The organism is Frankia sp. Allo2, from assembly GCF_000733325.1.
GTDB classification, from domain to species: domain Bacteria; phylum Actinomycetota; class Actinomycetes; order Frankiales; family Frankiaceae; genus Frankia; species Frankia casuarinae.
In genome coordinates, this window is sequence record NZ_JPHT01000003.1 from 173014 (window position 1) to 229504 (window position 56491).

Here is a 56491-nt window from a genome sequence, read left to right on the forward strand (position 1 = left end):
AACGTGGTCGTCGACGCGAAGGTTCCGCTCAGCGCGTTCCTGGAGGCCGCCGACACGACGGACGAGGAGCATCGCGCGCGCCGGATGGCCGCCCATGCCCGCCATCTGCGTGCGCATGTCGACGGCCTCGGCGCCAAGTCCTACTGGCGGCGGCTGCCGTCATCCCCGGAGTTCGTGGTGCTCTTCGTCCCCGCCGAGGCGTTCCTGGCCCCTGCCCTCGATCACGATCCCGGCCTGCTCGAACACGCCGCAGGCAAGAAGGTCATCATCGCCACCCCAACCACGCTGATCGCTATGCTGCGGACCATCGCCCACGCTTGGACTCAGGATGCGCTGACCGCACGGACGAAGGAGATCTTCGAGCTGGGTCGCGACCTCTACACCCGCCTCGGCACCCTGGGCGAACACGTCGATCGCCTCGGTCGCTCGCTCGGCCGGGCGGNGGGGGNCTTCAACGCCACCGTCGGCTCGTTGGAAAGCCGGGTGCTGACCCCCGCCCGCCGGCTCGCGGCCATGGAAGTCGTCGAGGCGGGGCTCCCCAGTCCGGTTCCGGTAGAGACCGGCGTGCGGCCGCTGTCCGCCGCCGAGCTCCTGAGGAGCACCGGGGAGGGCGCGACGACCGGGCGGGGTGGCGCCATGGAGGACCCCGGAATCGATGTCGGGTACCAGACCCCTGACGGCGCAGATCCGGCCAGATGGGACGCGAACGACCAGCATAAGGAGGATTAAGCAACGGAAAGCAGTGAGATCGACACCGAAAGCTCAAATGCGAGAGCCGATGCGCATGTCTGGTGCATCGCCCTGACGCATTGGAAATCTGCGGGCGGTACCTTGCCTTCGTGAGTGTGCCGCCTCACCGGCAGTCGGCCGGACCGCCGGGCAGATCCGCACGCGCTCGCGGGCATGATGATCTGTACGCTCGCAGCTCGCGCGGTCGGGCGAGTGGGCCGCCGCCCACGCTGTTCACGGGCAGCCGCCGGGGCCTCACCGCGCTCGGCACCGGCATCCTCGTCCTCGTCATCGGTGGGCTCGGTGCCATCGCGGACTCCGCGATCTTCGGTTCCCTGAAGTTCGCCTTCGGCGTGCTGTTCATCGGCTCGTGCGTCCTCGCCGCGGTCCGCGTGCATGCGGATGACCTCATCGGCGTGGTGATCATGCCGCCGCTCGCCTACGCGCTCATCACCCTCGGCGTCGGCTACCTGAACCCCGCGGCCGGGAACGGCGGCTCCGGCCTGCGCAACAAGGCCATCGATGTCGGCTCGGAGATGATCCTTCACGCTCCGATCCTGCTGACGGCCTTCATCCTGGTAGTCGTCATCGCGCTCTTCCGGGGTCGCCGCGCCCAAGTGGCGCGCCGCGAGCGGCAACGTTCCCTCGCGCAGTCGTCCGCCGAGCGCCGACGCCGGCCGCTGTAGCCCGGACCGCCGCTTCCCCACGCCGCTTCCCCACGCCAGGTCGGCCGTACCGCCACAACCACCCCACAAGCAAATCCATGCCATCAATAAAAACAATAAAAGGCATGTAGATGGAACGGCCGACGACAAACACCGGCAACGCGACGGAACCTATTGCCACAGCTCGTGCTAGATTCCATGCCGCATCACGCACCCACCGTTCAGGTGCACTTCCACTGGCATATCGGGTGCCGCATCCCCGGAGGCGGCGGACGTAGGGAGGCCCGCTTGTCGTGCACGTCTCACGCTTTCTCCGGCGAGCACGTCCCGTCCGTTGGTGAGCCGGTCGGGCCCCGGTGACCGCCAGTCCCTGCTCAGCGGGACGAACGCCGATGATCCCGATGTTGCGCTACCGGTCTCTCGACACGCAGCCGCCACGCGGCCCGCGACGTCGGCTAATCCCCTTCACGACCTTCATGCGGCACTGCGCCCTCATCGCCGCCTCCGGCCGGCAGGCGCTCACCGTGTCGAAATATGCCGCGTCCCTGCGCGCGGCCACCGCGCCGGCCAACCCGGTCATCATCACCTTCGACGACGGCGGCGTGGAAACCTTGAAGGCTCTCCGCCGACTGGCCGAGACGGGTCTGACGGCGACGGTATTCGTGACCAGTTCACGGGTCGGTGATCCGGGCTATTTCAACCGGACCGACCTGCATCGAATACGGGGTCTCGGGATAGAAATCGGCGGGTCCGGTCACACCGGACGGCGGCTGGACGAACTGGCGCGGACCGACGTGATCGCCGAACTGACGCTGTCGCGTCGCCGGCTGGCCGTGGCGACCGGGGACGAACCTCGCACGTTCGCCTACCCCCTCGGCGGATACGACCTGTCCGTACGCCAGCTTGTGATCTCGGCCGGCTACAGTTCGGCCTGCGCGGTACGCGACGTCCTCTCGCATCCCGCCGACGACCGCTTCGCCCTCGCCCGGTTGACCGTCGAGGCGAACACACCCGACAGCCGGCTTCGCGCGTGGTTGGAAGGCGTCGGGCGGCCCGCGCCGCCTCCCACGGTGCCACGGACCCACACCCATCGGCTTCGGCGCGCGGCCCGCCCGCCTGGTCTTTTCACCCCCAGGCTCGGTCAGCCCGATCCTGGCCCGGTGACCGGCACCGGGGACCCGGGCGGCCTCGCATCCCCCGACCTCAGCTGGCCATCACCGGCCCTGCCGGAGCACTGAGCAGTCCGAACAAACTGAGCAGTCCGAACAAACTGAGCAGACGGGGTGGCGGCAGGACGGCTGGCTGCGGTGGTACCCCGCCCGCGGGCGGTCGGCGAGAGTGCCACGGCGTCCCGCGGCGGATCGGTGCGCAGGGCCAGATCACCGAGCGGACTGGTCNCCCCGAGCCAGTACCGCTCGTTGCGGTAGTGGTGCAGACGATGCCCTCGCCACAGCCGCCGGTAGTAGGCCGTGCGCGGGGGGACCCGGGTATGGATGAGGAAATGCGTCCAGTCGTAGACGAGCGCACCCATCCCGAGGCAGAGCGCGCCGGTCGCCGCCCATGGCGGCCCGAGCAACGCAGGCGCCGCGACGGCGACGGTTCCGCTGATCACCTCGCGGGGGCGCAGGAACATCGTGTCGAGGTTGGTCGGATCGCGATGATGCTGCTCGTGCCCGTATCCGGCAAGTTGGTAACCGATCGATCCCAGCCGACCGCCCGGCCGGGCGTGGAGCAGTATCCGGTGCACACTCCACTCGACGAAGGGCTGCGCCGCCACGGCGGCCACCGCGACGCCGGTGTCCCGGATCCGCCACGGGCCTCGGACCACCCGCAGGACGGCAAGCGCCCCCACGCAACCAAGCAGAACGGGGGGCCGTGGATGGCGCAGGAACCTGCGTGCCGCACCCACCAGCGTCCGGACCTCCGCGGCGCTGCCGTGCGGTCCCGGGGGGTCGAGGCGCGCGAACACCCTCGCGGGGACGGACGGTCGCGGGTAGTGCACCATGCGACCACCTCCCGACCAGATCGGAGTCGGAACGGACCAGGAACAGCATGGAAACTGTACGGAACTCCGACCGGACCGGCGACTTGGATCGAAGCTGCGACCGGGACAGCGGCGGCTCAGAACGGGACAGCGGCGGCTCAGAACGGAACGGTGGAGTACGCCTGCAGCTTGGTGAGCTGATGCTGGCTGTCCACCCGGCGGATGGTGCCCGAGCGTGACCGCATCACCAGCGAGGACGTGTTTGCCCCGCCCGGCCGGTACCGCACCCCGGCGAGCAGTTCGCCGTCCGTGATGCCGGTCGCCACGAAGAAGACGTTGTCACTGTCGACGAGGTCCCGGGTGGACAGTACCCGGGCCGGGTCGCCCCCGAGGTCGGCAACCTTGCGATACTCCGCGTCGTCCCGCGGCCACAGCCGGCCCTGGATCACTCCACCCAGGCAGGTCACGGCGCAGGCCGTGATGATCCCCTCGGGAGTGCCGCCGATCCCCAGCAGCAGGTCCACGCCGGTGTCCGCCGAGGCAGCCATCACCGCTCCGGCGACGTCGCCGTCGGAGATCAGCTTAACCCGGGCGCCGGCCGCCCTGATCTGCTCGACCAGTTGGCTGTGCCGGGGCCGGTCCAAGACCACCACGGTGACGTCCCGCGGGAGGATCTCCTTGGCCTTCGCCACGGCGCGGATGTTGTCCTCCACCGAGGCCGCGATATCCACCNCCCCGGCCGCCTCCGGGCCGGTGACCAGCTTCTCCATGTAGAAACACGCGCTCGCGTCGTACATCGAGCCACGCTCGCTGACCGCCATGACCGAGATGGCGTTATTCATCCCCTTAGAGGTCAGCGTCGTACCGTCCACGGGATCCACGGCGACGTCGCATTCGGGGCCCTCGCCCGAACCGACCACCTCGCCGTTGAACAGCATGGGGGCCTCGTCCTTCTCCCCCTCGCCGATCACGACGACCCCGCGCATCGAGACGGTGCCGACCAGTCGACGCATCGCGTCGACGGCGGCCCCGTCCGCGCCGTTCTTGTCGCCACGGCCGACCCAGCGCGCCGCGGCGAGCGCGGCTGCCTCGGTTACCCGGACGAGTTCGAGCGCGAGGTTGCGATCCGGAGCCTGCCCTTGCACGGCCAGCGTGTCGGGCACGGACGAGGCGTCGGAAGGCCTGGAGGCGGAGGATTCAGCAGTGGAAGACACGGCCCCGAGCCTAGTTCGGGAGCCCCGTCGGCGCCCGAACTAGGCCCGGAGTGACGCCGAATATACCTCCATGNCCCTATCCCGCCGCGAAGGTGCGCCCGCGGCCGTCCGGCAAATCCGGCCTGTCGTCGACACGACATCTCGAATCCGCCGAAGAGGCACGCAACCTTCAACCCGGTGCGCGCGTCCAACGGAGCATCGGGCAGCCGTCACGCGGAGGGGGCGTGACGGCTGCCCGGCAGGCCCCGATCTGGCCGGTTTCTCGCCCCGCACTCCCCGATAAGGCCCTCCAGCCGGGCGAGAGTCTGAACACACCACCACCCCCGCGAGCCGCCCAGACGTGGTCCGGGTGCCCATTCGGGGGTTCGGACCTGGAAGATGGGGACGTGGCACGACGACGCGGTCAGGAAACGATCAGAGACATGGCGCTCTCTCTCGCCGTGGTCATGGCGNGNGTCCTGCTCTTNGTCGTCTTCGTCATGCCCCGCGGAGGCGACGAGCCCGCGGTCAAGGTCGTCGCGACGAGTGAGCCGATGGCGGCGTTCGCCCGCCAGGCGCCCTACTCCCCGCTCGGGCCGGCTGGCCTGCCCTCCTCCTGGAAGCCGACCTCCATCCGCCTGACGCTGCCCACCGGTGGTGGCGATGGTGGTCCCGCCGAGGCGACGATCGGCTACGTCGTCGATCGGCCCGACCATCGGACGTTCGCCCGCTTCGTCGAGAGCAACGCTCCCACCGCGGTCCAGCGGATCCTGGGGAACCGACCGGCCAACGGCACGGTCGATGTGGAAGGCGTCGCCTGGCAGCAGCGCCGGGACGGCGATGGGCATCTCGCGCTCACCCGAACCGACGGCGACGTCACCGTGATCGTGGATGACGGAGGCGGCAAAGGCGGGGCGAATCAGGCCGATCTGGTCACCCTCGCCGCGTCACTGCGACCGGTCGTTCCCGCCGCCACGAACTGATCGGGCCGCCGGTACGGGCCCGGTCGATGCAAGCCGCCCGGTCGATGCAAGCCGCCCGGTCAGCGCGAACCCGGTCAGCGCTGGACGGCGGCCGCGATGACGGGAGGCCGTGCGGGCGCGACGGCCGTTGCGGCCGGTGGCTGGCCCCCACCCTCCAGAGCGGTGGCGGCGGGGATGAGAATCGCCATGCCGATGACCAGCCCGGCCGCCCGACGTAGCAGCGGGCCCGTCGCCGGCATCCGCCATCCGAGGTGGGCGCCGCCAACCCGCGTCCCGATCATCCCACCCCTCGGCACGGCGCCCACGGCGGCAACCGAAGGCGGAGCGTGCTCTCGGGCGAGGTCGCCGAGAGGTCTGCGACGAGGCGTCGGGCGTAGCGCGGGCATTGCTACCTCCGGACTGGATGTCCTACGGGTAACGGCCGGTGTGCCAGGCCGGTCTGGTCCGTCTCGGACCGCGACCGGCCTGAAACGCCATGCAGTGACCTTGTACTATGGATCTCCACCGGACCGGCCGGGTTCAGCCATGATTGTTCCTTGTTGGATATCATGTTGGTCAGGCGGAGGGGAAATCGCCACGCCGGCGCCTCCTAGCCGCCGGGTCGCCCAACGGTGGATGCCGGGTCGGGACCGACCCGAAACCGCGCGGTCACGGATTGAGCGGACATCGTTATAGAGGATTGTGGAAGATAGAGGGTTGTGGAGGCGGCACGGAGGTGGCCATGCCCGAAGCATTCAACGACGGCCCTACCGGTCACACATCGGGCTCCGCCGATGTCCTCCCGCCGGGCGTCCCGGCCCCACCGGTCACCTACGAGGTCGCGCGGGCCGAACTCGAGGAGGTCGTCCGCCGGCTGGAGGCCGGCGGGGNGAGTTTGGAGGAGTCACTGATCCTCTGGGAACGGGGCGAGGGGCTCGCCAAGACCTGTCAGGCACTGCTCGACGGCGCCCGCGCTCGACTGGCCGCGGCGACTCCACTCTCCTGAGCGTCTCCTGATCTCCTGGACGTCTCCTGATCTCCTGAGCGAGCGGCCCCTCCAGCCGACCGGGCCGCCGGGCCTGCTCAGCCGTCCACGACCGTCGCGCGCAGCGTTCCGCCCGCCACCCGGATGGCGAGCCCGTCCCCGGCCGCAACCTCGGCAGGTCCGCGCACAACCGCACCATCCACGGTGCGCTGCACCACGGCGTACCCGCGGTCGAGGGTCGCCGCCGGCGACAGCGCGCGCATCCGGGCGCGGGTGGCGGCCAGATCGTTCCCGGTCACATCTATCACGTGGCGGACGCAGCGGCGCGAACGGGCGAGGAGCGCCGACACGTCGTCCGCTCTGCGGTCCACGTCGCGCGTGGGCGTTGCGAGCACGGGGCGTCCCCGGGTGTCCGCCAGCCAACGTTCCTCCCGGTCGAGTCGGTGCTCGACGACCCGCCGGGCCCGGGCCCGCAGCTGGGCGACCGCGATCGCCTGCTCACCGACGTCCGGCACCACCCTCTTCGCCGCGTCCGTCGGCGTGGAGGCGCGGACGTCGGCGACGAAATCGAGCAAAGGGGTGTCCTGCTCGTGTCCGATTGCCGACACCACCGGGGTACACGCGGCCACGACAGCCCGCAGCAGCGCCTCGTCGGAGAAGGGCAGCAGATCCTCCAGCGACCCGCCGCCACGAGCGATGACGATCACTTCCACCTCGGCGCGCGCGTCGAGTTCCCGCAGCGCGTCGATGACCTGGGCGACCGCGAGAGGCCCCTGGACGGCCACCTCTCGTAACACGATGCGCACCGCCGGCCAGCGACGGCGCGCGTTCTCGACCACGTCCCGCTCCGCCGCGCTGGCCCGCCCGGTGATCAGACCGACGGCCGCCGGGAGGAACGGAGGACGCCGCTTACGGGACGCGGCGAACAGCCCCTCGGCCGCCAGCGTGGCCTTGAGCTGTTCGAGCCGGGCCAGCAGCGCACCGGCGCCGAGCGGGCGAATCTCAACAACCGCAAGGGCCAGCGTGCCTCGGCCGGGGTGGAACGACGGCTTGCCCCACACCACGACGCGGGCCCCGTCGACGAGCGCCGGCCCCACCGCGTCGCACACCGCGCGCGGGCAGGTGACCCGCAGGGACACGTCGGCGACCGGGTCCCGCAGGGTGAGGAAGACCGTTCCCATCCCGGGACGGCGAACGATCCCGGTCNCCTGCCCCTCGACCCACACCCGCCCCAGCCGGTTGATCCAGTCTCCCAGCGCGCGCGACACGCTGCGGACCGGCAGCGGCTGTTCCGGGGACGATGTCAGTGCCACCCGGGCACCGTAACCTCGCCCACAACCACGCCCCACAACCACGCCCCACAGCCTCACCCCACAGCCTCACCCCACAACGGTCGGCGGCCCTCCCCACGGCCGGACCGGACGATGTCGCCATCGGGTGATGCATCGCCTAGCCGACTTCCCGGCCGCCCGCCGCCGCGTAGACTCCCACCCATGGGCCGGGTCCTTCTTGCCAAACCGCGCGGCTACTGCGCTGGTGTCGATCGAGCCGTCGTGACCGTGGAGAAAGCACTAGAGCTGTACGGTTCACCGGTCTACGTACGCAAACAAATCGTTCACAACCTTCATGTCGTGAAGACGCTGGAGGCCAAGGGCGCGATCTTCGTGGACGAAACCGACGAGGTGCCGCACGGCGCCACCGTCGTGTTTTCAGCCCACGGAGTGGCACCAACGGTGCACGAAGAGGCGGCGGTGCGCGAGCTCCGCACAATCGACGCCACGTGCCCTCTGGTCACCAAGGTGCATTCTGAAGCCAGGCGGTTCGCCCGTGAGGACTACGACATCCTCCTCATCGGCCACGAGGGCCACGAGGAGGTCGTCGGCACCACCGGGCAGGCTCCGGACCGCATCCACCTCGTGGACGGGCCCGAGGACGCCGCCGGNGTGAAGGTCCGCGATCCGGAGCGGGTGGCTTTCCTCTCCCAGACCACACTGTCCGTCGACGAGACGATGACGACGGTTGACGCGCTGCGCGAGCGCTTCCCGCATCTGCAGGGTCCACCGAGCGACGACATCTGCTACGCCACGCAGAACCGCCAGGTCGCCGTCAAGGAGATCGCCGGCGCGGTCGACCTGGTCATCGTCGTCGGCTCGCGGAACTCCTCGAACTCGGTCCGGTTGGTCGAGGTCGCGCTCGACGCCGGCGCCCCGGCCGCCTACCTCGTGGACGACTCCACCGAGGTGGACCTGAGCTGGTTCGATGGTGTCGAGACCGTCGGGGTCACCAGTGGCGCATCGGTGCCGGAGGAACTCGTCACCGGCGTGATGGCCTGGCTCGCCGAGCGGGGCTTCACCGATGTGGAGGAGGTCACGTCCGCGGACGAGCACCTTCTCTTCGCGTTGCCGCCGGAGCTTCGCCGGGAGATGCGTACCCGCGAGCGCGCCGCCGGCTGAGCCCGGACCGCCCCTCACACCAGACTCGTCGGAGCCACCCTTCCCCGCATTGCGCCGAAGCCCCGACGTTCCCCTCAGGAACCTCGCCGAAGGCAAGGTGACGGAGACCCCGAACGGCCCCCTATAGCAGGGGTCCCGACATGTCCTAAGGTCGGCCCTGGGGCCGCGTCCAGGCGGCATCTCGCCGGGACGCGGCCCCAGTATGCGGTACAGGGCACGTGCGGTACAGGGCACGGGCGACGAGCATCGGGAGAACGGGCGCATGAGCGAGCAGGAATACCGCATCGAGCACGACAGCATGGGTGACGTCCGGGTACCGGTCACGGCCCGGTGGCGGGCCCAGACACAGCGGGCGGTGGAGAACTTTCCCGTCTCCGGCCAGCGGATCTCCCGCGCGCACATCGCGGCGCTCGCCCGGATCAAGGCCGCTGCCGCGACGGTGAACGCCAAGCTGGACGTGCTCGACGCGGACATCGCCGAGGCGATCGTCGACGCGGCCACGGAGGTGGCCCGTGGTGACTGGGACGACCAGTTCCCCTTGGACGTCTTCCAGACCGGCAGCGGCACCTCGTCCAACATGAACACCAACGAGGTGCTGGCCTCGCTCGCCTCCGAGCGCCTCGGCCGCCCGGTTCACCCGAACGACCACGTCAACGCCTCGCAGTCCTCGAACGACGTCTTTCCCTCATCGATCCACATCGCCGCCACCCAGGGCATCGTCGGGGACCTGATCCCGGCCCTGGAGCACCTTGCCACCGCGCTCGGTCGCAAGGAGACCGAGTTCGCCGACGTCGTGAAGTCCGGCCGGACCCATCTGATGGACGCGACCCCCGTGACGCTCGGCCAGGAGTTCGGCGGGTACGCCGCCGCGGTCCGGCTCGGCGTCGAGCGCCTGCAGGTGGCACTGCCCCGGATCGGAGAGCTGCCGCTCGGTGGGACAGCCGTCGGGACCGGCATCAACACCCCGCCCGGCTTCTCCGCCGCGGTGATTGAGGAACTGTCCGCCAGCACCGGTCTTCCCCTGACCGAGGCACGCAACCACTTCGAGGCGCAGGCCTCCCGGGACGGCCTCGTCGAGGCGTCCGGCGTGCTGCGGGTGATCGCCCTCTCGCTCTACAAGATCGCTAACGACCTGCGCTGGGCCTCGTCCGGCCCGCGAGCCGGGCTCGGCGAGATCCGGCTGCCCGACCTCCAGCCCGGATCCTCGATCATGCCCGGCAAGGTCAATCCGGTCCTTCCCGAGGCGGTCTGTCAGGTCGTCGCCCAGGTCGTCGGCAACGACGCGGCGGTCGCGTTCGGCGGATCAGCCGGGAACTTCGAGCTCAATGTCATGCTGCCGGTGATCGCACGTAACCTGCTGGAGTCGATCCACATCCTGTCGACGATCAGCCGACTGTTCGCCGACCGTTGCATCGACGGCATCGTCGCCGACGTCGAACGCTGCCGCCGCTACGCCGAGTCCTCCCCCTCCATCGTGACGCCGCTGAACAAGTACATCGGCTACGAGGAGGCCGCGAAGGTCGCCAAGATCTCGCTCGCCGAGGAGAAGACCATTCGCGAGGTCGTTCTCGAGCGCGGTTACGTTGCGGCGGGCCAACTCACCGAGGCACAGCTCGACGCCGCGCTCGACGTGCTGTCGATGACCCACCCGTAGCCGAAGCTCGTCGGGCGGCCGCTCCCGACCGTCGCGTCTCCCGGGCACCTCCGTGACCCACGGAGGTGTTCCGTCCCGACGGCGCAACCCGACAGCGGCGCCCGACGGCGCGGCGGGGGCCGTGGAAGACCCCCCAGACAGCCTCCACGACCCCCGCTAGAGGTTTAACGGGTCGGCGGCGGGTTGGTTACGGGTGGCGGGTGCCCCAATTTCACCTGCCGGCACGACGGCCCGGCACGACGGCCCGGCGGCGGGGCCCGGCGGCCTGGCGTCGCGACTCCTCGACGGGTTCCCACCAGCTGGACTCGAAAAGCTCTCAGCCGGAACCACACCGGCACATATGGCGGACGTGGCGGCACGCCTCGGCCATCACGGACGGGTTCGCGACACCTACCTCAAGTGATAACCCGCAGGTAAAGCGACTCCCGAGAAATTTCCCAGAAGAAATGGACGTAACAAGCACGGCCAACATGCCGATCCGACCCGTCCGGCCGGATAGCCTCGGGTTCACCGGAGACCGATAGATTGCGGGGGATGTGACGATGTTCGACTACGACGTCCTCGTCATCGGATCCGGGCCGGGCGGGCAGAAGGCCGCGATCGCAGCGGCCAAGCTCGGCCGACGGGTCGCGATCGTCGACAAGCGGGAAATGATCGGCGGTGTCAGCATCAACACTGGCACGATCCCGTCCAAGACGCTGCGAGAAGCGGTCCTTTATCTGACCGGCATGTCACAGCGTGAGCTGTATGGGTCGAGCTACCGGGTAAAGGATGACATCACCGTCGGTGACCTCTCGGCGCGGACCAGACATGTCATCAGCCGCGAGATCGACGTGATTCGCAACCAGCTCAGCCGTAACCACGTCACCCTGCTGACGGGCCTGGCCAGCTTCGTCGATCCGCACACCGTGAACGTGCGGGCGGGCGGCGAGGACACCGAGGACCGCCGGATCCAGGCGGAAAGAATCATCATCGCCACGGGAACCCGCCCGGCGCGGCCGGACACGGTCGACTTCGACGGACGGACCGTCGTCGACAGCGACCAGATCCTGGCCCTGGAGAAACTGCCCCGGTCGATGGTCGTCGTCGGCGCCGGTGTGATCGGTATCGAATACGCCTCGATGTTCGCCGCGCTCGGCACGAAGGTGACCGTCGTCGAGCGCCGTGACCGGATGCTCGACTTCTGCGACCTCGAAATCGTCGAGGCGTTGAAGTATCAGCTCCGCGATCTTGCGGTGACCTTCCGTTTCCGCGAGTCGGTCGTCTCCGTGGAACGCCACAACGGCGGTACCCTCACCCTGCTCGAGAGCGGGAAGAAGCTCCCGGCGGACACGGTGATGTATTCGGCCGGGCGGCAGGGGCTCACCGACATCCTCAATCTTCCGGCGGCCGGCCTCTCCGCGGACAACCGCGGCCGGATCAAGGTCGGCTCGGACTTCCGCACAGAGGTCGATCACATCTACGCGGTCGGCGACGTGATCGGATTCCCCGCTCTCGCGGCGACGTCGATGGAACAGGGACGCCTTGCGGCGTACGCCGCCTGCGGCGAGGACGTCAACGCCATGCGGGCCGAGCTGATGCCGATCGGGATCTACACGATCCCGGAGATCTCCTATGTTGGCAGCACCGAGGACGAACTGACCGAGCAGGCCATCCCGTTCGAGGTGGGCATCGCCCGGTACCGGGAGCTGGCCCGCGGAGCCATCCTCGGTGACTCGTACGGGATGCTGAAGCTACTGGTCAGCCCGGACGACCGGCGCCTTCTCGGGGTGCACGTCTTCGGTACGGGAGCCACCGAACTCGTCCACATCGGACAGACCGTGATGGGCTGCGGTGGCACCATCGACTACCTTGTCGACAGCGTCTTCAACTATCCGACGCTCGCCGAGTCCTACAAGGTCGCGGCCCTGGACGCAATGAACAAGATGCGCGCGGTTGCCCGCTTCAGCGGCTGACCGGAGCACCAGACGGCGCATCGGGCCGGGGGCGGCCGCGAACCGGGCTCCTCNCCCCACGACGTCATGAGCTGACGAAAGGTAAGCCGCTATCACCGGATCGGGCCGGCTAATGGCGGGCAAGCATAGGCTGATCAGGGTGGAGCTGTCCTCGTTCTGCCCGCGCTACCACCATGCCGTCGAGACCATCGGGCGGCGCTGGACCGGGGCCATCGTACGCGCGATGCTGGCCGGCGCAACCCGGTTCTCCGAGATCACGACGGCGGTGCCCAACCTGTCCGACCGGCTCTGTTCCGTACGGCTGAGGGAACTCGAAGCCGAAGGGATGGTCAGACGCACCGTCGTCCCGGACACGCCCGCGCGGACCGAGTACCACCTGACCGCGAAGGGAGCGGACCTCGCGGACACGGTCGCGGCTCTCTCCCTCTGGGCCGAGACCNGGCTCCCCGACCCGTCCTGCTGACCCGTCCTGCTGGCCCGGGGTTGCCCGGCACCCCAGCGGATCAGGCCCGCACGGGTCCGGTCAGCGCACCAGCCCGGCCTGCTGGGACGCCCTGGTCAGCTTCGCGCCCAGCTGGCCGGAAATCCGCTCGGGCGCCACCCACCGAACCTGCGTCGTGGCGCTCTCCCGCACCGCGAGGCTGCGGTCCTCGACGTGGAAGAGATAGGTCATGTCGTAGTGCACGTGCTCGGGTTCGCCGAGGATCGGCGCGGCGTCGACGATTCTGACCTCCACGTCGAACGGGAGGATCCCGCCCGGGATCACCGCGTCGGCCTCGACACCGGCCCGGCGCGCAGCGAGCCCGAGCGCGGCGCCGAGCAGCGAGGAGTCGTCGGCATCGACATGACCGCCGGGCATCCGCCAGACCGCGGTGGACGGCTCCAGGATCTCCAGCACCCGCCAGTCCGGGGACACGATCGCGGCTCGGCACGTGACATGGGCCGGCATCGTGCTACGGGCTGTGATGGATGGCCCGTGCAGAGCCAGCACGACCAAGGACCGCATGAGGTCCACTTCGTCCGGATTTGCCTCGATGTAGCCCAGGGCCACACCGATCACCGCGTTGTTGGTGACCGCCACGCTTAAGGAACGTACAGGCATCGGGCGCCGATCACGACCCACTGAGACGGGACACACCGAAACTCGTATCGCACCAGCATACTCACTTACAGTGATAAAAAAGGTAACAGAACGGACCGAATCGGAATTCCGGCAGCAAGGAAGGGAGCTCCGCCTACGAGGGGATCCACCGTCGGCCGCGGAACGGCGGAAGCTGGAAGCAGTGGCACCAACACCCCGTGTAATCGTCACCCCCATGCGGCCCATCCCCCTCTTGTGACTACGGAAGGTAATTGTTGGTACCGGCGCGCCGCTCGACCGCCCCGACGCGCGACCCCGGCCCCCGACCCAACGTGAAGCTCAGGTGTGCTCCCCCGGGTGGCGACGCGCCGACGCATCCCCACGCGGGCCACCCCCACTCACGCGGGCCATCCCACGCGGGCAATGACGCCGAGCCGACACCGCCACGCGGCGTGCACCGTCCGCGACTAAGGTCGACGGCATGGATCCGAAAGATCCGGGAATCAGACACCTGGACAGATCCACAGTGATGATCTACCGTCCGCCCGCGGGACCCCCGTTCCGCCGGTCGGACCGAGCGGGAGGACCAGCCGTGCGGGAGAACCTCACCCTCGACGAACCACGCCGAGGGATCCGGTCCGGCCGAACCATGACGCTGCTTCCGGGGCTGGTCCTCGCGGGAATGGTCGCGCTGACCGCCGGTTGCGGGGGGTCCGACGACATCAGCGTGCCGCCCTCCGTCAGCACACCGACCCTGCCGACGTCGCTGCCCACCGCGCTGCCGAGCGGGCTGCCCACCGCGCTGCCGACCTCGCTGCCGGGGGTGGGAAGGATCGACGCCGTCAGCGGCGCGGATGCCCTGCGTGGCACGAATGTCCCCCCCGATTTCCCGGTGCCGCCCGGGGCCACCGTGAAGGTCGGTACGACCACCGGGAAGACGTCGACGGTGACACTGGGCGGGGTGTCCAGCGACCGGGTGGCCACCTTCTACCGGCAGACCCTGCCTGGCGCCGGCTACAAGATCACAACGGATGTGGGGATTCCGGGGGTCGCCAGAGCCATCCAGTTCAACGGGCACGGCGTCAACGGGAGTATCGGGGCCGCGGGGATCGGCAATACCGACGGCGTCGCCGTGGTGTTCACCAAGCGGTAGTCCCCCCGGGGAATCACGGCCGGGCTCACCCGGGCACGACCGGCCGTTGCGGAAAATCAAGCTGCGAGCGATCGAGCTGTGGAAGATCGAAATGCCGACGGATCTCCGCCTGCACCTCGCGCGGCGGGTGCCGGGCGTCCACGACGGCCACGAACTCCTTACGCTGGAAGATCTCCATGACCGGTCGGGTCTTCTCGTGGTACTCCCGCAGGCGGACGGCAAGTGCCTGCGGGTTGTCGTCGGCCCGGGTCAGCAGCGGCGCTCCGCACACGTCGCAGGTGTCCGGCACCTGCGGCCTACTGGCGATCAGGTTGTAGTCCAGGCCGCACCGTGAGCAGAACCGGCGGGCGAGCACCCGCCGATAGACCTCGTCGTCGGGGAGGTCGAGGTAGATGACCCCGTCGATGTCGTAGCTCTCCAGGAAGAACTCGGCCTGCCGGGCGTTGCGCGGGAACCCGTCGATGATGAACCCGTAGTTCCAGTCGTGCTCGGCCAGCCGGGAGCGCACCACCGACTCGACGAGGTCGTCCCCGACCAGGTGACCGGCCGCCACGATGCGTTTGACCTGGGCACCGAGTTTGGTGTGGTTCTGCACGTTCCAGCGGAAGACGTCGCCGACGCTGATGTGGACCAGGTCGAAGTCCCGGGCCATCATCGTCGCCTGGGTTCCCTTGCCGCTGCCCTGCACGCCCATGATGACGAACTTGCGCACGCCGACTCCCGATCGTTCCTCCGCCCCGGAGGCCGGCCGACGCGCGGCCGCCTCGGTGGCCCGCCCCCAGCTGTCCCACCGGCCTCTCCGTCGCGACGTTATCCGCCATGGAGATCACTAGGGGTTTCCGCGGCCCAGCGGTGGCGGGTACGTCATGACACCCGCACGGCCGACCGGCGGGCTATCCGTGGCCCAACCCGGACCGATGCACGCCGACAATGCCGTAAAGAGCAGGATGTCAGGATGTATGGGGATCGGGGGAGCGCGGAACGGGCCGCGGCTGCGATCCCGGATTCTAGGAGGGAACGCGGGTGTCAAGGGGACTGCGTCAGACGCTCGGCGCCGGCCTGGCCGCCACCGTGCTGGCGGTGGGGCTCACAGCGTGCGGTTCCGGGGACAGGGCACCGGCTCCACCCGCGGAGATCGTCCTCAATCGGGGGCAGGACTCGTCGATCCCCTTCCGCACCGAGGCCGACGGCGAGGTGCTCCTGGACGTCACCACCACCGCCCCGGGGGTCTCCTGGGGCTCCCCGGGCGGCGAGTCCGCGGTGCTGTCGCTCTACGTCGACACCGCCTACGCCACCGATCTCGTGATCCCCACNTCCTTCCCGATCAAGCGCAGCCTCGCGCTGGGTCACCTGGCCGCCGGCAAGCACACCCTGCGGACGCTGTTCGCCGCGGACCGGTCGCCCCGCAACGCCGCCACGGCGCGCCTGACCGATCTGACCTTCCGCACCGTCACGCCGCAGGACAACGGCTACCAGGCACTGGCGCACGCCCCGGTGATCTACGGCCGGACGGCGCCGGCCGCCGCCGCGGACCCGATGGCCGGCGGGCCGTTCCAGAACGCCGTCACCGACACCCCACTGCTCGCCTTCCACTCCGAGGCGCCAACCGCGATCGCCGGTCATCGCCTGCTGACCTACTCGATGGTGTGGAGCAACGAGGACGAGGGCACCCCGACCCCGGCCCTGATGGCGTTCTGGGGGCGGACCACCGACATCGAGTGGACCTACCAGGTAGAGATCGACGCCACCGGCAACGCCATCCCCGGCAGCGCCGTGATCCAGGGGCCGGAGCACACGTCGCAGCCGTTCACCGGCCGGTACGAGAGCACGCACCCGCTGCTCGGGACCTGCACGCGCAGCAACAGCATGTGCCAGAACACCGACGGCCCGATGCGGTTCGCCCTGTCAGCCGCGGACACCCTCGACCCGAACGCCGAGGCCCCTGAGCGGGAGATGGACCGCAACCCGTGGACCTACTGGGTGATGTCCCAGGAGGTCGCCCGGGAGGGCAAGGTCGCCGACGCCCCGGTCCCGGACCCACGCACCCGGATCAGCGACCCGCGTAACTACCTGTACCTGATCGTCCGGAAGAACACGGTCGGCACGCCGAACACCGCCGACGCCTGGGTCGGGCTGTCGGTCGGGGTGCGGCTCGCCGGCAACCCCGAGACCTACCGATCGAACAAGACCTACCCTGCCTGGTCCATCGAACGGGACGCGCCGGCCGCCACGGCCGTCGAACTCCCACCCGGGACGGTCGCGGAGGACATCGCGTCCATCCAGGCGACCCGGGTCGTCGGTGCGGGTGCCGACACCGGTGCGCGCGTCCAGGTCGACTCGATCGAGCGGGCGTTCCTGCTGGGTCCGGACGGCCTGCCCCAGCAGTCGTTCCTGTTCACGCCGACGAAGGTGACCCTGACCGCCGCCGCGCCGACCGCGACCCTGTTCCGCCGTTCGCAGGGCGGCTCCTGATCCCGTCCGGGGTTCCCTGATTCCGCGGTGGCCCTTCACCCACGTGTGGTGGACCCCGAGGTGTGCACCGGTCCCGGGCTCCGACCGTGCGTCCCGGTGCGATCGGGAGCCCCGGCTGGCGCCGGGCGGACGGCGGCCGTCGGCATGCTGTCGAGCGTCCGCACATCCCGACCGACGGGCAACTGGGCGATGCTGTCGACGATGGCGGTCGGTCGGTAGGGGAACCGGTCGACGTCGGTGATGGACGTGATGCCCGACAGCACCAGCACGGTGTCCATTCCGGCCTCCAGGCCGGCGACGACGTCGGTGTCCATCCGGTCGCCGATCACCACGGTGGTCTCGCTGTGCGCGGACAGCGTGTTCAGCGCACTGCGCATCATCAACGGGTTCGGCTTGCCGACAAAGTAGGGTGTGACGCCGGTCGCCCGGGTGATCATCGCCGCGACCGCCCCGGTGGCGGGCAGGAGACCCTCCACCGAGGGACCGGTGGGATCGGGATTCGTCGCGATGAAGCGTGCGCCGTCGCGCACCAGCCGTACCGCTTTGGTGATTGCCTCGAAGCTGTAGGTCCGGGTTTCCCCGAGGACGACGTAATCGGGTGACCGGTCGCTGAGGACGTAGCCGATGTCGTGCAGCGCCGTGGTCAGGCCCGCTTCGCCGACGACGTACGCCGATCCCCGGGGGCGTTGGGTATGTAGGAAGAGCGCGGTGGCGAGGGCCGAGGTCCAGATCCGCTCCGGCGGGATCGTGAGTCCCGCGCCAGCCAGCCGGGCGGACAGGTCGCGGGCCGTGTAGATCGAGTTGTTGGTCAACACGAGAAAACCCAGGCCTGCCTCGCCGATCCCGGCCAGAAAGGCATCCGCGCCCGGAATGGGATGTTCCTCATGGACCAGAACACCGTCCATGTCGATGAGATAGTTCTCGATCAGATGTTCCGCCATGNCCCCCGATTCTCCCCGCCTGCGCTCGATGCCGTCTGCCGGGTGGTCCCCACTCGGCACCATGATGGGGACCACCCGGCCCGAACGATCCGGCGGGTTCGGTCACCTCACCTCAGCTCACCGGGTTCGGGTGATCCCTTCTCACAGCACCGCGATGGCGGCGATCTCCGGTTCGGTGGGCGACATCAGATACAGGGATGGGACGATGAGCCAGTCGGCGAATCCCCCGTCGCAGGCGTAGGCCTGCGCATGGCCGGGCGACCGGAACGGGCCGATGACTCCCTGCACCTGCCGGGTCCCCTGCTCCAGAACGACGATCGCCCAGCTACCCGTCCGGTCCGGTGCGGGTGTCCCCCACTCCGACTCCGACAAGTCCATCACGTAGTCCATCTGTGCCCCTTCGCGAACGTCCCTCACCGGTATCCACCGAGCCGCGGGGTGGTAAAGAACCCGGGATATCTTGGCGCTTTCGCGCGGCTTTGCGCATCGAAACGCCGGAGGTCGACCTGGGTCGGTCCAGGATCCTCCGCCGGCAACGGCCGGGCGCGGCCCGTTCGTACATCCGTGAGTACATCGCCGAGCCGGCCGGGAGCGGAACGCAGAGGTGTGTGACGAAAATCGAAGTTCCCGCGTGGGGATCCCCTTGGGAGGGAGTAGAAGACGGTGCATTTTCCCGCGCCGACGTTCGGGTGATGTCGTAGGCCGGTACTTTGTCCGCTGCCCGTGCTCTCGGTCGCGCGGCCGCATCTACCGCCGCGCATACCGCCGGTCCGGCGTATCGCTACGGCGGTGGTCGGGATAACCGCCGCAGAGCCCCGGAGCCGCAGAGCCCCGGAGCCCGTTTGGTGGCGCCCCTTTGGTGGTGCCCCTTTGGTGGTGCCCCTCGCGGTGTTCCCCTTTGTGGTGCCCCCCGCGGCGCCTCGGCGCCGCGGGGGGAGGTTGAATCGGGTAGGTGGGACGCCGGGCGTCGCGTCACCGGCGCGGTCGGGAGTCGCTCCCGACGCAACGTCAGGATTGAGCTGTGCGTCTGCTTTGTCGCTGACTTCTTGCTATCTGGCTATCTGGGGGATCCGTGAGCCGGCGCCGGAGCGATTACCGCACCTGGGAGGAACTGACCAGGGAGGAACGTCGACGCGGGCTGGCGGTTCTTTCCGTGGCCGGGGTCGCGGCGGTGGTCGTGGTGTTCCTCGTCGTCGGGTCCGGTGGCGGGGCCGGTGGCGGGGCCGGTGCGGCGGCACCGCCCACTACCGACGTCAAGGCCCGGCTCACGTCCTGGTACGCCACCACCGCCCAGGTCCGTTCGGAGGTCGTGCGGGCGGTCAACGCGGTACGGGCCGACATTCAGGCGGCGGACGGCATGTCGCTGAAACCGGCCTGCGCCGACCTGGGGCGGGCCGTCGACCGCATCGGACCGCTGGGCCTCCCGCCCGTCGAGAGCGTGAGCAGGAACTGGACCGAAGGCGCCGGTGCCTACGCCCAGGCGGTCACGGCGTGCGGGAACCTGTTCGACGGCACGCCCGNCCCCCCGCCGGTGCTGCTGCAGCGCACGACCGACGCTCTCAACGCCGGTGACGGGCGCTGGACCATGATCGTCGCCCAGATCGGGGCCCCGGCGCAGATCGTTCCCACCGGCTGAGCACCGGCCGGCCGCGATTGCCCGCGCTCGGGCAAGTACGGCCACGCGGCACCCTCGGCTGCCAGAAGGTGATGATGATCGCGCAGTCCTTCTTGACGATCGCGGTCGGCGGGACCTCGGCGTCGGCGGTCAGCGAGATCGCGGTGAGGGTCGGGCCGGCCTTGCGGTCGGTGTCCCAGGTCCGGATGTGATCGCAGAGGCGTTCAGCGAGGGCCTGGCCGTCAGCCCCGTGGCCGTGGGCGCCGATCTCGTATACCGGATCGGGGCCGTCGAGGCGGCGCTTGGCGAGGTAGGCAAGCGAGGAGCCGGCGACCAGCGCGGGGCTCAGGTTCGGGATCAGCGGGACGCACAGATCGGCCTCGACCGCGCCACGGCTGGCGTTGATCCGGCAGACGGCCGGGTCGGTGGCAGTGGCGCGCAGCCAGATCCCGTCGATCGGGTCCTGCGGCCCGATGGTCGTGCCCGACCAGGCGGCGACCCGGGGGTGGCGAAGACGCCGGTGAGGTGGTCCGGGTCGATGTCCTGGTCGACGTCGTAGTGGATCTGGACGAGCGGGTTTTCGTGGAGCGCGGCGACGCGTTCGACGTCCTGACCAATCATCGGGACGAAGCCGCGGAGGAACACCGCGTCCGAGCGCAGCACGTTGTCGCCGCCTTTGACGAACGCGACACCCCGGGTCTGGCCGCGCCAGCGCAACGGCAGGACCATCCGCCCACCGGGGACAAGCTGGCTGAACCAGGCGGGGGTCAGACCGGGCCCTCCGGCCGCGTCTCCCACCCGGAGCCCTCCGGCGGCTCCGACCCGGGCCGAATCCCGGCGCCCACACGTCCGGGATATGCGGGCAGCGCGTCACCGGCGGCTGGAGAGTCAGGCTGGGCAGCCCGTCGCGCATCCGCGCCCCGCGCGCGGACCGGCGCAGATGCTCCGCGCGCGCCCTCCGGCACTCGCCGCAGGACGGGAACAGCGCGTGCACCTCGGGTTGGGGGCCCGTAGGCCCCTCCTCGCCGCAGCTTTCCCCTGCACTCACTTTTTCTGAACCTTCCCAGAGCCGCCGCATCGCGGGCACCGGATCATGCTGGCGCCATCGANATCCTCGCCCTCGTGCCGCTCAGCGGCCGGGTTGCCCACCTGCCCGCTACTACTGCCCCGCTTGTCCGCGTTCCGCCCGAAGCCCATCCTCCCTCCATCTCCGCCGTCAGCTCATCCGGGAGGGTAGCCCGGCAGATGCGGGCAGGTAGCAAACGTGCCGGATCCGTAACCGACAGGCGGTTCACGCTGATGCCGGTGGCTTTGCTTCCAACGCCCGCCGAGAATGATCGATAACCTCTCCAAGATCCTGAACGGCTGCGATCTTCGNCCNCNGGTGGTGCNTTTCCCGCCACATCTCGCCTGATCGCTGGATCACGCCACGCGTAGGCCGCCCGTCGAGCACGTCGAGCACGTCGAGCGCGTCGCGAGCCGATGCCGCTGCGGCTATCGGATCGGGGTCGGCGCGATAGAGGAGGGTCCGTGCCAACGTGTTATGGGGTCCGGGTCACCGTCCACGCCACGGTCCTCGGCCACCCGCAGAGGTCCATCTGGCATTGCCCGTGGTGCGCCGGCACGGCCGCACCCCGTGGGCGCCGCCGGTCTGACCGTGAGACATCTGGATATACCCGAGGAGATGTCATGCCGCCCACAACCATGCCCGCGCTCGACTTTGTCGCGTTGGAGATCACTGGCCGGTGTCAGCCTGCGTCCACTGCTACGCGGACTCGTCCCCGCTCGGGGACCACGGGACGTTGAGCACCGCCGACTGGAGTGCGGTGATCAACGACGCCGCCGGCCTCGGTGTCGGCGTGGTCCAGCTCATCGGCGGGGNACGTCCNCTCCNCNCCNCNCGACGCGATCCTGTCCGGGGNTGCGTTCGGCGCCCAAGTCGAGCATCTCGACCAGCTTCGCCACCCCGGCTCCGGACCAACGGCGTGCCAGCCGAACCCGAAGTGCGGCCCGGCGTCGTCCCGCAACTTCGCGGGGCTGGCGGGTCAGCCGGTCGATGTGCCAGCAGACGATCGCCTGGAGGCGGCCTGCTTTGATGTCGTCAACGAGCCGGTCCCACTCCGGGCGTGGCCGTCCGGAATGGGCACCGACATCCTTGTCCGTAGTAGACGTCCTCGACCGCCCAGCCCTTACGGTCGCAGAGGGGGCGGCAGCCCGGCCTCCTGACGTGAGACTGCTAGCCCTGCGCCTGTTCGGTCCTGGCCGGCTCTGACGTAGATTCCCGCTCTGACCATGGGCCACATATTGACAGGCCCGTGCCACCCAGGCCGCAGTAGCCGCCGGGGTTCTTGGCGTCGGAGAGGTACTGCTGGTGGTATTCCTCCGCATAGTAGAACGGACCAGCCGGGGCGATCTCGGTGGTGATCGCCCCGAGGCCCGCGGCGGTCAGCACCTGCTGGAACGCCTCGCGGCTGGCAGCCGCCGCGGCGGCCTGCCCGGCAGTGGTGGTGTAGATCGCCGAACGGTACTGGGTGCCCGTGTCATTGCCCTGCCGCATGCCCTGGGTCGGGTCGTGCCCTTCCCAGAACACGCGCAGCAGCTCCTCGTAGCCGACCTTCGCGGGGTCGTACACCACGAGGACGACCTCGGTGTGCCCGGTCAGCCCGGAACACACCTCCTCGTAAGTGGGGTGCGGGGTGTGCCCTCCGGCGTAGCCGACGGCGGTGGTGTACACCCCGGGAACCTTCCAGAACGCGCGCTCGGCCCCCCAGAAGCAGCCGAGGCCGAACACGGCGGTCTCCAGCCCCGCCGGGAACGGGCCGGCGAGCGGGGTCCCCAGCACGGTGTGCGGGACGTCGCCCGCGAACACCGGCCGATCCCGGCCGGGAAGGGCCTGCTCGGGCGTGGGCAGTGTCGTCTTGTGACGACCGAAGAACATGGGAAGCCACCTCCGGTGGTTGTCTCCTCGCACAACCGCGCACCGCGGCCACACGTTCCCGCAGCCCGGGACCCTCGGACGCCCCCCAGATACTCTCCAAATGTTCTCCGGAGGTTCTCCGAAGGTTCATCGAACGTTCGCCGGACGATCGGGGAGCACGCCGCCAGAGAACAAGATCGCTCAGAGAACGAGATCCTCCAGCATCGTCGTGACCAGGGCCGCAATCGGCGATCGCTCGGAACGGGTGAGCGTGACGTGCGCGAACAACGGGTGGCCCTTCAGGGTCTCGATCACCGAGGCGACCCCGTCGTGCCGGCCGACCCGCAGGTTGTCGCGCTGTGCCACGTCGTGCGTGAGCACCACCCGTGACCCCTGCCCGAGCCTGGACAGCACGGTCAGCAGCACCCCGCGCTCCAGGGACTGGGCCTCGTCGACGATCACGAACGCGTCGTGCAGGGACCGGCCACGGATGTGCGTGAGCGGCAGCACCTCCAGCATCCCGCGATCCACGATCTCCTCGATGACCTCGGGGGAGACGAGCGCACCGAGAGTGTCGAACACCGCCTGGGCCCAGGGCGCCATCTTCTCGTTCTCGCTGCCCGGGAGGTACCCGAGCTCCTGGCCACCGACGGCGTACAGCGGGCGGAAAACCACCACCCGGCGGTGCGCCCGGCGCTCCATCACAGCTTCGAGCCCGGCGCACAGGGCAAGCGCCGACTTACCGGTGCCGGCTCGACCGCCGAGGGAGACGATCCCGACATCCGGATCGAGCAGGAGGTCGAGGGCGACCCGCTGCTCGGCGGAGCGACCGTGCAGGCCGAACGCGTCGCGGTCGCCGCGGACGAGCCGGACCTGCTTGTCGGCGGTCACCCGGCCGAGCGCGGAGGCACTCCCCCCGGTGGTGGTGAGGACCAGGCCGGTGTGGCAGGGCAGGTCGGCGGCCTCCAGGATCTCGGTGTACTCGCGGGAGTAGAGCCGGTCGAGGTCCTCCTGGGTGACGGTGAGCTCGGCCATCCCCGAGAAGCCGGTGTCCACCGGGGACAGCGCCTGGTACTCCTCGGCGGGCAGCCCCAGCACCGACGCCTTGACCCGCAGCGGGAGATCCTTCGTGACCAGTACGACGTCGGCGCCCTCGCGGGCGAGGTTCATCGCGACGCACAGGATCCGCGAGTCGTTCGTGTCGACCCGGAACCCCGGTGGAAGCACCGCCGCATCGGTGTGATTGAGTTCCACCCGTAGCGTCCCGCCGTTGTCCAGCGGGAGCGGTTGATCAAGGCGACCATGCCGGATGCGCAGATCGTCCAGGATGCGTAGTGCCTCCCGGGCGAACCAGCCCAGTTCCGGATGGTTCCTTTTGCCTTCCAGCTCCCCTATGACAACGAGGGGGAGCACGACATTGTGCTCCGCGAACCGCAGCAGCGCGCCAGGATCAGAAAGCAGCACGCTTGTGTCGACGACATGCGTTCGTGGCACACGCCCACCCGCTTACTCGGAGGTAGTCCGGGACCGACCCCTGCAGGGGCCGGGCACCGGCCTCCTGGTGTAGTCGCGCTTGCGGCACCGAGGGGCCTCCCGAGAGGTCCGGCACCATGCCGGACCACGGCTTGAGACGCTAGCGCTCCCACGGTAACCGCAGCCCTCGATGATGGCGACCCACTTCCGACAACACGTTACGTTAAGAACTGGAAACGTCTCGCACCCCGGAGTTCCCGTCGCACCCCGATCGGTCACATTGCGTCCGGATCATGACGCGGAGCATCAGCCGCCGCGCGCGGCGCCGTCGGAGGCCGGACCACGAGCGTCCGCCCGAGGAAGCCAGGTCACCGCTCCCTGCTCGGTTCGGAAGCCCCGGGACCTGCGCCGACTCCGGCGACGGGCACCGACCGGGGCAACAGTCACCGACCGACCGGGGCAACAGGCACCGACCGGCCGCAGGTCGCCACCGGATCCATGAGCCCGGCGACCGACGAGAGCCGGATGACCGCGGGCGTGCCGGCCAGAGACACGGTGGGCCGAAACGCGACAGGCCAGAACGTGACAGGCCGAAGCGTGATGGCCGGTGAGGGGTCACCCGAAACGCGACGACCGAGAGGTGACGGCATGAGGCGCGCCCACGGGGGAAACACGACGGAACACCATGGAACACCGCGGGCTATGGAACACCGCGGGCCGATGATCGGACACTCGTTGTCTCGACATGTCATCGAGATCGGATCGAACCAAACCGGGCCCGAAAGAGGGCGCCGACTGGCACCGTCGGGCGGGTCGGAGGAAATTCAGCCAACCGGCTGGGGAATTCCCGGAAATTCACCCGGGGGAGGGATTGATCCCCGGCGAACATGCGGGATCCGCGGGGTGGTCATTATCGGATGGTGCTCCGCTCAGGTGAGCCGTACCGCGACACTCGGTAGGAACGCGGCCCGCCGACGGTGGAACAACGGACGCGACGCGGAGTTACGAACGAGTCCGGCGCCGGGCTGGCCGCCGGGCCGGCGAAGGAGGGCCGAACCCTGCCGACCGGTCGCCACGGGCCGGGCCGGGAGCCCGCCGAGCGGCTCGGCCCGTGGCCGACCCGCTCGGGGGTATCACACGAAGTGGTGCCACGGATGCCCTGCGCTGCCACGGTTGCCTTGTGAGGCGCTGCCACGAAGTGCCGTGCCGGCGGTGCGCTCCCCGGACGGAGCTCGCGGTTGGGTGCGTCAGCCGCTCAGTCTGCGCTGTTCAGCCGCTCGACAAGCGCCTCGTGCTCGGTCCACAGGGCGGCCGGAAGCCGTTCCCCGAACGTCTGGTAGTGCTCGGGGATCAGCTGGGCCTCCTGTTTCCACACCTCGACGTCCACCGTGAGCAGGGTCTCGAGGTCCTCCTCGGCGATGTCGATGCCGTCAACGGGTAGGGCGTCCTTCGTCGGCAGGACGCCGAGCGGCGTCTCCACCCCGGCTGCCGTGCCCTCCAGGCGACCGACGATCCAGGCGAGGACACGGCTGTTGTCGCCGAATCCCGGCCACAGGAACCTGCCCTCCGGGCTCTTGCGGAACCAGTTCACGTAGTAGACCCGCGGGAGCTTCGTCTGGTCGGCCTTCTGCCCGACCTCGAGCCAGTGGGCGAAGTAGTCGGCCATGTTGTAGCCGCAGAACGGCAGCATCGCGAAGGGGTCCCGGCGCAGCTTGCCGATCGCTCCGGCCTGGGCCGCCGTCGTCTCGGAGGCGACGATCGAGCCGAAGAACACCCCGCGCCGCCAGTCGGGAGCCTCGGTGACCAGCGGCACCGCGGTCGCCCGGCGCCCGCCGAACAGGATCGCCGAGATCGGCACGCCGCGCGGATCCTCCCACTCCGGGGCGATCGTCGGGCACTGGCCCGCCGGGACGGTGAAGCGGGCGTTGGGGTGTGCGGCGGGCTCGCTGGACTCGGGGGTCCAGTCGCGGCCCTTCCAGTCGATGAGGTGCGCCGGCGGCTGCTTGGTCAGCCCCTCCCACCAGACGTCACCGTTATCGGTCCTGGCCACGTTGGTGTAGATGGCGTTGCCCCAGAGGGTCCTGACCGCGTTGGGGTTGGTCTGCTCGCCGGTCCCCGGGGCGACCCCGAAGAACCCGGCCTCCGGGTTGACCGCGTACAGCCGGCCGTCCTCACCGAAGCGCATCCAGGCGATGTCGTCACCGACAGTCTCCGCCTGCCAGCCCGGCAGGGTTGGGATGAGCATCGCCAGATTGGTCTTTCCACAGGCCGACGGAAATGCGGCGGCAATGTAGTGGACCTTGCCGGCGGGAGACGTCAGTTTGAGGATGAGCATGTGCTCGGCGAGCCAGCCCTCGTCGCGGGCCATGACGGACGCAATACGCAGCGCATAGCACTTCTTGCCGAGCAGTGCGTTTCCGCCGTAACCCGATCCGTAGGACCAGATCTCCCGGGTTTCCGGGAAATGGGTAATGTACTTCGTCGTATTGCACGGCCACGGAACATCGGCCTGGCCGGGTTCCAGCGGAGCGCCCAGGGAATGGACGGCCGGGACAAAGAAACCGTCCGTTCCAAGCTGCTCGAGGGCGGGCGTTCCCATCCGGGTCATCGTCCGCATGGAGATGACGACGTAAGGCGAGTCGGTGATTTCGACGCCGAGGGCCGAGATGCGCGAGCCGAGCGGACCCATGCAGAACGGGACGACGTACATCGTCCGACCCCGCATGCACCCCGCGAACAGGCCCCGGAGCGTGGCCCGCATCTCGGCAGGGTCCAGCCAGTTGTTGGTCGGACCGGCGTCCTCCGCCTGCTCGGAGCAGATGTAGGTGCGGTCCTCCACGCGGGCCACGTCGCCCGGGTCCGAAGCGGCGTAAAAGCTGTTCGGACGTTTCTCGTCATTCAGCCGGACCAGGGTCCCCTGCTCGATCAGAAGGGAGGTCAGCCGATCGAACTCCGCCTCTGATCCATCGCACCACTCAACCCGATCCGGCTGAGTGAGTTCGGCAATCTCGCGCACCCAGGCAACCAGCCTGGCGTGCCTCGTGGGGGCCACGTCCAGCCCCGAAACCTGTGCCGCGGTTGTCACAGCTCACACCTCCGGTCGAGTCGAACCTGCCGCGCTCTCTTCCCATATGCAGGTACCCACTTGAGAACTCGAACGTACTCGTGGACGTTCAGACAAAACCCACAATATAGGGGAAGTTCGAGGCCACGTTCAGGATCATTAGACTGTACCGCGCGTTCCGTCCGCAGTCGCGCGATAGCGAGTGCGCAGAAGCGTCGGATCCATCACGCACCGATACGGACCGACCGCTGCCGTCCAGCTCCGCTTCGTGACGGCGGCAACCCTCGGGTTATCGTTCTCGGCGTGGCTTCCCTCGTACAGCAGCCAGCCGGGCCTCCGCAGACGGACATCGCCTCGCACCCGCGTGACCTGGTGCGACCGCGCATGCGGGGATGGCTACATGCCGGCGCGTTCCCGATCAGCCTGACACTAGGCGTCATTGCGGTGGCACTGGCTACCACGCTGCGTGCCCGGCTCGGTGTCGCGGTTTACGCCCTGAGTATTGCGGCCCTCTTCGGAACGAGCGCCCTCTATCACCGGACGATGTGGTCGACATCACGTGCCCGGGCGCGCATGAAGCGTCTCGACCACTCAATGATCTTTGTTTTCATCGCCGGGACTTACACCCCCTTCGCCCTGATCGCGATGCCGCCGACGACCGCTCGGGTGGTCCTGGCGGTGGTGTGGGGAGGGGCGGGACTCGGCGTCGCCATCCGGATGCTGTGGCTGCACTCGCCGCGGTACCTGACCGTGCCGCTCTACATCGCGCTCGGCTGGGTAGCCGTCTTCGTGATCCCGGAGCTCGCCCACCGGGCCGGGATCGCCTCGATGGTACTTCTGCTCGTGGGGGGGGTCTGCTACAGCCTCGGCGCCGTCGTCTACGCCTGCCGGCGACCGGACCCGGCACCCACGATCTTCGGCTACCACGAGGTGTTCCATGCCTTCNCCCTCGTCGCCGCGACCTGCCACTACATTGCGCTGCTCTTCGCCATCTACTAACAGCCTTCCCCCGCACGGCGGCTACCGGGGGCTCCGGCGGCTACAGCCGAGGGCCCACCGAGCGGATCTTCTCCACCTGTTCCATGGCCTCCCGGAGCTGGCGCAGCCAGCTGTCGGCGTTCTCGCCCACCAGACGTACGCACCAGGCGAGGGCCTCGCTGCGGCTGCGCGCCACCCCCGAGTCGACGAGGGTGTCGAGCACCTGGCGTTCCGGCTGGCGCAGCCGGGTCATCACCGGCACGGACAGCGCGGTGAACAGCTCGGTGGTGTCACCGACGGTCGCGCCCCACGCCACCTTGCGGTTGTACCGATGTTCGGCCTTCGTGGCGATGGCGATCCGTTCCTCACGGGTCTGCTCCCGGAACCGCCGGATCCGGGCCCCCGTCGCCGACGGCCCTCCTCCGGGCGCGACGCCGCCGGCCGCGAGTACCCCGATGACCGTGATCTCGTCCCGGTCCACGACCACCGTGGGCATCCCGGCGAACCACCCGGCCGGGATGTGCTCGGCGAACCAGGCTGCGGCGTCGTCCGCCGGAACCACCTCCGCCCGCTCCCCCGGTCTGCCGTACCCCCGTCCACGCGGACCGGACATGACGTGTCCCCTCGATCTCCGATCGGGACCCGCGCGCGGGCCCGGCCTGCCGGCTGATCCGGACCCGGAGGCCCGATCTGGCACTCCAGAGCGGATCCGAAGAACCCCTCGTGACAATTACATGCTTACCGCACCGCCAGTCTTACCGCATCACCAGTGCAACATGCTTACCGCATCACCAGTGAAAGAAGAGGGACGGTCAGCTGGCCACCTTCACCCCGAGTTGGCGGCGCACCTCGGCTGCGGTCCGGGCCGGCAGCTCACAGACGAAATCCCGGCACACGTACACCCCAGCCGTTTCCCGGCCGACGGTCAGCGGTCCGCTGGTCACCACGACCGCACCGGGCGCCGTGCCGAGGCGGGCGAGCCGTTCCAGCGCCGGGCTGTCCACGACCGCGACCTCGGCCGGCCCGGCCAGCAGCGCCTCGGCGACCGCACCGGCCCAACCGGCGAACCGGGCATCCCGGGCCAGCAACGGAGCGACGCGCGCCACCGTCGTCTCGGCGGCCGACCGGTGTTCGGTGGAACCGGTCAACGCCGCGTAGCTGACCAGGGCGCCGGCGACAGCCGCCTGGCCCGACGGGGTCGCCGAGTCCGAGTCGTCCCGCGGCCGGCGCAACAGCACCTCCGCGTCGTCCGCGGTATCGAAGAACCCCCCGTCAGAGGCCGCGAACCGATCACGGACGATGTCCAGCAGCGTCCCAGCGAGCGCGAGCCACTCCGGATCGCCGGTGACCTGGTGCAGGGTGAGCAGTCCCTCGGCGACGTCGCCGTAGTCCTCCAGTACCCCGGCGTTCACGCCAACCCGCCCGTCCCGGCTCGTCCGGCGCAGGCGTCCGTTGACGAGATGCACGTCCCGGAGCAGGACGGCGGCCTGTTCGGCGGCCCGCACCCAGTCCGGCTCGTCGAACAACGCGCCAGCCTCGGCCAACGCCGCGATGGCCAGGCCGTTCCAGGCGGCCACCACCTTGTCGTCGCGAGCCGGCTGCGGCCGGGTCGCCCGTGCCGCGGCCAGGGCCGCGCGGACCGCCGCGAACCTCGCCGGATCGTCCGGGTCCGCCGGCAGGCGCAGCACCGACGTACCACGTTCGAAACTGCCCTGCTCGGTGACGCCGAAGACGCCGGCGGCCCACCGCCCGTCTTCCGGCCCGAGGACGGCGACGAACTGGGCGGGTGTCCAGGCGTAGCTGGCCCCCTCCTCGGGGTGCGCTCCCGCCGGGGCAGCGCTCGCGGGAACGGCATCCGCGGGAACGGCATCCGCGTCGAGCGCCGAGGCGAACCCCCCCTGGGGGGTGCGCAGATCCGCAAGCAGGAAGGCTGCCGTCTCCCGGACCACCCGTTCGGCCAGTGCCGACCCGGTGGCCCGCCACAGGTGCAGGTAGACCCGCAGCAGCAGCGCGTTGTCGTAGAGCATCTTCTCGAAGTGCGGGACCGTCCACGTCGCATCGACGCTGTACCGGGCGAACCCCCCGGCGAGCTGGTCGTAGATGCCCCCACGCGCCATCCGTTCGCAGGTCACCGCGACCATCTCCAGGCTGCGCGCGTCCCCCGTGCGGGCGGAGTGCCGCAGCAGCATCTCGGCGACCATGGACGGCGGGAACTTCGGCGCACCGCCGAATCCACCGTGACGGGCGTCAAAGCGGGCCGACAGCCCCGCCACGGCGGTGTCGAGCAGAGCCGGGGTGATCTCGGCTGCGAGACCGGACGCCGGACCACGCGTCGCCGCCTCGGCGAGCCGGCGGGCGATGTCCGCCCCCGACTCCTCGATCTCGTCCCGCCGGGTCCGCCAGGCCTCGGTGACCGCCGTCAGGACCTGGCGGAACGACCCCATGCCGGGCCGGGGACGCGGCGGGAAGTAGGTGCCGGCGAAGAACGGCTCGGCGGNAGGGGNGAGGAACACCGTCATCGGCCAGCCGCCGTGCCCGGTCAGGGCGACGGTGACGTCCATGTAGACGGAGTCGACGTCGGGCCGCTCCTCCCGATCCACCTTGATGTTGACGAAGTGGTCGTTCATGTACTCGGCGGTCGCGGCGTCCTCGAACGATTCGTGCGCCATGACATGGCACCAGTGGCAGGATGCGTAGCCCACCGAGAGCAGCACCGGCACCCCCCGCCGGGCCGCCTCGGCGAAGGCCGCCGGGCTCCAGGGCCACCAGTCGACCGGGTTGTCCGCGTGCTGCAGCAGGTACGGAGACGTCTGCTCCGCGAGCTTGTTAGGCACCCGAACTCCTCATGATCTGCGTGTCCGCCAGGCCCGCGGAACCCCGTAGGCCTCTGGATATGCAACCAAAGGCGCGCCCAGGTAGTCCGCCCTCATCTCCACGCCGCGCCGACGTGATCGGCGCGCTTCCTCGACCGGCCCGCCGCGCCGACGTACCCGGCGGATAGGCTCGTGGGACCGCACGATCCCCGCCGTCCGCTCGCCCGACCGCCGTCCGTCAGGCCGCCGTTCCCGCCGCGAGAGCGGTGAGAGGGTCGACGTACCAACGAGTTTGGATGGCACGAGCGATGAGTGAGACGGCCGAGCCCGGCGCCCGGACCGGCGCCGCGGACACCACGGTGGCACCGACCGGTGCGTCTGGCGGGATCANCCCGGCAGCCGCGGGCACCGCGGGCGGCGCCCCCGCCGGGACCGGGAGCGTCGAGCCGAGCTTCCGGTACGACGCCCGGCTCGCCGCCGACATCGAGCGGCGCTGGCAGCGCCGGTGGGCCGACGAGGGCACGTTCAACTCGCCGAACCCGGTCGGGCCGCTCTCGACGGGCTTCGAGAAGGTCGCCGGCCGGGAGCCGTTCTACATCATGGACATGTTCCCCTATCCGAGCGGCTCGGGGCTGCACGTCGGGCACCCGCTGGGGTACATCGGCACCGACGTGTTCGCCCGCTATCTGCGGATGTCCGGCCGGCACGTGCTGCATCCGTTCGGATACGACTCCTTCGGCCTGCCCGCCGAGCAGTACGCCATCAACACGGGCCAGCATCCCCGCGACACCACCAACGCCAACATCGCCAACATGCGCCGCCANCNCNCCCGGCTGGGGCTGGGCCACGACNCCCGCCGCGAGATCGCGACGACCGACGTGGGCTACTACCGCTGGACGCAGTGGATCTTCCAGCAGATCTTCAACAGCTGGTACGACCCGCAGGCCGGCCGGGCCCGGCCGATCGCCGAGCTGATCGAGGAGTTCGCCGCGGGCNCCCGGGCGCCGGTAGCCGGCCCCGCCGGGGGGAACACGGCCGTGTCGGTTGACGCGGTCCGGGCGGCGAACCCGGCCGGGCTGGCGTGGACCGAACTCGACGAGGTGTCCCGCCGGAAGGTCGTCAACGCGCACCGCCTGGCCTACATCTCCGAACAGCTGGTCAACTGGTGCCCGGGGCTGGGCACCGTGCTGGCGAACGAGGAGGTCACCGCCGACGGCCGCAGCGACATCGNGAACTACCCAGTGTTTCGCCGGCCGCTGAAGCAGTGGATCCTGCGGATCACCGCCTATGCCGAGCGGCTGATCTCCGACCTCGACCTGGTCGACTGGCCGGACTCGATCAAGCAGATGCAGCGCAACTGGATCAGTCCGAGCGAGGGCGCCAGCGTCGAGTTCACCGTCGTCGCCCCCGGCGAGGAGGCAGGTGCGTCCGATCCGTCTGGCTCATCGACCGCCCGGCGTATCGAGGTCTATACCACCCGCCCGGACACCCTGGCGGGGGCCACCTTCCTGGTACTCGCGCCCGAACATCCCCTGGCCGACGCCCTGATCGCCGACACCTGGCCGGCGGACACCCCGGTGAGCTGGCGCTTCCCGGCGGGACGGCCGGGCGGCGGCACGGAACCGGCGGACACCGCCGGGCCGGAGGCGGGCGCCGATCCGGCGTGGACCCCGCGAGCCGCCGTCGACGCCTACCGGGAGTTCGCGGCCCACCGCAGCGACCGGCAGCGCGGCGAGGAGGTCATCGACCGCACCGGCGTGTTCACCGGCTCGTACGTGCGCAACCCGGTCGGTGGCGGGGNCATCCCGGTCTTCCTGGCCGACTATGTGCTGCTGGGCTACGGCACCGGGGCAATCATGGCGGTACCGGCGCACGACAGCCGGGACTTCTCCTTCGCCCGCGCGTTCGACCTGCCGATCCCCGCCGTGCTGGAGCCGGACGCGGACTGGTACGCCGCGCACGGGGTAGTGCCCGCGACTCCATCAGCGCAGTGGCCCGAGGCGTTCAGCGGTGCGGGCGAGTATCGGCCCGGTCCGGCCAGCGCCCCGGTGCTGGTCGGCCTGTCGAAAAGCGAGGCGATCAAGGCCACGGTTCACTGGCTGGAGGAGATCGGCGCCGGCAGGTCGGCGCGGTCGTACCGGCTGCGGGACTGGCTGTTCTCCCGCCAGCGGTACTGGGGCGAGCCGTTCCCGATCGTCTTCGACGTCGACGGGCTGCCCCACGCGGTTCCCGACGAGCTGCTGCCGATCGAACTGCCGGAGATGACCGACTTCCGGCCCACGGCGATGGCCGAGGACGACGCGAGCGACCCGGTGCCCCCCCTGGCCCGGGTGGCCGACTGGGTGACGGTCACCCTGGATCTCGGCGACGGGCCGAAGCAGTACCGGCGCGAGACGAACACCATGCCGCAGTGGGCCGGTTCGTGTTGGTACTACCTGCGCTACCTGGACCCGACCAACACCGAGCGCTTCGTCGACCCGACCGTCGAGCGCTACTGGATGGCCAGGCCGGGCGCGGTTCCCGGCGACGGCGGCGTCGATCTGTACGTCGGCGGTGTCGAGCACGCCGTGCTGCACCTGCTCTACGCCCGGTTCTGGCACAAGGTGCTCTACGACCTGGGCCACGTCTCCACCAAGGAGCCGTTCAAGCGGCTGTTCAACCAGGGATACATCCAGGCGGATGCCTTCACCGACGCCCGGGGCATGTACGTCCCGGCGGCCGAGGTGACGGCGACCCCCGACGGCCGGTTCCTCTTCCAGGGCGCCCCGGTCAACCGGCGCTCGGGCAAGATGGGCAAGAGCCTGAAGAACAGCGTCAGCCCGGACGAGATGTACGACAGGTTCGGCGCCGACACGCTGCGCGTCTACGAGATGGCGATGGGCCCGCTCGACGCTGACCGGCCATGGCACACCGACGACATCGTCGGTTCGCACCGGTTCCTCCAGCGGCTGTGGCGCACCGTCGTCGACGAAACCACCGGGGCGGCCGCCGTCGTTGACGAGCCGTTGGACGGCGAGGCTCTTCGCGTCCTGCACCGGACGATCCTCACGGTCACCGCCGAATACGCGGGGCTGCGGTTCAACACCGCGGTCGCCCGGCTCATCGAACTAACCAACTTCGTCAGCAAGAGCTACGGGAAATCCCCCNCCCCCCGCGCGCTCGCCGAGCCGCTCACCCTGATGGCGGCCCCGCTGGCCCCGCACATCGCCGAGGAACTGTGGTCCCGCCTCGGTCACGAGGAGTCGGTCAGCACGGTCGCCTTCCCGATCGGGGATCCGGCGCTGGCCGCCGAGTCGGTCAGGACGATCCCGGTCCAGGTGAACGGGAAGGTCCGGTTCACCATCGAGGTTCCGGACGGTTCAGCGGAGCAGACGGTTCGCGATCTGCTCGCCGCACATCCCGAGTTCGCCCGGCAGACCGATGGTCGGACGATCAAGAAGATCATCGTCGTGCCCGGTCGGATCGTGAATATCGCCATCTCCCCCGCCTAGCCGGGGTCTGCGGCAGCCGCCTACCGATCGCTCCCCGCGGAGCCCGCGGGGGGTCCAGGCTGGGTCGGCAGGTCCAGCTGCTCGCCGCCNCCCGCCAGGCCCGCCGTGCTACCGGCGCCGGCGGTGCCGGCGGTCTCCTCGACGACCTCCCCGTCGATAACCGGCCCGTCTCCACCGTCCAGCCGGCGCATCGCGTTCGGATCAGGGTCGACGCCGGCGAACTCGCCGCTGGCGACGTTCGACCGCATCCGGCGCAGGCTCTTCGAGAGGAAGAAGAAGATCACACTGGAGGCCGCGATCAGTGCCAGGACGACGAGGAGCCCGACGGCTCCGGCGTCGATCTTCCTCTCGACCAGCACGGAAGCGGCGAAGACCTCGTTCACGGGCACGTCCTCACACCTGGTGTCCTCTGGTGTCCGCCACACCTGCTGTCACCGCCCGCCACGGGGACACTCCACGACGGGCGCCGATTCCGACCCTACGCCCTGCCGTACGAGTCCTCCGCCTCCGCGGTCACGCACCGTTGACTAGATCACATACTGTTCGAAAAGTCACATGCCATCCGAAAAGTCACATGCCACCTGAAAGGTCAGGTTACCGGAGAGTCACACGCCGTTGAACAGATCGTCTTCGGGCAGCATGCCGACCTCGATAAGAGAACGGGCCAGCTGGTAGTCCTCTGTCGGCCAGGCGTCCCGCTGCACCTCCAGGGGTATCCGGAACCACCATCCGGTGGGGTCGACCTGGGTGGCGTGGGCGATCAGTGCCCGGTCGCGGGTCTCGAACCAGTCCGCGCACTCCACCTGGGTGGTGAGCCGACCGGTGTCCTCGGCGCGGTCGACCCACTCGGCCAGCCGCTCGGCATAGGGGGACTCCAGACCGCGGGCCATCATCTCCTCGTGGAGAGCGAGGACGCGCTCCTTGTGGAAGGTGAGGTGGTAGTAAAGCTTGAGCGGCTGCCAGGGTTCGAGGCCGGCGTCGACACCGACCTCGGGATAACGGTCGGGATCACCGGCCGCCTCGAACGCCTCCACACTGACCCGATGGGTCATGATGTGGTCGGGATGCGGATACCCGCCCGACTCGTCGTAGGTCGTGATGACCTGCGGCCGGAACTGACGGATCAACCGGACCAGCGGACGGGCCGCCTCGCCGAGCGCGATGGTGGCGAACCGCCCGTCCGGAACAGGCGGCGGCGGATCGCCCTCAGGCAGTCCGGAGTCGACGAAGCCGAGCCACTCCTGGCGGACCCCGAGGATGAGCCGGGCGGCCTCCATCTCCTGCCTGCGGATCTCCGCCATCCGGGCGGCGACACCCGGCTGGTCCATCGCGGGGTTGAGGATGCTGCCCTCCTCTCCCCCGGTACACGTGACCACGAGGACGTCGGCGCCCTCGCTGGCGTAACGTGCCATGGTGGCGGCGCCTTTGCTGGACTCGTCATCGGGGTGGGCGTGGATGGCCATCAGGCGCAGGCCATGCCGATCGTGGACCGCGGGCATGCGGCCCATTGTTCCTGATGCCTCGACGTTGCTGATGCCTCGACGTTCCTGATGCCTCGACGTTGTTCCGGGCTCACCGGTCTGGGTGATCCGACCTCGTCCGAGGAACCGCCGGGGCCCGCCCCGCGTTCGGTCTGGAAAAGTCACCCAACGCCGTGGCACAATGCACCGTCCGCGCATGCTTCGACGGCAGGCCTGCCGTCGACCGGCGCACCGACATCGTCGTCGGCCCGGTCCGGAGGGCCGATGGACGACGGCCGGTTCCGTCGTCCTCCCACCCCTGCGTGAAGCATGCGTGGTCGAGGTCGAAGGCAAGGGCTGTCGGATCNCCCGTANGGGCTGACCCGCCGGTCCGGAGCTTCCGGGCGGTCCAGACGCCGCCAGAGCCACCAAGCCCGACATCGGATTCCTTGATTCATTTTGGTATGATGACCCTTTTGATGTTCACCGAGGAGCGTGACCCGCGTGACGCAGCAGACTTGGCTCACCCAGGAGGCATACGACCGGCTCCGCTCCGAGCTCGACTACCTGACCGGCCCGTGGCGTACGGAGATCGCGACCAAAATTGAGGCTGCCCGCGAGGAGGGCGACCTCAAGGAAAACGGCGGCTACCACGCGGCCAAGGAGGAGCAGGGCAAGCAGGAGGCCCGGATTCGCCAGCTCACGGACCTGCTGCGCGACGCCCAGGTCGGCGAGGCACCCGCGGCGACCGGCGAGGCCGGCCCCGGCACCGTCGTCGAGGTGCGCTTCTCCGGCGAACGGGAGACGGAGAAGTTCCTCATCGGCTCGCGTGAGGACCACAGCACGCCCATCGAGGTCTTCTCCCCGGCGTCCCCGCTAGGCGGCGCGGTGAGCGGGCACAAGGCGGGCGAGACCGTCTCCTACACGCTGCCCAACGGCCGTTCGGCCAAGGTCGAGATCGTCTCGGTGTCGCCCTACTCGGGCTGACTACGCCAGCAGCGGACGAGCGCCGGCCCGGCTGCACGGGTGGCGGCGTCGGCGTACCGTCAACGGGTGGAGGATCTGCCGGCACAGCCCAGTCATTCCATACCACCGACCGTGCCCCCGACCGTGGCATCTGCGGTCCACCCGCCGACGGCCGCCGCCCCGCAGTTCACCACCCTGGGTGGGCTGCGCCGCAGCGGGCACGCGCACCGCCCGGTGCGGACGGAGCTGCGCGACAACCTCGTCGCCCTGATGCAGGGCGACGGCCCCCGGTTCCCGGGCATCGTCGGTTTCGACGAGACCGTCCTTCCCCAGGTCGAGCGGGCCATCCTGGCCGGTCACGACATCGTCTTCCTCGGCGAGCGCGGGCAGGGCAAGACCCGGCTCATCCGCACTCTGGTGAGTCTGCTCGACGAGTGGTCGCCGGCCGTCGCCGGCTGTGAGATCAACGACCACCCCTACGCGCCGGTCTGCGGCCGATGCCGGGCGCTGGCGGCCGATCTCGGTGACGCGCTGCCGGTGGTCTGGCGGCACCGCGGCGAGCGGTTCAGCGAGAAGCTCGCGACCCCGGACACGAGCGTCGGCGACCTCATCGGCGACGTCGACCCGGTGAAGGTCGCCGAGGGCCGCACGCTCGGCGATCCCGAGACGGTCCACTACGGGCTGGTGCCACGCACCAACCGCGGGATCTTCAGCGTCAACGAGCTGCCCGACCTCGCCGAACGGATCCAGGTCGCGCTGCTCAACGTGCTGGAGGAGCGGGACATCCAGGTCCGCGGCTACCTGCTCCGGTTGCCGCTGGACCTGCTGCTGGTCGCCTCGGCCAACCCCGAGGACTACACCAACCGGGGGCGGATCATCACGCCGCTCAAGGACCGGTTCGGCGCCGAGGTCCGCACCCACTACCCGCTGCACCTCACCGACGAACTGGCGCTGATCCGCCAGGAGGCGGTGATGTCCTGGGCGGGGTCCCCGCTCGGCGCACCGGAGATACCCGATCACCTGGTGGAGATCGTGGCCCGGTTCACCCGGCTGGTGCGCGACGCCCCCCAGGTCGACCAGCGCTCGGGGGTGTCGGCCCGGCTGTCGGTGGCCGCGGCCGAGACGGTGGCGGCTTCGGCGGTCCGCCGCGCGGCGCTGACCGGCGAGGAGACGCCCACCGCACGGGTGGTCGACCTCGCCGCGATCGTCCCGGCGGTACGCGGCAAGGTCGAGTTCGACCAGCTGGAGGAGGGCCGGGAGGACGAGGTCCTCGCGCTGCTGTTGCGCCGCGCGGTGGCCGAGACATTCCGGGCAAGGCTGGCCGGCGCGGACCTCACCGGCCTGCAGGCCCGCTTCGACGCGGATGGCCCGGTCGAGACCGGCGACCTGGTAGCGGCGGCCGAGCTGCTGCGCCGGGTCGGGCCGGTGCCCGGGCTCGCGGCGATCCTGACCAGGCTCGGCGTGGACGGGGCGGAGTCGCCGGGGCTCGCGGCGGCCGCGCTGGAGCTGGCGATGGAGGGACTGCACCTCAACCGCCGGCTGGCCAAGGAAGAGCTTCCCGGACGGACCGTCTACGGCACCTGACCCGGCGGCACCTGGCCTCGGCACGGAAGCTTCCAGGAGGAACAGTGAATTCCGGAACATTCCGGTATGGCCCGTGGGACGGCGGACCCGACCCACTCGCCTCTCCCTTCACCGCGTCCGACGCCCTGGATGAGATGTCCCGCCAGATTCTGGAGGGACGCACCCCGCGGGAGGCTCTGGAGTCGCTGCTGCGCCGGGGCATGCCGGGCCGGCGTGGTCTGGACGACATGCGCCGGGCCGTCGAGCGGCACCGGCGGGAGGCCCGATCCCACGGCCGGATGGACGGGACACTCCAAGAGGTCCGCCGGCTGCTCGACACCGCCGTGGGCCAGGAACGGGCGGCGCTGTTCCCCGACCCCTCCGACGACGCCCGGCTGCGCGAAGCCGAGCTGGACGCGCTGCCCGCGGACCCCGCCCGTGCGGTGCGCTCGCTCGCCGAGTATGACTGGCGGTCCCCGCCGGCCCGCGAGACGTACGAGAAGATCTCCGAGCTGCTGCGTCGCGAGGTCCTCGATTCCCAGTTCAAGGGGATGAAGCAGGCCCTGGAGGGGGCCACGCCCGAGGACTTCGCCCGGATCCGGGAGATGGTCGGCGCGCTCAACGCCCTGCTGGAGGCGGACGCCCGCGGTGAGGACACCGACGAGGCGTTCGCCCGGTTCATGCGGGAGTTCGGCGACTTCTTTCCGGAGAACCCCGGCTCGCTGGAGGAACTGGTTGACGCGCTGGCCCGCCGGGCCGCCGCCGCCGCGCGGTTGCTGGCCGGGCTCACCCCGCAGCAGCGCTCCGAACTCGCCGATCTGATGTCCACGGCGATGGAGGACCTGGGGCTCGCCGCGGAGATGTCACGACTGGCGCAGGCGCTGCGCGCGTCCCGACCTGACCTCAACTGGGGTGGACGGCTGCGGNGGCGGGCCGGCCGGTTGGGCGACGGCCTGAGCGGCGAGGAACCGCTCGGTCTCGGCGACGCCACCACCGCGCTGGAGGAGCTCGCGGAGCTGGACGAACTGGCCGCCGCGCTGGGGCAGGACTACGCCGGGGCCTCCCTGGAAGACGTTGACCCCGAGGCGGTGGCCCGGGCGCTGGGCCGGTCCGCCGTCGACGATCTGCGAGGGCTGCAGGAGATCGAACGGGAGCTGGAGCGGCAGGGATTCCTCACCCGCCGGGCCGGGAGCCTCGAGCTCACCCCGCGGGCGGTGCGCCGGATCGGGCAGGCCGCACTGGCCCGGATCTTCCGGCAGGTCTCCGCCCGGGGCCGCGGGGATCACAGCGTGACCGACGCGGGTTCCGCCGGGGATCTGCTGGGCACCTCCCGGGCCTGGCAGTTCGGCGACACCCAGCCGATCGACGTCGTCCGCACGGTCCGCAACGCGGTGCTGCGCGGCGGTCCGCCCGGCCGGGGCCACCCGATCCGCCTGGCGGTGGCCGACTTCGAGGTCGCCGAGACGGAGCGCCGCGCCACGGCGGCGGTGTGCCTGCTCGTCGACCTGTCCTACTCGATGGCGCTGCGGGGCACCTGGGGCATCGCGAAGTCGACGGCACTCGCGCTGCACACGCTCGTCAGCACGTCGTTCCCGCAAGACAAGATCCACATTGTCGGCTTCTCGGACTACGCCCGGGAGCTGCGGCCGGTCGAGCTCGCCGGGCTCGACTCCGAGATGGTGCAGGGCACGAACCTGCAGCACGCCCTGCTCATCGCTGGCCGGTTGCTGAGCCGCTACCCGCAGTCGGAGCCGGTCATCATGGTGGTCACCGACGGTGAGCCCACCGCGCACCTGCTGCGCGACGGTACTCCCTCGTTCTCCTGGCCGCCGATGCCCGAGACCCTGGAGCTGACCCTGGCCGAGGTCGACCGGCTCACCCGGCGCGGCGTGACCGTCAACGTGTTCATGCTCGACGACGAGCCACGGCTGGTGCAGTTCGTCGAGGAGATAGCCAGACGCAACGGCGGGCGGGNTCTCTCACCCNATCCCNCCGCCCTCGGCAACTACGTCATCCGGGACTACCTGCGGGCCCGGGGCAGGCACCGCACCGCCCGCTGACCGCCGCGCCACCCCGCCCGGCTCGGCGGCGAGGCGTTCCCAGAACTCGACCGCGAGCTCCTCGTAGCCGAGCCCGAGATCGAGGGTCCGGCGCAGCGACCAGGCCAGGGCGCCCGCGGGCAGCGCGATCAGGGAGCGGTACACCTCCAGGTGAGCGCGATGCGCCGCCGCCTGGGCCCGCGCGAGCCGGCTGACATCACCCGGCCGGCCCAGATCGGCGAATGCCAGCTTGAGCAGGCCGGGATCGCGCAGCTCGGTGCGCCCGGCCTCCGGGACGGTGAGCCACGCGGCCNACCTGCTCCGGCCGGCGTCGGTCAGGCGAAAGATCCGCCGCCTGCGGCCGGACTCCTCCCGTTCCTCCGAGAGGAGNCCGGCCGCGGCAAGGCGGGGCGGCTCCTTGTAGAGCTGGGCGTGCGGAAACGACCAGAAGTTACCGATCGAGCCGGCAACCGCGACCTTGAGCTCGTACGGAGTGGCGCTGCCACGCCGCGCCACCTCCCCCAGGACCAGATACGACACCGGCGTCAGCGCGATTCCAGCCATGGTCTCGATGATATGGCTTGAATGATACGGGTTGAATGATACGGGTTTATAGGTACCGTCTCTTCCGGACTATCTAGCACCTAGCCGTCTTACCCCTACAGCCCTCTCCAACCGGNCCATGGAGAGGGGTCGACAAGGGCGGGAGGCGCGGCCCGCCGACCCACCCGTCCCACAACGCCCGCGAGCCGCCACAGAAGGCGACAGTACTGCTACTCTGCGCTGTCGTGACGTCACGGAGTGCAGACCAGGAGTCCGAGCGACGGGCGGACGCGGCACGCCTCCGCCCACTCCCGCCGGNGGATGTACCCGGCGCCACCCGGGCCCGCCCACGCCCGCCGGCGCGATCGAGGCTCACCGTCGCGATCCTGCTGACGGCGGGCGTCGCGCTGGCACCCGCGGCCCTTCCGGCCAGCCCCGCCCAGGCGGCGTCGGACACCGGGCGAGGGGGCGCGCCGATCGCCGCCACGTACCCGGGATCCACCGCGGGACAGCTCCTCTCGGCGCCGGGGGCGGTGACCCTCGCCGAGCAGCGCGAGGTCGAACGGTACTGGAGCGCGCAGCGGCGGGCCCGAGCCTTCGGGGCCCGCACGAACGACCATGCCGATGCCGCCCCCCNCAGTCCCNGGCCGGCCCCGCCTGCCGCCGGCGACTCCGAAACGGCCGCGAGCGACGCTCCCCCGCCCCCGAGCGCCGGAACGCCCTACACCCGGGGCGGGCTGGTGACCACGACCACCGGCCGGTTGTTCGCCACCATCGGCGGCAGTGACTACGCCTGCTCCGCGAGCGTCGTGTCCAGCCCCAGCCGTGACCTCGTGGTCACCGCGGGGCACTGCGTGCACGGCGGTAGCGGGGAACAGTTCGCGCGGAACGTCATCTTCATCCCCGGGTTCGACAACGGCGCGATGCCCTACGGCATCTGGACCGCCCGCCGGCTTACCGTGACGTCCGGGTGGGCCCGCCAGGACGACTTCGACGTCGACACCGGCTTCGCCCTGTTCAACCCGTCCCCGTCCCGCGGCCGTCATCTCGAGGACACGGTCGGATCCCAGGGCATAGCCTTCGATCTTCCGGGGACGTATCCGCAGTACACCTTCGGCTACCCGCGGCTGCCCCCCTACGACGGCAGCCAACTCGTCTACTGCGCCGGCCCCGGCTTCGGCGACCCCTACGGCAGCCCGTCGATCGGCGTCGCCTGCCGCATGACGGCCGGCGCCAGCGGCGGGCCACTACTCACCGGCCTCGGCCGGCTCGGTTCCGGGCACGGCTGGGNCGACGGGGNGGTCAGCTACGCCTATGCCGGAGTCAACGACAAGCTGTACGGAACTCACTTCGGCGACGTGGTGAAGTCGCTCTACTACCAGTCCTACCGGCTCTAGCGGATCGCCGTCCCCCGGGATACGGCCGACGGACGACGATCGATACCTTCTGCGCATGCCGCATTCGGGCAGCTTCGGGCTCCTCCTGACCGTGCACGTCGTTCTCGGGGTCTTCGTCATCGGTCCGCTGACGCTGATCACCGTGGTCACCCCGCGCCTGCTGCGGTTGGGGGCCGGTGCCCTGCCGATCCTGCGCCTGTGCGTGCGGATGATCCGGGCTCTCGCGCTCGCCTCACTGCTCATCGTCGTGACGGGCCTCGGGCTGGTGCATCAGGGATCATTCGGCAGCGTGCGGTCGCTGGGCGACCCCTGGCTGTCGGGTGCCCTCGTGCTGTGGGTGGTGGCCACCGGGATCTCGCTGGGCATGATCGCGCCCGGGCTCGCCCACGCCGTCAAGGAGATCGACGCGGGCGGTGACACGCGTCGGCGTACCCTTCCAATCATGGGGGGTGTCGCCGTGAGCACCGCCTGCTGGATACTGATCATCGCTTTCATGGTCATCAAGCCCGGGACCTGACGCGGCCGGGCCACCGCGACGATCCGGGCAGGCGGGTCGTCGCTCAGCTCGCCTGCGCGAGCGTCCCGCGACGATCGACTTCCCCGCGATGCACGACATCGTCAAGCTTGTCCAGGATGCGACCCCAGACCTGGCGGGGGAGCTCATGCCCCATCCCGTCGATCTCCAGCAGCTCCGCGAGCGGGATCGCCGCGGCCGTCAACCGACCACCGAGGACCGGGACGAGCGGGTCCGCGTCACCGTGGACGACGAGGGTGGGGACCGGGAGCCGCGCGAGCCCGGGGGTGCGGTCGGGCGCCGCGAGCACGGCGGCGATCTGGCGCATGACCCCGACCGGGTTCGGGCGACGGCCCCATTGGATCTCGGCCCGCCGCCGCAGCCACGCCACGTCCGGCGCGAACAACGGCGAGCCCAGGACCTCCTGCGCCTCGTGCCCGGCGAGGACGAACTCCTCCAGGTCGGCCGGCGCCGGCCGCAGGAACAGCGCGATCGCCTCGGCGGTCGGCTGCACCCGGTGGTCACCCGGATGGGACATCATCGAGGTGAGGCTGCGCACCCGCTCGGGGTTCCCGAGGGCCACGATCTGGGCGATCATGCCACCCATCGAGCTGCCCATCAGGTGCGCCGACTCGATCCCGAGGGCGGTCAGCAGGCCGACCGCGTCCGCGGCCAGGTCCTCGAGCCGGTAGGGAGCGAGGTCGAAGCGACCGCTCAGGATCGCCGCCAGGTCGGGCCGACCGAGCTGGTCGAGATGAGTGGACAGTCCCACGTCCCGGTTGTCGAAGATGATCGTTCGATAACCGCGACGACCGAGCGCGGCCAGCAGGTCCGGGTGCCAGCCGACGAGCTGCTGCCCGAGGCCGCCGATCAGGAGCAGCGGCAACCCGTCCTCGTCGCCGTGGATCTCGTAGGCGAGGTCGATGCCGTTGACTGAGACGATGCCCATGGTCGGAAGGTAGCCATCCCATGGCGCCGGCGCACGAGTTCCACCGGCAATCGGCCGGAGGCTACCCGAAAGGGCCAGGCGGATGCCGGCAGCGCGGCCGTCGAGCGGCGAACACCCCACCCATCAACTACTTTAGGTAGTCGCTCGACTTCCTAAAGCGATTATCCTGCTGGGCGACCCCACCGGACGGGCACACATGATCTTTCCGACGATCGAGTTTGCGGCGTTCCTTGTCGTGGTGCTGGCGATCTCCTGGCTGCTGATGCCCCGGCCGAGGCTGTGGAAGCCGTTCATCCTCGGGGCGTCGTATTTCTTCTACGGCTTCGCGGACGCACGCTTCGTGCTGCTGATCGTGGCCTCCACCTTGATCAACCAGGGTGCCGCCGTCGCGATCCACCGCTGGCGCGACCGCCGCGTCCTCATCGCCGCGATCGTCTGCGACCTCGGCCTGCTCGGCTGGTTCAAGTACTACAGCTTCTTCGCCCTGTCGGTGGACCGCGCGCTGGCCGAGATCGGTCTCCCCACGGCGCTGCCCCTGCTCCAGGTGGCGCTGCCGATCGGGATCTCGTTCTTCACCTTCCAGGCGCTGTCCTACGTCATCGACGTCCATCGCGGCACCAGCACACCCGCGTCGCTGCTGGACTTCGCCGTGTACGAGGCGTTCTTCCCGCATCTGGTCGCCGGTCCCATCGTGCGTGCGCGCGAGTTCATCCCCCAGCTCGCCACGCCACGGGACCCGAACCAGGTCCAGGCCACCCGGGCCGTGTTCCTGATCGTGGGCGGCCTGGTCAAGAAGGTGGTGCTCGCCGATCTGATCGCCTCACGCCTCGTCGACCCCGTCTTCGACGCACCCGGCCAGCACTCGTCGCTGGAGATCGCCACGGCCGGCTACGGCTACGCCGTGCAGATCTACTGTGACTTCTCGGCGTACTCCGACATCGCGATCGGGATCGCCCTCCTGCTCGGCTTCCGCTTCCCGGACAACTTCGACCGTCCCTACGCGGCCGTCACCCTGCAGGACTTCTGGCGCCGCTGGCACATGACCCTGTCCCGATGGCTACGGGACTACGTCTACCTACCGCTCGGAGGGAACCGGAAGGGGCAGCGGCGCACCTACCTCAACATCATGATCACCATGACTCTGGGTGGTCTCTGGCACGGCGCCGCCTGGACGTTCGTCCTGTGGGGAGCGCTGCACGGCGGTGGGCTGGTGACCGAACGCCGGATCCGGGCCCGACGGGCGGACCGGATCCGGGCGACGGAACGGGCCCGAGCCACGGGACAGGAGCAGATCCCGGGACGGGCCCGAGCCACGGGACAGGAACAGATCCCGGGACAGGCCGAATCGGCGGGGCTCTCCGCGATGCCGCTACCCCGGCCGGGATCGGAGAGCCCCGCACCGCTCCTTTCCGCTGGCGGATCCGGCGCCGTTATTGGTCCCGGTCCCGCTGCCGGCTTCGGCATCGCCGGCAGTTCCGCGGGGACGCCAACCACGGCGAGCCGCCGGACGATCATCGCCGCACAGGCCGCGCTTCCCGAAGCGGTCCCCAACCCGGTCCGCGCCTGGGCCGGCCGGCTGGCCGTCTTCCACTTCGTGTGTGCCACCTGGGTCCTGTTCCGAGCGCCCGACCTGGCAACGGCACGCGAGCTCGTCGTCCGGCTGTTCACCGCGAGCGGACCGGCGCCGCTGGTCACTCCGACGGTCCTCGCCGCCATCGGGGTGGGACTGGCCACCGCAGCCGTCCCGCGCGTCTGGTGGATCCACGCGCAGGCCGCCTTCACCCGACTGCGCCTTGGCGCCCAGATCGCGCTGCTCACCCCGAGCATCATGATCATTTATGCGATCGTCGGCCCACAGGACGTCGCGCCGTTCATCTACTTCCGCTTCTGAGTCACGCTCGCCTGCTCTCCCCAGCCCAACCCCGGTCCCGGAGCCTGAGTGTTACCCCGGCCGGGGTAACACTCAGGCCGGACGATACGAGCAACGGCGAGAGGGACTTTAACTTAGAGTAATCTAATAGCAACGCCCGATCACATTCCGGGACATCTGTGACCTGCGTCAACGAAGCCGAGGGGCGATGACTGAGCGTGAAGATTCGGCGCCACCGGGACCCCCGGCGACCGCACCCGCGGCGACCACCGGCGTCGTCCGGGTTCGGCAGGCCTTCCTGCTGGTAGCCGTCACCCTGGGTCTGCTGGCGGTGCTCCGCGCCTCGGCGATGGTGCACGCGGGCGAGGGCATGCGCCCAGGACTCACCCGCACGCTCGTGCTGGGCGTGGCCCGGCCGACCGAACGGATCACCCGGACCGTCCATCTCGACGAACCGGACCGGTGGTTGTCGCGCGCGTTTGGTCACGACGCCAAGTCCGGCGGCACCTTCTCCGAGCTGGCATCGGCGGCCAGCCGAGCTGAAGCCGAGCCCGATCGCCCCGGCGCCCTCGGGCCGGGCGCCGCCGGTTCCCACCGCTCCCCGCTGCCACCGCGCCACCCGACCGCGGCCGATCCGCTGCGCGTCCTGGTCACCGGGGACTCGCTGACGGAATCNNTCGGNCCGAGCATNATNAACAGTGCGCCCGCCACGATCCGGGCACAGACCGAGACGCGGTTCGGCACGGGCCTGGTGCGGCCCGACTTCTTCGACTGGGCCACCCATGCCCGGGCGCAGATCACGCAGCGCAACCCAGAGCTGGTGATCGTCGCAATGGGCGGGAACGACGGCCAGGGCATCACGCTTGCGGACGGAACCGTCCTGCCGGCCGGATCGGACGCGTGGACCGCCGAGTACCAACGGCGTGCCATCGTCGTGATGCGGATCTGGAGCGGCGACGGAGCCCGCCGAGTGCTGTGGCTCAGCCTCCCGCCGGCCCGGTCGGACCAGCTTAACGGCTACTTCCGCCGGCTGAACGAGGCGACCCTCGACGCCACGACCAGGGTGGTCGGAGCCCGATATCTCGATCTCACCCCGTGGTTGTCGAAGAACGGCGCATACAGCGACTACCTCACCGGCACGGACGGTAACACCGTCCTGGCCCGAGCCCGTGACGGCGTGCACCTGAGTCTCGACGGCGCGCGGATCGCCGCGGGACACGTTCTGGAAACCGTGCGCAGCACGTGGAACCTGCGGTGAACGACGATCGGACCGACCGACCGAACTGGACGATCAGACCGACCGAACGCTCAACGGGGGCGGAACCCGAAGCCCGCGCCGTCCAGATCCCGGCGGGCCTCCAGGACGGCGGCCCGGGCGGCGGCCAGGACGTCGCGACCGGACGGCGCCGCCGCACCGGACACCGAGATCGCGGCGACGAGCTCGTCGGCGAGGACCGCGAGCTGGTCGGTCAGGGCATGCGGCGCCAGCCGCGGCGGACGAGCGCCGGCCGGCGCTCCCGTGCCGGCCCGCTCGCCGAGCGACGCCAGTTCGTCGAGCAGCCGAACGGCCCGCTCCGCCCTGGTACCACCGGATTCCACCGGAACATCCCATGATGACCCGGACCAACACTGAAGGCGGTGAATCAGCAGGCCGACCTCACGGGTGAGATCACGGACCTCGTCGGNCATCCGAGCAGGTTACCTGACGATGACGGGAACGGGTCTTGCTCTCTACTGTGGTATAGGGCACCCTCCAGACATGGTCCGTTGACGTCGGGTTTCACCTCAGGAGGCGCGCATGTCGCTGAACCGCTCCGCCCAGACCCACCAGATCCTCATCGAGCGGATACCGAAGGCAACCGGCCACGACGTGAACCACTGGCTCGATCGGCTCGACGACGGACCCGGCCTGCTCCGCTTCGCAGAGCGCGTCAACTGGCTGCGGGCCGAGCACGACCTGCCGCACTGCTATGCGGCGGCCCTGGTCCATGAGGCCGATCTGCGGCGGCGGGCGATCCGCGCGTAGACACTCGGCGGCCCGGCCGCGCAGGCCCGGCCGCTCGGTGGGGCGTCGAGGTACGGCCCGGCTTCCCGCAGCTGTCCCCCGCCCCATGGCGCCGGGTACCCGGCGCCATGGGGCGGATATGGTCCGCATCGTTGACGCGCCCGGTCGGCCACCGGACACATCACAATGACTGCATGAACCTCGACGCAGCCACTGAGTTCGTACGCGATCACCACCGGGCGGTGCTCAGCACCACCCGCCGGGATGGCACGCCCCAGATGTCACCGGTCACCGTCGGGGTGGACACCGACGGCCGTCTGCAGATCAGCAGCCGGCTCACCGCCTACAAGGTCCGCCACATCGAGCGGGATCCGACCGTACGGATCTGTGTGTTCCCCGATGAGTTCTTCGGGCCCTGGGTGCAGATCAACGGAACCGCCGAGATCGTCCGGCTACCGGCGGCGATGGACCTCCTGATCTCCTATTANCGAGACATCGCGGGTGAGCATCCCGACTGGGACGACTACCGGGCGGCGATGATCCGCGATCAGCGATGCATCATCCAGATCACTGCGCGGTCGGCGGGGCCGGACGTCTCGGGCTGAGGACCAGGCTTGAGGACACCCGCTATGCGCGCGCCCTGACCACGCGCGCCCTGACCCTGCCCGCCCTGACATGATCATCGGCAGGACCCGGCCCCACGACGGACCCGCGCGCTACTGCCGCAGCTTGGAGAGCAGGCGCAGCGTCTCCAGGTAGACCCAGACGAAGCCGATCAGCAGGCCGAATCCCGCCCGCCACGCCTCGGAACGCGGCGCATGGGACGCGATCGCCCGCTCGATGTAGTCGAAGTCGAGGATGAACTGCAGGCTCGCGACGCCGAGCACAAGCAGGCTGAACAGGATGCCGAGCGGCGTCGCATCGTTGATCACCGGCAGGTGGCTTCCGCTGGTGGCCCTGATCACGAGGTCGGTCAGGCCGAGGAGCACGACCCCGAGGAGCACGCCGAACACGATACGGGCCATCCGGGGGGTGGCCCGTAGCCGACCACTACGGTAGGCGACCAGCATCGCGACGAAGATCAGACCGGTCCCGAGCAGGGCCTGCGGGATGATGCCGTTGAAGGCGTTCTCGTAGTAGCGCGAGACCGCCCCGACCGCCACCCCTTCGATCAGGGCGAAGGCGATGATGAGCGGCGGACTGATCAGGTTGCGAAACGAGACGAACAGGCTGATCGCCAGGGCGACGAGGCCGGCCCCCAGCGCGATGCCGGGCGAGTCCGGCGCGAGGGCCCAGCCGACCGCGCCACCGACCGCCAGCAGCGCGAACAGCCCCAGCGTGTGCACGACGACGTCGTCGATCGTGAGGGTGGTGGGCTGGCGGTAGTGGCTCGCCAGCTCCTCGGGGGNCGGCGNGGGNGGAGACGCGAACCCACCGCGACGGAACGCGGGGTTCGAGGAACGAAGGTCGGCCATGGAGCCGGCTCCTCTCGGTCGCCTCCGGGGAGGCATCACCCTCGGTGACTACAGCCTACGTCACCGTCTGGAACGTTCCTTGGGATACGGGAGTTCCCGGCGCACCGGGACACGGTGGATGGCGACAAGGCATCGCGGCGCACGTCCACGCGCGCATCCTCACAGCATCCCACAGCGACGAAGCCTTCCCCTCCTCGGCCGCGGTTCATCGGTCAGATGCCCGGATGACCGAGAAAGGATTGTGCCGGTGGTCGGAGTCGAACCGACACTCGAGCTGTTTTTAGGACAGCCTCCTCTACCAGTTGGGATACACCGGCTCGTCTACATCGCTGATGTTTCTACCACGCTACGTAGGGTCTGGGAATAACACATGCGGAAAAAGTGGTCCGGAGATGGCGGCACGACCGAAAGCGTGACTCATCGTGACGAGGATGCCAACTGTTCGCCATCCCCTTCGATCGGTGGACAGCTCAGATCGCTAAAAGGCGGGTCCACCGTCGGGTTTGGTCCTGACGGCCAGAGCGGAGACGCGGGAAAACACCCCCACCTAAGTGCCGTGAAGCCACGAGGGCCGGTGAACCATCGCAACCGGGCGACGATTCACCGGCCCGCAGGCTCCCGGCGTCCCTACCGTCACACGCCGGCCATGGTGCCGCCGGGCGCTCAGTTCACGTGCCGCGCGGACCGGGCGTCCGGCTCCGGCCGCGGGAGATCCTGCCGGTCGGTGCGGCCCGGACGACATCCTCACCCGGGGACGCGGCCTCACCACCCTCGGCCTCACCGCCCTCGGCATCGCCGGGCGAGTCGGCTGCGACGGCGGACGCGGGGGCGCGAGTGGTCCCGTTCCGCCCGGTCGTCGTGACCGGAGTGCCGGGCGTGCCTGGGGAGATGGCCGCGGCGAACGCGGACGGCATCGCCGCCCGGCGGAACTCGGCCCGGGGATCGGCGAAGGATCCGAGCGAGACGATCTCGCGGCGGAAGAACAGTGCCAACGACCAGTCCGCGACCACCCTGGTCTTGCGGTTGAGGGTGGGAACCCTGCTCAGGTGGTACGTCCGGTGCATGAACCAGGCGGGCCAGCCGCGCAGCTTGACCCCGTAGACCTCGGCGACACCCTTGTGCAGGCCCAGGGACGCCACGCTGCCGGCATAGCTGTGCTCGTATGGTTCGAGGGGCTCGCCGCGCAGCTCGGCGAGGATGTTGAGGGCCAGCCGGCGAGCCTGGCGGACGGCGTGCTGGGCCGAGGGACCGGTCGTGACATCCTCGCCCCTGGTCAGGTCGGGCACGGCCGCGCAGTCACCCGCGGCCCACGCGTCACCCACCCCGTCGATCTGCAGGAAGACGGTCGCGCGCACCCGGCCTTGATCGTCCAAGGGCAGATCCGTGTCGGCCAGCATCGGGTTCGCCCGCACCCCGGCCGTCCACACGATGGTGCCCGCGTCGAACTCCTCACCGTTATTCAGCACAACCCGCCCACCGACCAGGCTCTCCACCCGCGTGTTCAACCTGACGTCGATGCCCCGGTGCTCGAGCTGCCGGAGGGTATAAAGCCCCATTCCGGGTGAAACCTCGGGAAGAATACGGCCGGCGGCTTCAACGAGGACCCAACGCATATCCGTCGGTTCCAGATCAGGATAGAAAGAACACGCATCGCGGGCCATGTCCTCCAACTCGGCAAGAGCCTCTATTCCGGCATACCCTCCGCCGATGAAGAGAAAGGTCAGCGCCCGGCGCCGGACCGCGGGATCGGTCACCGAGGCGGCCGCGTCCAACCGGCTGATGACCTGATTACGGAGATAAATGGCCTCGGCCGCGCTCTTGAAGCCGATGCCCTGCTCCGCGAGCCCTGGGATTGGCAGGGTTCGCGCCACCGATCCCGGACACATCACCAAGATGTCNTACTTAAGATCAAATTTCTCGCCAAGGGATGGTTTGATCACGGCGGTCCGTGTCCCATGCGACACCTGAAGCGCGCTTCCGCTGACAACCCGACAGCCCTTCAGCACCTTACGTAGCGGCACCACCACGTGCCGTGGCTCAAGGTTGCCGGCCGCCGCTTCCGGGAGGAAAGGCTGATAGGTCATGTACGAGTTGGGCTCGACGACTGTGACCAATGCCTCGTCCTGGCGCAGCTTCCGCCGCAGCCGCAGGGCCGTGTACATGCCGACGTATCCTCCGCCGACGATGAGGATGTGCGGTGGTTGCCCGTAGCCCATGGCAAAAACGTACCCACGAGGGCCGTGTTACACCCTGGTCCCGGGCTGGCCGCCCAGCTTTTTTCGTGACGCAGGACACGAATACCGGCGGTCTTCGGCCCGTGGTGCCGATGCGTGGGGACCGTGTTCCGGCTCACCTTCTGTGTCGACGGCCACAAGGACAAAGACTTACCCGGCCCGCTCAACCACTTCCGCGAGCTCCGCCGCCGTGCCAAAAATCGTGTCAAGCATCACTTCGGTGACCCGACCGGTGAAGGTGTTCTGCTGGCTTGGGTGATAGCAACCAACGACCGACACCCCGGATACGGGAAGTTCGACCCGCACGCCGTGCCCGAACGACACCCGGCGCGGAGGAACCGGGAATCCGGCCTGGACCAGGGCGGGCCACAGGGCGGACCAGGCGAATCCACCGAGGACGACGATGACCCGCAGGGTGGACCGGACAAGCTCCAGGTCACGCACCAACCAGGGCCGACAGGTGTCACGCTCCGTAGTGGTCGGCTTGTTCGCGGGCGGAGCGCAACGGACGACGGCGACGATGCGCGTGGCCGTCAGACGCTGACCGTCCCCGGCGGACACCGAGGTCGGCAGCGCCGCCAGCCCGACGCGGTGCAACGAGGCAAACAGCCAGTCGCCGCTGCGGTCCCCGGTGAAGATGCGTCCGGTGCGGTTCCCTCCGTGGGCCGCGGGCGCCAGACCGATGACGAGGATCCGGGCGTCGCCCGGGCCGAACGAGGGCACCGGACGCCCCCAGTAGGCCTGCTCGGCGAAGGCCGCCCGCCGCACCGCCGCGACTTCTTCCCGCCAGGTGACCAGGCGCGGGCAGGCCCGGCAGACGGACATCCGGGCATCGAGCTCCCGGGTGCCCGTCGCGTCGGCGGCCAACGCGCGGACCTCGCCCGGCGTGGCTGCGACCGGTGTGTCGGCGGCGGCGAGGTCCCCCGGCCAACCGCTTCCCGGTCGCACCGGACCCCCTGACCGCACCGGGCCCCCTGACCGCACCGGGTCACCCGTCCCGTCCGTCACCCCGCCCCACCGGTCCTCCTACAGCTGGTCCTCATACCGACGGGCCGGCGGTGACGGGCGGCGCCGCCCGCCCGGGCCCGGTGGCCGGGGCGCCCGGCGCGGCGGCCAGGGCCAGCGCTATCCCATCGAGGATGTCGCGTTCGCTTGCCACCACCGCCGCGGCGCCCGTTCGCTCGACCAGGGTGCGCAGCACGAGCGCGCCGGCGGCGATGACGTCCACCCGACCCGGGTGCATCACCGGCAGGGCCGCGCGCTGGTCGTGCGTCATCCTCAGCAGCCGGTCCGTGACCTGCGCGACCTGCTCCGCCGTCGTCACGGACAGGTGGATGCGGGTCGGGTCGTACTCGGGGAGATCAGCCGCGAGGGCGGCGACCGTGGTGACGGTCCCCGCGACGCCGACCAGCGTCGCCGCCTCGGTCAGGGGCACGGTACGGGCGGCGAGGTCGAGTGCCGCGTGCACGTCGGCGACGATCGCCGCGGCCTGCGCGCCGGTCGGCGGATCATCGTGCAGGTGCCGCTCCGCCAGCCGCACGCATCCGACGTTCACCGAACGGGCGGCCCGCACCCCGCTCACGTCCCCGAGGACGAGTTCGGTCGAGCCGCCGCCGATGTCGGCGAGCAGGATCGGCGTGGCGACCGGCCCCGTCGGCGCGCCCTCGACCGAACCGGCAGACGAACTGGCGTCGAACGAACCGGCGTCAAACGAACCGGCTCGGCCGACGAGGTCACCGATGGCGCCGCCGAAGGACAGGGCCGCCTCCTCGTTCCCGCTGATCACCTCGGGGTCCACACCGAGGATCGCGCGGACCCCGGCGACGAGCTCATGGCGGTTGCGCGCGTCGCGGGTCGCGCTCGTGGCGACCATCCGCACCCGTGAGGCTCCCAGCCGCTCGATCTGCTCGGCATAGTCCCGCAGCGCGGTGAAGGTGCGGGCGAGCGCCTCCGGCGCGAGCTCACCGGTCCGGTCGACCCCGGCCCCCAGCCGGACGATCTCCATCTGGCGGGTCAGCTCGTGCAGGGTCGATCCCTCGACGTCCGCCACCAGCAGACGGATCGAGTTGGTTCCACAGTCGATCGCGGCGACCCGACTCACGGTCTCTCCTCCCCGGTCAAATCCCCTATCGGATCTCTTTCGGATCCCCCGTCGGGTCCCCTGCCGGATCCCCTGTCGAACGACTGCCGGTCGGTCCGTCGCCCGCCGCCCCGCCGCCCGGGGCGGGTCCGGGCGCCTCGGCCTCGTCAACGCCCGGACATCGGCCACCGGCCACGCACGGCCCCCGCCGACCCCAGTCGGGAACAGCCGCAAGGGCCTCGTCACCGAACGGATTGACTCCCGGACCCACGGCGAGACTGTGCGCTACGAGGACGTGCAGGCACTTGACCCGATCGGGCATGCCACCCGCGCTCGGAGCGGCGGGCAGCACCTCGTGCGCGTCGCGCCGGGCGAGGNAGTCCCGGTGGGCGACGGCGTAGGCGGCGGCGAGCCGCGGATCCTCCGCCAGCCGGGCTGTCATCTCGCGCATCACCCCGACCCCCTCCAGCCGCGAGATCGCCGACGCAGCCCGGGGGCAGGTGAGGTAGTACAGGGTCGGGAAGGGGGTGCCGCCGGCAAGCCGCGGTGCGGTCTCGACCACGTCGGGAAGACCGCACGAGCAGCGATGGGCCACCGCGAGGACGGCTCGCGGCTCGCGGGAGAGCTGACGGCGCACGATCTCGAGATCCTCGGCCGTCACCGCCGGTGCCATACTCACCCCCTCGCCGTCATCGCCGTCATCACCGTCCGCCAAGCCCGTTCCTTCGCCGCACCGGGGTCGGGGCTCCCGCCCCGTGACCGCTACGGCGTCGAGATCTCCGACCAGAGTCGGGCGTACCAGGCCGAGCCCCCGGACGACCCGCCGCGGGTCTCGTCGCCGTCCTTGGTGGGTGCCGGTTTGATCGGCATCAGGTACGCCCGCTCACCGGGCTTGACGTAATGCAGCCGACGGCGCGCCTCGTCCTCGACCCAGGCCTGGTCGTCGTAGCGCTCGACCGTCGCCCGCAGCTCGTTGACCCTCGCCTGGGCCTGCGCGTTGGTCCGGCTCAGCTCGGAGAGCTTGGCCTGCTGCTGCAGGTACAGCCGCAGCGGATAGGCGAGGGTCAGGACCAGCACGCAGATCACGACGGCGAGCAGGGTCGCCCTCGTGGTCAGCGCGGTGTTCCGCGGCGGCATGGGATCAGCCGGCTTGCCTGCGGCGGGGGNACGCGGCGGCGCCCGCGTACCGGGCCGCGTCGTCGAGTTCCTCCTCGATGCGCAGCAGCTGATTGTACTTCGCGACCCGCTCCGAGCGCGCCGGGGCGCCGGTCTTGATCTGACCGCAGTCGACCGCGACGGCGAGGTCGGCGATGGTGGTGTCCTCGGTCTCGCCGGACCGGTGGGACATCATTGCCCGGTAGCCGCTACGGTGGGCCAGGTTCACCGCGTCGAGCGTCTCGGTCAGCGTGCCGATCTGGTTCACCTTCACCAGCAGGGCGTTTGCGGCCTTCAAGGCGATCCCGCGAGCCAGCCGCTCCGGGTTGGTCACGAACAGGTCGTCCCCGACGAGCTGCACCTTGCCACCGAGCCGCTCGGTGAGCGCCACCCAGCCATCCCAGTCATCCTCGGCCAGCGGGTCCTCGATGGAGACGATCGGGTAGGCGGAGACGAGCTCGGCATAGTAGTCGCTCAGGTACTCGGCGCTACGCGAGTTGCCCTCGAAGGTGTACGACCCGTCCGCGTAGAACTCGGTGGAGGCAACGTCCAACGCCAGGGCGATGTCCGTCCCCAGGGCGAAGCCGGCCTTGTCGATCCCCTCGGCGATGAGGTCGAGAGCCTCCCGGTTGGTGGGCAGGCTCGGCGCGAAGCCGCCCTCGTCGCCCACGCCGGTCGCCAGGCCCCGCGCCTTCAGCACGCTCTTGAGCGCGTGATAGACTTCCGCACCCCAGCGCAGCGACTCGGCGAAGGTGCTCGCGCCGATCGGAGCAATCATGAACTCCTGAATGTCGACGTTGGTGTCGGCGTGCGCACCACCGTTGAGGATGTTCATCATCGGCACCGGGAGCAGGTGCGCGGTCGGACCTCCCAGGTACCGGAACAGCGGCAGGCCGCTCGACGCCGCCGCCGCCTTGGCCACCGCCAGGCTGACCCCGAGCAGGGCGTTGGCGCCGAGGGCCGACTTGCCCGGGGTGCCGTCGAGGTCGATGAGCGTCGCGTCGAGAAGACGCTGCTCGGTGGCCTCCAACTCCATGATCGCCGGACCGATCCGGTCGATCACCGCGGCCACGGCCTTGGTCACGCCCTTGCCGCCATAGCGGTTGTCCCCGTCGCGCAGCTCGACGGCCTCGAAGGCACCGGTGCTCGCCCCGCTGGGCACCGCGGCGCGGCCCAGCGTGCCGTCCTCCAGGACGACCTCGACCTCGACGGTGGGGTTACCGCGCGAGTCAAGGATCTCGCGGGCTCCGACGGCCTCGATAGACGGCACGGCTTCGACCTCCGGTATGCGCTCTGACACGGAACGATGACGCGGTGGCAGCAGCGGACCGCCACAGGCCGGTGACCGGAAGCCACCACCCCGCGGCAGGCCACCGGGGCAGACCCTGATGGCCTGCCGCGGATCGTGGCGCGGGACGAGCGGTGCCGTCCGGACGAAACCGGTCGCTGCGAGACTACCGTCGCCCCACGGCGACGCGACGCCGGTCCCGGCCCGGCGCGGCGCGTCCATTCACCCGCGGCGGGTCCGTTCACCGGCCACCCGACGGTCATTTCACCGCCTGCCTGGCCGTCGGGCACCCGGGCGTCGATCCTCCCGCGGACGGCGGTGTCACGCATCCCACAGGCCGGCGAGTTCGTTGTGGGCCACCGGTGCGGACCGGCT

At 70.0% G+C, this 56491-nt stretch carries 50 protein-coding genes and 1 tRNA gene (1 of these 51 cut by a window edge); 23 read left to right on the forward strand and 28 right to left on the reverse strand.

The features are described from left to right. The 3 genes from rmuC to ALLO2_RS04375 all read left to right on the forward strand — a co-directional run. Positions 1–729, forward strand: partial view of a DNA recombination protein RmuC gene (rmuC, locus tag ALLO2_RS04365; RefSeq protein WP_035729879.1) — the end only. It extends 753 nt beyond the left edge of the window; only the last 729 of its 1482 coding nucleotides appear in the window; its start codon lies beyond the left edge, outside the window; it ends in the stop codon at positions 727–729. A gap of 116 nt (positions 730–845) precedes the next feature. Beyond that, the gene (locus ALLO2_RS04370) at positions 846–1415 is read left to right on the forward strand and encodes a DUF6542 domain-containing protein (RefSeq protein WP_369808124.1); all 570 of its coding nucleotides are present in this window, start codon (positions 846–848) and stop codon (positions 1413–1415) included. A 371-nt stretch (positions 1416–1786) separates the two neighbouring features. After that, on the forward strand, positions 1787–2632 hold the full coding sequence (locus tag ALLO2_RS04375) for a polysaccharide deacetylase family protein (RefSeq protein ID WP_011438248.1): 846 nt from the start codon (positions 1787–1789) through the stop codon (positions 2630–2632). Here ALLO2_RS04375 and ALLO2_RS04380 read toward each other — a convergent pair. Both ALLO2_RS04380 and glpX read right to left on the reverse strand, forming a co-directional pair. Further along, the gene (locus ALLO2_RS04380; RefSeq protein WP_035729880.1) at positions 2536–3399 is read right to left on the reverse strand and encodes a sterol desaturase family protein; all 864 of its coding nucleotides are present in this window, start codon (positions 3397–3399) and stop codon (positions 2536–2538) included. The genes ALLO2_RS04375 and ALLO2_RS04380 overlap by 97 nt on opposite strands. 137 nt (positions 3400–3536) lie before the next feature. Further along, positions 3537–4541 carry a class II fructose-bisphosphatase gene (gene glpX / locus ALLO2_RS04385; protein WP_035729881.1) on the reverse strand — a complete coding sequence of 335 codons (1005 nt, stop codon included), beginning with the start codon at positions 4539–4541 and terminating at the stop codon, positions 3537–3539. 437 nt (positions 4542–4978) lie between these two features. Here glpX and ALLO2_RS04390 point away from each other — a divergent pair, with 437 nt between their 5' ends. Further along, positions 4979–5554 (forward strand): DUF4245 domain-containing protein, encoded by a 576-nt coding sequence (locus ALLO2_RS04390; RefSeq protein WP_198030941.1) that lies wholly within the window; start codon positions 4979–4981, stop codon positions 5552–5554. Positions 5555–5628: 74 nt separating this feature from the next. Here the strand turns inward: ALLO2_RS04390 and ALLO2_RS23090 are convergent, their stop codons facing one another. Beyond that, complete coding sequence (locus ALLO2_RS23090) at positions 5629–5940, reverse strand: hypothetical protein (protein ID WP_011438252.1); 312 nt, start codon at positions 5938–5940, stop codon at positions 5629–5631. Positions 5941–6269: 329 nt separating this feature from the next. Here ALLO2_RS23090 and ALLO2_RS04400 point away from each other — a divergent pair, with 329 nt between their 5' ends. Beyond that, entirely contained in the window at positions 6270–6539 is a 270-nt protein-coding gene (locus ALLO2_RS04400) for an exodeoxyribonuclease VII small subunit (protein WP_035729884.1), read from the forward strand. Between the two features lie 77 nt (positions 6540–6616). On the opposite strand, the gene xseA is transcribed toward ALLO2_RS04400, so the two are convergent. Then, complete coding sequence (xseA, locus tag ALLO2_RS04405) at positions 6617–7831, reverse strand: exodeoxyribonuclease VII large subunit (protein WP_035729886.1); 1215 nt, start codon at positions 7829–7831, stop codon at positions 6617–6619. A 180-nt stretch (positions 7832–8011) separates the two neighbouring features. Here xseA and ALLO2_RS04410 point away from each other — a divergent pair, with 180 nt between their 5' ends. The 4 genes from ALLO2_RS04410 to ALLO2_RS04425 all read left to right on the forward strand — a co-directional run bounded on the left by ALLO2_RS04410 (position 8012) and on the right by ALLO2_RS04425 (position 13043). Next, positions 8012–8971, forward strand: a complete 960-nt coding sequence (locus ALLO2_RS04410) for a 4-hydroxy-3-methylbut-2-enyl diphosphate reductase (protein ID WP_035729888.1) — start codon at positions 8012–8014, stop codon at positions 8969–8971. A 262-nt stretch (positions 8972–9233) separates the two neighbouring features. Then, a complete protein-coding gene (locus ALLO2_RS04415; RefSeq protein ID WP_011438256.1) occupies positions 9234–10625 on the forward strand; it encodes a class II fumarate hydratase in 1392 nt (463 codons plus the stop codon). 542 nt (positions 10626–11167) lie between these two features. After that, positions 11168–12580 (forward strand): Si-specific NAD(P)(+) transhydrogenase, encoded by a 1413-nt coding sequence (gene sthA / locus ALLO2_RS04420; RefSeq protein ID WP_011438257.1) that lies wholly within the window; start codon positions 11168–11170, stop codon positions 12578–12580. Between the two features lie 112 nt (positions 12581–12692). Continuing rightward, positions 12693–13043, forward strand: coding sequence for a helix-turn-helix domain-containing protein (locus tag ALLO2_RS04425; protein WP_035729889.1), 351 nt, complete (start codon positions 12693–12695; stop codon positions 13041–13043). A 60-nt stretch (positions 13044–13103) separates the two neighbouring features. Here the strand turns inward: ALLO2_RS04425 and ALLO2_RS04430 are convergent, their stop codons facing one another. Then, the gene (locus ALLO2_RS04430; RefSeq protein WP_232234875.1) at positions 13104–13661 is read right to left on the reverse strand and encodes an NUDIX hydrolase; all 558 of its coding nucleotides are present in this window, start codon (positions 13659–13661) and stop codon (positions 13104–13106) included. A gap of 649 nt (positions 13662–14310) precedes the next feature. Here ALLO2_RS04430 and ALLO2_RS04435 point away from each other — a divergent pair. Beyond that, positions 14311–14814 carry a hypothetical protein gene (locus tag ALLO2_RS04435; RefSeq protein WP_330218921.1) on the forward strand — a complete coding sequence of 168 codons (504 nt, stop codon included), beginning with the start codon at positions 14311–14313 and terminating at the stop codon, positions 14812–14814. A gap of 25 nt (positions 14815–14839) precedes the next feature. Here ALLO2_RS04435 and ALLO2_RS04440 read toward each other — a convergent pair whose 3' ends face one another. Further along, the gene (locus ALLO2_RS04440; RefSeq protein ID WP_011438261.1) at positions 14840–15526 is read right to left on the reverse strand and encodes a nucleoside monophosphate kinase; all 687 of its coding nucleotides are present in this window, start codon (positions 15524–15526) and stop codon (positions 14840–14842) included. A 311-nt stretch (positions 15527–15837) separates the two neighbouring features. Here ALLO2_RS04440 and ALLO2_RS04445 point away from each other — a divergent pair, with 311 nt between their 5' ends. Further along, positions 15838–17286, forward strand: coding sequence for a hypothetical protein (locus ALLO2_RS04445; RefSeq protein WP_011438262.1), 1449 nt, complete (start codon positions 15838–15840; stop codon positions 17284–17286). Between the two features lie 35 nt (positions 17287–17321). Here the strand turns inward: ALLO2_RS04445 and ALLO2_RS04450 are convergent, their stop codons facing one another. Together ALLO2_RS04450 and ALLO2_RS04455 are read right to left on the reverse strand one after the other, a co-directional pair. Beyond that, positions 17322–18227 (reverse strand): HAD-IIA family hydrolase, encoded by a 906-nt coding sequence (locus tag ALLO2_RS04450; RefSeq protein WP_011438263.1) that lies wholly within the window; start codon positions 18225–18227, stop codon positions 17322–17324. Between the two features lie 141 nt (positions 18228–18368). After that, positions 18369–18644 (reverse strand): hypothetical protein, encoded by a 276-nt coding sequence (locus ALLO2_RS04455; RefSeq protein WP_131728894.1) that lies wholly within the window; start codon positions 18642–18644, stop codon positions 18369–18371. Positions 18645–19299: 655 nt separating this feature from the next. Between ALLO2_RS04455 and ALLO2_RS04460 the strand changes: the two genes are divergently transcribed. Beyond that, entirely contained in the window at positions 19300–19863 is a 564-nt protein-coding gene (locus ALLO2_RS04460; protein ID WP_035729891.1) for a hypothetical protein, read from the forward strand. A gap of 336 nt (positions 19864–20199) precedes the next feature. On the opposite strand, the gene ALLO2_RS04465 is transcribed toward ALLO2_RS04460, so the two are convergent. The 5 genes from ALLO2_RS04465 to ALLO2_RS04480 all read right to left on the reverse strand — a co-directional run bounded on the left by ALLO2_RS04465 (position 20200) and on the right by ALLO2_RS04480 (position 27317). Then, positions 20200–20640, reverse strand: coding sequence for a hypothetical protein (locus ALLO2_RS04465; protein ID WP_023840087.1), 441 nt, complete (start codon positions 20638–20640; stop codon positions 20200–20202). A 1071-nt stretch (positions 20641–21711) separates the two neighbouring features. Further along, entirely contained in the window at positions 21712–22164 is a 453-nt protein-coding gene (locus ALLO2_RS28045; protein ID WP_369808122.1) for a recombinase family protein, read from the reverse strand. Continuing rightward, on the reverse strand, positions 22079–22780 hold the full coding sequence (gene msrA, locus ALLO2_RS04470) for a peptide-methionine (S)-S-oxide reductase MsrA (RefSeq protein ID WP_011438269.1): 702 nt from the start codon (positions 22778–22780) through the stop codon (positions 22079–22081). Before msrA ends, ALLO2_RS28045 begins: the two co-directional genes overlap by 86 nt. Positions 22781–22960: 180 nt before the next feature. Next, positions 22961–24253 carry a PhoH family protein gene (locus ALLO2_RS04475; protein WP_011438270.1) on the reverse strand — a complete coding sequence of 431 codons (1293 nt, stop codon included), beginning with the start codon at positions 24251–24253 and terminating at the stop codon, positions 22961–22963. 1234 nt (positions 24254–25487) lie between these two features. Continuing rightward, the gene (locus ALLO2_RS04480) at positions 25488–27317 is read right to left on the reverse strand and encodes a phosphoenolpyruvate carboxykinase (GTP) (protein WP_011438271.1); all 1830 of its coding nucleotides are present in this window, start codon (positions 27315–27317) and stop codon (positions 25488–25490) included. Positions 27318–27680: 363 nt separating this feature from the next. On the opposite strand from ALLO2_RS04480, the gene ALLO2_RS04485 reads away from it, so the two are divergent. After that, on the forward strand, positions 27681–28295 hold the full coding sequence (locus ALLO2_RS04485; RefSeq protein ID WP_023840083.1) for a hemolysin III family protein: 615 nt from the start codon (positions 27681–27683) through the stop codon (positions 28293–28295). 40 nt (positions 28296–28335) lie between these two features. Here ALLO2_RS04485 and ALLO2_RS04490 read toward each other — a convergent pair whose 3' ends face one another. Together ALLO2_RS04490 and ALLO2_RS04495 are read right to left on the reverse strand one after the other, a co-directional pair. Further along, complete coding sequence (locus ALLO2_RS04490) at positions 28336–28887, reverse strand: hypothetical protein (RefSeq protein WP_011438273.1); 552 nt, start codon at positions 28885–28887, stop codon at positions 28336–28338. A 199-nt stretch (positions 28888–29086) separates the two neighbouring features. Beyond that, positions 29087–31108, reverse strand: a complete 2022-nt coding sequence (locus tag ALLO2_RS04495; protein ID WP_035729896.1) for a thioredoxin domain-containing protein — start codon at positions 31106–31108, stop codon at positions 29087–29089. A 275-nt stretch (positions 31109–31383) separates the two neighbouring features. Between ALLO2_RS04495 and ALLO2_RS04500 the strand changes: the two genes are divergently transcribed. Further along, positions 31384–34578, forward strand: a complete 3195-nt coding sequence (locus tag ALLO2_RS04500) for a leucine--tRNA ligase (RefSeq protein ID WP_157493267.1) — start codon at positions 31384–31386, stop codon at positions 34576–34578. Between the two features lie 20 nt (positions 34579–34598). Here the strand turns inward: ALLO2_RS04500 and ALLO2_RS04505 are convergent, their stop codons facing one another. Next, positions 34599–34961 (reverse strand): hypothetical protein, encoded by a 363-nt coding sequence (locus ALLO2_RS04505; RefSeq protein ID WP_023840081.1) that lies wholly within the window; start codon positions 34959–34961, stop codon positions 34599–34601. Positions 34962–35183: 222 nt separating this feature from the next. Continuing rightward, on the reverse strand, positions 35184–36086 hold the full coding sequence (gene mca, locus ALLO2_RS04510; protein ID WP_011438277.1) for a mycothiol conjugate amidase Mca: 903 nt from the start codon (positions 36084–36086) through the stop codon (positions 35184–35186). A 456-nt stretch (positions 36087–36542) separates the two neighbouring features. Here mca and greA point away from each other — a divergent pair, with 456 nt between their 5' ends. The 3 genes from greA (at position 36543) to ALLO2_RS04525 (ending at position 40627) form a co-directional block, all read left to right on the forward strand. Beyond that, on the forward strand, positions 36543–37025 hold the full coding sequence (gene greA / locus ALLO2_RS04515; protein ID WP_011438278.1) for a transcription elongation factor GreA: 483 nt from the start codon (positions 36543–36545) through the stop codon (positions 37023–37025). Between the two features lie 123 nt (positions 37026–37148). After that, positions 37149–38588, forward strand: coding sequence for a magnesium chelatase (locus ALLO2_RS04520; protein ID WP_173645785.1), 1440 nt, complete (start codon positions 37149–37151; stop codon positions 38586–38588). 44 nt (positions 38589–38632) lie between these two features. Further along, positions 38633–40627 (forward strand): VWA domain-containing protein, encoded by a 1995-nt coding sequence (locus ALLO2_RS04525; protein WP_035729901.1) that lies wholly within the window; start codon positions 38633–38635, stop codon positions 40625–40627. Here the strand turns inward: ALLO2_RS04525 and ALLO2_RS04530 are convergent. Next, positions 40547–41170: a PadR family transcriptional regulator gene (locus tag ALLO2_RS04530; RefSeq protein ID WP_035729904.1), complete on the reverse strand. Its 624-nt coding sequence runs from the start codon at positions 41168–41170 to the stop codon at positions 40547–40549. The two genes, ALLO2_RS04525 and ALLO2_RS04530, sit on opposite strands and share 81 nt — an antisense overlap. A gap of 224 nt (positions 41171–41394) precedes the next feature. Between ALLO2_RS04530 and ALLO2_RS04535 the strand changes: the two genes are divergently transcribed. Both ALLO2_RS04535 and ALLO2_RS04540 read left to right on the forward strand, forming a co-directional pair. Continuing rightward, the gene (locus ALLO2_RS04535; RefSeq protein WP_035729905.1) at positions 41395–42546 is read left to right on the forward strand and encodes a serine protease; all 1152 of its coding nucleotides are present in this window, start codon (positions 41395–41397) and stop codon (positions 42544–42546) included. A gap of 55 nt (positions 42547–42601) precedes the next feature. Then, positions 42602–43063 (forward strand): membrane protein, encoded by a 462-nt coding sequence (locus ALLO2_RS04540; protein ID WP_011438283.1) that lies wholly within the window; start codon positions 42602–42604, stop codon positions 43061–43063. 43 nt (positions 43064–43106) lie between these two features. Here the strand turns inward: ALLO2_RS04540 and ALLO2_RS04545 are convergent, their stop codons facing one another. Then, the gene (locus tag ALLO2_RS04545) at positions 43107–44009 is read right to left on the reverse strand and encodes an alpha/beta fold hydrolase (protein WP_011438284.1); all 903 of its coding nucleotides are present in this window, start codon (positions 44007–44009) and stop codon (positions 43107–43109) included. Between the two features lie 196 nt (positions 44010–44205). Between ALLO2_RS04545 and ALLO2_RS04550 the strand changes: the two genes are divergently transcribed. Together ALLO2_RS04550 and ALLO2_RS04555 are read left to right on the forward strand one after the other, a co-directional pair. Next, complete coding sequence (locus ALLO2_RS04550; protein WP_011438285.1) at positions 44206–45900, forward strand: MBOAT family protein; 1695 nt, start codon at positions 44206–44208, stop codon at positions 45898–45900. 187 nt (positions 45901–46087) lie between these two features. Further along, positions 46088–47137: a DUF459 domain-containing protein gene (locus ALLO2_RS04555; RefSeq protein WP_035729908.1), complete on the forward strand. Its 1050-nt coding sequence runs from the start codon at positions 46088–46090 to the stop codon at positions 47135–47137. Positions 47138–47187: 50 nt separating this feature from the next. Here ALLO2_RS04555 and ALLO2_RS04560 read toward each other — a convergent pair whose 3' ends face one another. Next, complete coding sequence (locus ALLO2_RS04560) at positions 47188–47568, reverse strand: hypothetical protein (protein ID WP_035729910.1); 381 nt, start codon at positions 47566–47568, stop codon at positions 47188–47190. Positions 47569–47677: 109 nt separating this feature from the next. Between ALLO2_RS04560 and ALLO2_RS04565 the strand changes: the two genes are divergently transcribed. Together ALLO2_RS04565 and ALLO2_RS04570 are read left to right on the forward strand one after the other, a co-directional pair. Then, positions 47678–47905, forward strand: coding sequence for a DUF4287 domain-containing protein (locus ALLO2_RS04565; protein ID WP_011438288.1), 228 nt, complete (start codon positions 47678–47680; stop codon positions 47903–47905). 173 nt (positions 47906–48078) lie between these two features. Continuing rightward, entirely contained in the window at positions 48079–48489 is a 411-nt protein-coding gene (locus ALLO2_RS04570; RefSeq protein WP_035729912.1) for a PPOX class F420-dependent oxidoreductase, read from the forward strand. 111 nt (positions 48490–48600) lie between these two features. Here the strand turns inward: ALLO2_RS04570 and ALLO2_RS04575 are convergent, their stop codons facing one another. The 8 genes from ALLO2_RS04575 to eno form a co-directional block, all read right to left on the reverse strand. Continuing rightward, positions 48601–49359 carry a Bax inhibitor-1/YccA family protein gene (locus ALLO2_RS04575; protein WP_035729915.1) on the reverse strand — a complete coding sequence of 253 codons (759 nt, stop codon included), beginning with the start codon at positions 49357–49359 and terminating at the stop codon, positions 48601–48603. Between the two features lie 242 nt (positions 49360–49601). Next, a tRNA-Leu gene (locus tag ALLO2_RS04580) sits at positions 49602–49676 on the reverse strand. Positions 49677–50027: 351 nt separating this feature from the next. Continuing rightward, positions 50028–51575, reverse strand: coding sequence for an NAD(P)/FAD-dependent oxidoreductase (locus tag ALLO2_RS04585; protein ID WP_035729917.1), 1548 nt, complete (start codon positions 51573–51575; stop codon positions 50028–50030). A 168-nt stretch (positions 51576–51743) separates the two neighbouring features. Then, on the reverse strand, positions 51744–52541 hold the full coding sequence (locus ALLO2_RS04590; RefSeq protein ID WP_023840076.1) for a uracil-DNA glycosylase: 798 nt from the start codon (positions 52539–52541) through the stop codon (positions 51744–51746). 91 nt (positions 52542–52632) lie between these two features. Continuing rightward, positions 52633–53694 carry a Ppx/GppA family phosphatase gene (locus tag ALLO2_RS04595; protein WP_011438294.1) on the reverse strand — a complete coding sequence of 354 codons (1062 nt, stop codon included), beginning with the start codon at positions 53692–53694 and terminating at the stop codon, positions 52633–52635. Positions 53695–53719: 25 nt separating this feature from the next. Then, positions 53720–54346, reverse strand: coding sequence for a DUF501 domain-containing protein (locus ALLO2_RS04600; RefSeq protein WP_035729977.1), 627 nt, complete (start codon positions 54344–54346; stop codon positions 53720–53722). Positions 54347–54435: 89 nt separating this feature from the next. Further along, positions 54436–54810 carry a septum formation initiator family protein gene (locus ALLO2_RS04605; protein WP_011438296.1) on the reverse strand — a complete coding sequence of 125 codons (375 nt, stop codon included), beginning with the start codon at positions 54808–54810 and terminating at the stop codon, positions 54436–54438. 4 nt (positions 54811–54814) lie between these two features. After that, positions 54815–56098 (reverse strand): phosphopyruvate hydratase, encoded by a 1284-nt coding sequence (gene eno / locus ALLO2_RS04610; RefSeq protein ID WP_035729979.1) that lies wholly within the window; start codon positions 56096–56098, stop codon positions 54815–54817. Between the last annotated feature and the right edge of the window lie 393 nt (positions 56099–56491).

Bases quoted from the DNA above. Each gene is read 5' to 3' on its own strand.
- ALLO2_RS04490 (WP_011438273.1), bottom strand. From the start codon at position 28,887: ATGTCCGGTCCGCGTGGACGGGGGTACGGCAGACCGGGGGAGCGGGCG.
- ALLO2_RS23090 (WP_011438252.1), bottom strand. From the start codon at position 5,940: ATGCCCGCGCTACGCCCGACGCCTCGTCGCAGACCTCTCGGCGACCTC.
- ALLO2_RS04545 (WP_011438284.1), bottom strand. From the start codon at position 44,009: ATGGGCATCGTCTCAGTCAACGGCATCGACCTCGCCTACGAGATCCAC.
- msrA (WP_011438269.1), bottom strand. From the start codon at position 22,780: ATGTTCTTCGGTCGTCACAAGACGACACTGCCCACGCCCGAGCAGGCC.
- ALLO2_RS04540 (WP_011438283.1), top strand. From the start codon at position 42,602: ATGCCGCATTCGGGCAGCTTCGGGCTCCTCCTGACCGTGCACGTCGTT.
- ALLO2_RS04375 (WP_011438248.1), top strand. From the start codon at position 1,787: ATGATCCCGATGTTGCGCTACCGGTCTCTCGACACGCAGCCGCCACGC.
- ALLO2_RS04450 (WP_011438263.1), bottom strand. From the start codon at position 18,227: ATGGCGGAACATCTGATCGAGAACTATCTCATCGACATGGACGGTGTT.
- ALLO2_RS04565 (WP_011438288.1), top strand. From the start codon at position 47,678: ATGTCGCTGAACCGCTCCGCCCAGACCCACCAGATCCTCATCGAGCGG.
- mca (WP_011438277.1), bottom strand. From the start codon at position 36,086: ATGGGCCGCATGCCCGCGGTCCACGATCGGCATGGCCTGCGCCTGATG.
- ALLO2_RS04435 (WP_330218921.1), top strand. From the start codon at position 14,311: ATGACGCTGCTTCCGGGGCTGGTCCTCGCGGGAATGGTCGCGCTGACC.
- sthA (WP_011438257.1), top strand. From the start codon at position 11,168: ATGTTCGACTACGACGTCCTCGTCATCGGATCCGGGCCGGGCGGGCAG.
- ALLO2_RS04550 (WP_011438285.1), top strand. From the start codon at position 44,206: ATGATCTTTCCGACGATCGAGTTTGCGGCGTTCCTTGTCGTGGTGCTG.
- ALLO2_RS04415 (WP_011438256.1), top strand. From the start codon at position 9,234: ATGAGCGAGCAGGAATACCGCATCGAGCACGACAGCATGGGTGACGTC.
- ALLO2_RS04605 (WP_011438296.1), bottom strand. From the start codon at position 54,810: ATGCCGCCGCGGAACACCGCGCTGACCACGAGGGCGACCCTGCTCGCC.